This window comes from Blautia sp. AM28-27, from assembly GCF_003480905.1.
Lineage (GTDB): Bacteria > Bacillota > Clostridia > Lachnospirales > Lachnospiraceae > Fusicatenibacter > Fusicatenibacter saccharivorans.
Genome location: NZ_QUJK01000017.1, coordinates 1 through 57,671 on the forward strand (window position 1 = coordinate 1; position 57,671 = coordinate 57,671).

At 41.9% G+C, this 57,671-nt stretch carries 50 protein-coding genes (1 of these 50 running past the window's edge); 9 read left to right on the forward strand and 41 right to left on the reverse strand.

Features of this window, described 5'->3' with window-relative positions:
• Positions 1-297: 297 nt before the first annotated feature.
• From DW743_RS15000 to DW743_RS15025, 6 genes are all read right to left on the reverse strand, one after another.
• On the reverse strand, positions 298-537 hold the full coding sequence (locus tag DW743_RS15000) for a helix-turn-helix domain-containing protein (RefSeq protein WP_005946862.1): 240 nt from the start codon (positions 535-537) through the stop codon (positions 298-300).
• Between the two features lie 4 nt (positions 538-541).
• The gene (locus DW743_RS15005) at positions 542-961 is read right to left on the reverse strand and encodes an RNA polymerase sigma factor (protein WP_008728841.1); all 420 of its coding nucleotides are present in this window, start codon (positions 959-961) and stop codon (positions 542-544) included.
• 191 nt (positions 962-1,152) lie between these two features.
• A complete protein-coding gene (locus DW743_RS15010; RefSeq protein ID WP_008728838.1) occupies positions 1,153-2,538 on the reverse strand; it encodes an MATE family efflux transporter in 1,386 nt (461 codons plus the stop codon).
• A gap of 75 nt (positions 2,539-2,613) precedes the next feature.
• The gene (locus DW743_RS15015; protein ID WP_008728836.1) at positions 2,614-3,174 is read right to left on the reverse strand and encodes a TetR/AcrR family transcriptional regulator; all 561 of its coding nucleotides are present in this window, start codon (positions 3,172-3,174) and stop codon (positions 2,614-2,616) included.
• Between the two features lie 23 nt (positions 3,175-3,197).
• Positions 3,198-3,884: a class I SAM-dependent methyltransferase gene (locus DW743_RS15020; protein ID WP_223380606.1), complete on the reverse strand. Its 687-nt coding sequence runs from the start codon at positions 3,882-3,884 to the stop codon at positions 3,198-3,200.
• Between the two features lie 275 nt (positions 3,885-4,159).
• On the reverse strand, positions 4,160-4,795 hold the full coding sequence (locus DW743_RS15025; RefSeq protein ID WP_005946876.1) for a helix-turn-helix domain-containing protein: 636 nt from the start codon (positions 4,793-4,795) through the stop codon (positions 4,160-4,162).
• Positions 4,796-5,281: 486 nt separating this feature from the next.
• On the opposite strand from DW743_RS15025, the gene DW743_RS15030 reads away from it, so the two are divergent.
• The 4 genes from DW743_RS15030 to DW743_RS17890 all read left to right on the forward strand — a co-directional run bounded on the left by DW743_RS15030 (position 5,282) and on the right by DW743_RS17890 (position 8,265).
• Positions 5,282-6,343 (forward strand): replication initiation factor domain-containing protein, encoded by a 1,062-nt coding sequence (locus DW743_RS15030; RefSeq protein WP_173816749.1) that lies wholly within the window; start codon positions 5,282-5,284, stop codon positions 6,341-6,343.
• Entirely contained in the window at positions 6,343-6,546 is a 204-nt protein-coding gene (locus DW743_RS15035; protein WP_002610247.1) for an excisionase, read from the forward strand. The genes DW743_RS15030 and DW743_RS15035 overlap by 1 nt, the downstream gene beginning before the upstream one ends.
• 78 nt (positions 6,547-6,624) lie before the next feature.
• A complete protein-coding gene (locus tag DW743_RS15040) occupies positions 6,625-7,818 on the forward strand; it encodes a tyrosine-type recombinase/integrase (protein WP_003127058.1) in 1,194 nt (397 codons plus the stop codon).
• Between the two features lie 258 nt (positions 7,819-8,076).
• A complete protein-coding gene (locus tag DW743_RS17890; protein ID WP_117762065.1) occupies positions 8,077-8,265 on the forward strand; it encodes a hypothetical protein in 189 nt (62 codons plus the stop codon).
• Positions 8,266-9,119: 854 nt separating this feature from the next.
• On the opposite strand, the gene DW743_RS15050 is transcribed toward DW743_RS17890, so the two are convergent.
• The 10 genes from DW743_RS15050 to DW743_RS15095 form a co-directional block, all read right to left on the reverse strand.
• On the reverse strand, positions 9,120-10,175 hold the full coding sequence (locus DW743_RS15050) for a helix-turn-helix domain-containing protein (RefSeq protein ID WP_055281939.1): 1,056 nt from the start codon (positions 10,173-10,175) through the stop codon (positions 9,120-9,122).
• A 220-nt stretch (positions 10,176-10,395) separates the two neighbouring features.
• On the reverse strand, positions 10,396-10,983 hold the full coding sequence (locus tag DW743_RS15055) for a DUF2812 domain-containing protein (protein WP_118039265.1): 588 nt from the start codon (positions 10,981-10,983) through the stop codon (positions 10,396-10,398).
• Complete coding sequence (locus tag DW743_RS15060) at positions 10,980-11,303, reverse strand: PadR family transcriptional regulator (protein ID WP_055056227.1); 324 nt, start codon at positions 11,301-11,303, stop codon at positions 10,980-10,982. The genes DW743_RS15055 and DW743_RS15060 overlap by 4 nt, the downstream gene beginning before the upstream one ends.
• 132 nt (positions 11,304-11,435) lie before the next feature.
• Positions 11,436-11,810, reverse strand: a complete 375-nt coding sequence (locus DW743_RS15065) for a TnpV protein (RefSeq protein WP_055258600.1) — start codon at positions 11,808-11,810, stop codon at positions 11,436-11,438.
• A 4-nt stretch (positions 11,811-11,814) separates the two neighbouring features.
• Entirely contained in the window at positions 11,815-13,233 is a 1,419-nt protein-coding gene (locus DW743_RS15070) for a plasmid recombination protein (RefSeq protein ID WP_117854834.1), read from the reverse strand.
• Positions 13,234-13,468: 235 nt separating this feature from the next.
• The gene (locus DW743_RS15075; protein WP_055258605.1) at positions 13,469-13,696 is read right to left on the reverse strand and encodes a DUF5348 domain-containing protein; all 228 of its coding nucleotides are present in this window, start codon (positions 13,694-13,696) and stop codon (positions 13,469-13,471) included.
• A 174-nt stretch (positions 13,697-13,870) separates the two neighbouring features.
• Complete coding sequence (locus DW743_RS15080; protein ID WP_055258607.1) at positions 13,871-14,110, reverse strand: hypothetical protein; 240 nt, start codon at positions 14,108-14,110, stop codon at positions 13,871-13,873.
• A gap of 67 nt (positions 14,111-14,177) precedes the next feature.
• A complete protein-coding gene (locus DW743_RS15085) occupies positions 14,178-15,254 on the reverse strand; it encodes an AAA family ATPase (RefSeq protein WP_117767277.1) in 1,077 nt (358 codons plus the stop codon).
• A 175-nt stretch (positions 15,255-15,429) separates the two neighbouring features.
• Positions 15,430-16,515 (reverse strand): site-specific integrase, encoded by a 1,086-nt coding sequence (locus DW743_RS15090; RefSeq protein WP_118039264.1) that lies wholly within the window; start codon positions 16,513-16,515, stop codon positions 15,430-15,432.
• Between the two features lie 11 nt (positions 16,516-16,526).
• Positions 16,527-16,721 (reverse strand): hypothetical protein, encoded by a 195-nt coding sequence (locus DW743_RS15095; RefSeq protein WP_055258613.1) that lies wholly within the window; start codon positions 16,719-16,721, stop codon positions 16,527-16,529.
• 232 nt (positions 16,722-16,953) lie between these two features.
• Between DW743_RS15095 and DW743_RS15100 the strand changes: the two genes are divergently transcribed.
• A complete protein-coding gene (locus DW743_RS15100) occupies positions 16,954-17,436 on the forward strand; it encodes a helix-turn-helix domain-containing protein (protein WP_015541737.1) in 483 nt (160 codons plus the stop codon).
• A gap of 427 nt (positions 17,437-17,863) precedes the next feature.
• Here the strand turns inward: DW743_RS15100 and DW743_RS15105 are convergent, their stop codons facing one another.
• From DW743_RS15105 to DW743_RS15115, 3 genes are all read right to left on the reverse strand, one after another.
• Positions 17,864-18,604 carry an energy-coupling factor ABC transporter ATP-binding protein gene (locus DW743_RS15105; protein ID WP_055267210.1) on the reverse strand — a complete coding sequence of 247 codons (741 nt, stop codon included), beginning with the start codon at positions 18,602-18,604 and terminating at the stop codon, positions 17,864-17,866.
• Between the two features lie 110 nt (positions 18,605-18,714).
• Positions 18,715-19,485, reverse strand: coding sequence for a cobalt ECF transporter T component CbiQ (gene cbiQ / locus DW743_RS15110; RefSeq protein WP_055267212.1), 771 nt, complete (start codon positions 19,483-19,485; stop codon positions 18,715-18,717).
• A gap of 23 nt (positions 19,486-19,508) precedes the next feature.
• On the reverse strand, positions 19,509-20,501 hold the full coding sequence (locus DW743_RS15115) for an energy-coupling factor ABC transporter permease (protein ID WP_117762066.1): 993 nt from the start codon (positions 20,499-20,501) through the stop codon (positions 19,509-19,511).
• Between the two features lie 434 nt (positions 20,502-20,935).
• Between DW743_RS15115 and DW743_RS15120 the strand changes: the two genes are divergently transcribed.
• Positions 20,936-22,393: an alpha-L-fucosidase gene (locus DW743_RS15120; RefSeq protein ID WP_117762067.1), complete on the forward strand. Its 1,458-nt coding sequence runs from the start codon at positions 20,936-20,938 to the stop codon at positions 22,391-22,393.
• 357 nt (positions 22,394-22,750) lie between these two features.
• Here the strand turns inward: DW743_RS15120 and DW743_RS15125 are convergent, their stop codons facing one another.
• The 4 genes from DW743_RS15125 to DW743_RS15135 all read right to left on the reverse strand — a co-directional run bounded on the left by DW743_RS15125 (position 22,751) and on the right by DW743_RS15135 (position 28,187).
• The gene (locus tag DW743_RS15125) at positions 22,751-24,001 is read right to left on the reverse strand and encodes a glycosyl hydrolase family 28 protein (RefSeq protein ID WP_117762068.1); all 1,251 of its coding nucleotides are present in this window, start codon (positions 23,999-24,001) and stop codon (positions 22,751-22,753) included.
• Complete coding sequence (locus DW743_RS18660) at positions 24,002-24,136, reverse strand: hypothetical protein (RefSeq protein WP_264292963.1); 135 nt, start codon at positions 24,134-24,136, stop codon at positions 24,002-24,004.
• 12 nt (positions 24,137-24,148) lie between these two features.
• On the reverse strand, positions 24,149-26,302 hold the full coding sequence (locus DW743_RS15130; protein ID WP_117762069.1) for a glycoside hydrolase family 3 N-terminal domain-containing protein: 2,154 nt from the start codon (positions 26,300-26,302) through the stop codon (positions 24,149-24,151).
• Between the two features lie 91 nt (positions 26,303-26,393).
• Positions 26,394-28,187, reverse strand: a complete 1,794-nt coding sequence (locus tag DW743_RS15135) for a family 43 glycosylhydrolase (RefSeq protein WP_117762070.1) — start codon at positions 28,185-28,187, stop codon at positions 26,394-26,396.
• A 249-nt stretch (positions 28,188-28,436) separates the two neighbouring features.
• Between DW743_RS15135 and DW743_RS15140 the strand changes: the two genes are divergently transcribed.
• Positions 28,437-29,069 (forward strand): nucleotide exchange factor GrpE, encoded by a 633-nt coding sequence (locus tag DW743_RS15140; protein ID WP_082424849.1) that lies wholly within the window; start codon positions 28,437-28,439, stop codon positions 29,067-29,069.
• Between the two features lie 376 nt (positions 29,070-29,445).
• On the opposite strand, the gene DW743_RS15145 is transcribed toward DW743_RS15140, so the two are convergent.
• The 5 genes from DW743_RS15145 to DW743_RS15165 all read right to left on the reverse strand — a co-directional run bounded on the left by DW743_RS15145 (position 29,446) and on the right by DW743_RS15165 (position 34,182).
• The gene (locus tag DW743_RS15145; RefSeq protein WP_055226137.1) at positions 29,446-30,714 is read right to left on the reverse strand and encodes an extracellular solute-binding protein; all 1,269 of its coding nucleotides are present in this window, start codon (positions 30,712-30,714) and stop codon (positions 29,446-29,448) included.
• A 90-nt stretch (positions 30,715-30,804) separates the two neighbouring features.
• Entirely contained in the window at positions 30,805-31,161 is a 357-nt protein-coding gene (locus tag DW743_RS17895) for a hypothetical protein (RefSeq protein WP_055226135.1), read from the reverse strand.
• 109 nt (positions 31,162-31,270) lie between these two features.
• Entirely contained in the window at positions 31,271-32,485 is a 1,215-nt protein-coding gene (locus DW743_RS15150; RefSeq protein ID WP_117762071.1) for a M56 family metallopeptidase, read from the reverse strand.
• Between the two features lie 29 nt (positions 32,486-32,514).
• Entirely contained in the window at positions 32,515-32,880 is a 366-nt protein-coding gene (locus tag DW743_RS15155) for a BlaI/MecI/CopY family transcriptional regulator (protein ID WP_055226132.1), read from the reverse strand.
• A gap of 372 nt (positions 32,881-33,252) precedes the next feature.
• A complete protein-coding gene (locus DW743_RS15165) occupies positions 33,253-34,182 on the reverse strand; it encodes a calcium/sodium antiporter (RefSeq protein ID WP_055226130.1) in 930 nt (309 codons plus the stop codon).
• An 849-nt stretch (positions 34,183-35,031) separates the two neighbouring features.
• Here DW743_RS15165 and DW743_RS15175 point away from each other — a divergent pair.
• Positions 35,032-36,228, forward strand: coding sequence for a cation:proton antiporter (locus tag DW743_RS15175; protein WP_055226128.1), 1,197 nt, complete (start codon positions 35,032-35,034; stop codon positions 36,226-36,228).
• Between the two features lie 86 nt (positions 36,229-36,314).
• Here DW743_RS15175 and DW743_RS15180 read toward each other — a convergent pair whose 3' ends face one another.
• Positions 36,315-38,303 (reverse strand): right-handed parallel beta-helix repeat-containing protein, encoded by a 1,989-nt coding sequence (locus tag DW743_RS15180; RefSeq protein ID WP_117762073.1) that lies wholly within the window; start codon positions 38,301-38,303, stop codon positions 36,315-36,317.
• Between the two features lie 125 nt (positions 38,304-38,428).
• Positions 38,429-40,453 (reverse strand): right-handed parallel beta-helix repeat-containing protein, encoded by a 2,025-nt coding sequence (locus DW743_RS15185; RefSeq protein ID WP_055220362.1) that lies wholly within the window; start codon positions 40,451-40,453, stop codon positions 38,429-38,431.
• Between the two features lie 253 nt (positions 40,454-40,706).
• On the opposite strand from DW743_RS15185, the gene DW743_RS15190 reads away from it, so the two are divergent.
• Entirely contained in the window at positions 40,707-41,579 is an 873-nt protein-coding gene (locus tag DW743_RS15190; protein WP_117762074.1) for an AraC family transcriptional regulator, read from the forward strand.
• Position 41,580: 1 nt separating this feature from the next.
• On the opposite strand, the gene DW743_RS15195 is transcribed toward DW743_RS15190, so the two are convergent.
• From DW743_RS15195 to DW743_RS15245, 11 genes are all read right to left on the reverse strand, one after another.
• A complete protein-coding gene (locus DW743_RS15195; RefSeq protein WP_117762075.1) occupies positions 41,581-42,693 on the reverse strand; it encodes a Gfo/Idh/MocA family protein in 1,113 nt (370 codons plus the stop codon).
• A 183-nt stretch (positions 42,694-42,876) separates the two neighbouring features.
• The gene (locus DW743_RS15200; protein WP_117762076.1) at positions 42,877-47,142 is read right to left on the reverse strand and encodes an FtsX-like permease family protein; all 4,266 of its coding nucleotides are present in this window, start codon (positions 47,140-47,142) and stop codon (positions 42,877-42,879) included.
• Positions 47,143-47,149: 7 nt separating this feature from the next.
• Positions 47,150-47,854 (reverse strand): ABC transporter ATP-binding protein, encoded by a 705-nt coding sequence (locus DW743_RS15205; protein WP_022461251.1) that lies wholly within the window; start codon positions 47,852-47,854, stop codon positions 47,150-47,152.
• A gap of 125 nt (positions 47,855-47,979) precedes the next feature.
• The gene (locus DW743_RS15210) at positions 47,980-48,183 is read right to left on the reverse strand and encodes a hypothetical protein (protein ID WP_147345116.1); all 204 of its coding nucleotides are present in this window, start codon (positions 48,181-48,183) and stop codon (positions 47,980-47,982) included.
• A 192-nt stretch (positions 48,184-48,375) separates the two neighbouring features.
• A complete protein-coding gene (locus DW743_RS15215; protein WP_022461252.1) occupies positions 48,376-49,899 on the reverse strand; it encodes a glycoside hydrolase family 43 protein in 1,524 nt (507 codons plus the stop codon).
• Between the two features lie 13 nt (positions 49,900-49,912).
• Positions 49,913-52,129, reverse strand: coding sequence for a beta-glucosidase BglX (gene bglX / locus DW743_RS15220; protein WP_022461253.1), 2,217 nt, complete (start codon positions 52,127-52,129; stop codon positions 49,913-49,915).
• Positions 52,130-52,131: 2 nt separating this feature from the next.
• Positions 52,132-53,697, reverse strand: a complete 1,566-nt coding sequence (locus DW743_RS15225) for a DUF5597 domain-containing protein (protein WP_022461254.1) — start codon at positions 53,695-53,697, stop codon at positions 52,132-52,134.
• Positions 53,698-53,707: 10 nt separating this feature from the next.
• Positions 53,708-54,586 (reverse strand): carbohydrate ABC transporter permease, encoded by an 879-nt coding sequence (locus DW743_RS15230; RefSeq protein ID WP_238061562.1) that lies wholly within the window; start codon positions 54,584-54,586, stop codon positions 53,708-53,710.
• Positions 54,576-55,484, reverse strand: a complete 909-nt coding sequence (locus tag DW743_RS15235; RefSeq protein WP_022461256.1) for a carbohydrate ABC transporter permease — start codon at positions 55,482-55,484, stop codon at positions 54,576-54,578. The genes DW743_RS15230 and DW743_RS15235 overlap by 11 nt, the downstream gene beginning before the upstream one ends.
• A 92-nt stretch (positions 55,485-55,576) precedes the next feature.
• Entirely contained in the window at positions 55,577-56,878 is a 1,302-nt protein-coding gene (locus DW743_RS15240) for an ABC transporter substrate-binding protein (protein ID WP_022461257.1), read from the reverse strand.
• Between the two features lie 67 nt (positions 56,879-56,945).
• Positions 56,946-57,671, reverse strand: the 3' portion of a protein-coding gene (locus tag DW743_RS15245; RefSeq protein ID WP_117762079.1) for a LacI family DNA-binding transcriptional regulator. It continues 375 nt past the right edge of the window; only the last 726 of its 1,101 coding nucleotides appear in the window; its start codon lies off the right edge, out of view; its stop codon occupies positions 56,946-56,948.

A 57,671-nucleotide genomic window follows, 5' to 3' on the forward strand; every position in this document is an offset into this window, starting at 1 on the left:
TTTAAGTTTGTGGGATAAGTTTGTGCAAAATTCGATATTTGCTCATTTATAGTATTAAAAAATGATCTGCACCTAGAAATAGTTGATTTTGAAAAAGATTCAGAATTTTCATAAATTTTATATCTGATTTTTGATTATCCGCATAAACACTATACTTTCAAACATTTTGAAGTATAGAAAACTATTCATTTTACCACGAATTTACCACGATTGAATGAGCCTTGATATGACACAAAAACAACATGGGAGATAGCACAAATATCTGTGTATCTCCCGTTTTTCATTCATGTAGTATGATTATTTTACTCTGATTTCAAATTTCAAGATTGCTTTCATCATTTCTGTATGGATTTGACCTTTTAATTCTTCATCAACCTGCATAATGATTTTACCACTTTCAGAGTGGTAAAACGGACGCAAGCATAATTTACATATATAAGCGTCATAAAACTTCAAAATCTCTCTTATGGCAGTTTCATTTCCAGCAGACGCTTGACATATTACTTTTAATGTAGGGTAGCCATATTCTTTTTTCATTGGTTCAATTCCTTTCTTTCAATACTGTTTTTAGTTTCTTCAATCCGTTACTTCTTCTGCGATAAATAGCAGAACGTGATACATGATATAATTCGGCTATTTCTTGGTCGCTCATACTTTGAAAATAGCGTAATAGAATTACATCACGCTCTTTATTCGATAACTTATATAAAGCAACAGCAAGTTTCTCATTTGATATTTGAATTGTAAAATTCAAGACTTCAAACGAAATGTAATCACAAGAATAGTTATCCTTAGTTACACATTCAACATTTTTCGTATCTGATAATTCACAGAATAAAACTTCACGCTTAGAACGTCTTGCAAACTGTCTGTTTCTGTTTTTTACTGTGCATTTAATAACAGTCATCATCAAAGCATTAAACTGTATTCTAACGATATGCTCGAAAGAAGATGGGTTCATAATCTCACCTCCTTTCCGCATACGCTGAAATATATAAACGGAGATACCGTCTATATCTTTGGAAAATACAAAAAGAAGAACAAGAAAAAAGTCCGTACAAAATATACCGTCTGTACGAACTTTTAATATTGTAAAATATTTAGTTGTTGATAAAATGCTGTTAGGTAGTGCATAATCGTATAAGATTATTCCTAAAACTTTCCACAGCAGTTACTTTCAATGCTTTTATATCTTGCTTTTTTAGTCCTATCATAAAGTTTTCCATATAACCGCTTAATAATTTGATTACTTGTTAAAATAGTTATAATGCAGGCGACTATGTGACTGATTAAAATCGCTATCCAAACACCATTTAAATTTTCTGCCAGCCAAGATAATAGATAGGCAAAAGGAATACGAATAATAATATAGTAGAATATCATTAGTATCATACTTTTTGTTGGTTTTCCTATACCATTTAAAGTACCTAAGTAGCAACTAGTAATAGTGTAAAGAACATAACCGATACTAACAATTAAAAAATAATGGCTGACAACATTTGTTACAGCTACGTTGGAAACAAACAATTTTGCCAACTGTTTAGAGAAGAAAATAACAACTGCTGATAATACACTTGAAACAACAATACCATATTTTAACGCCAATTTCAGATAATTCTTTGCTCTGTCGATACGTTGTGCTCCAATACATTGCCCTACGATTGAAGTCAACACCATATTAAGAGCCATAGCAGGATAAAATAATATCATTTCTAATTTTCCAGCAACTCCGTAGCCAGCAATAGCAGAAATACTATAAGTACTAACAATAGCAGTTAAAAATGTTGTACTAATAGCAGGAATACTTTGTTGAATGACAGACGGCACAGCATTTTTTACAAACGGCATAATCTCTTTTGTATCAAAATCAGATAGTGAAAGGTTAAATAATTTTTTACGATAAATATAAATGCACATAAACGCCAAACAAATAATCTGTGATATTAAGGTTGCGATTGCCGCTCCGTGAAATCCAATTATGTTAATGAAAATAGGATCTAAAATAGCATTCAATAAAGTAGACACAAGCATTGCAACTGCTTGAAACATAGTATTGCCAAAACTTCTTAAAATGGCTGTAAAGTATAAATACAAATAAACTGCTACATATCCCAAAGCATATATAGATAAGTAATTTTTTGCCATATCAAAAATTTCAGTCGGTGTATTTAAAACTATCAAAATAGGCTCTAAAAAAATCTCCAACACAATTGTCATAAACACTGAAAGAATTATAGATACAAAAAAAGAAGTAACTATAATATTCTTTTTCTTTTGCTCATTTTTCGCACCAATTACCTGTGATAATAGAATGGCTAACCCGTTTGTTGCTCCCATACCAATTGAAGTTAAGATTAAAATAATAGGTGTCGAGTTTGTTAACGCTGCGTATGCCTGCTCACCTAACAAATTTCCAATCCAAAGACTGTCTACGAGATTATATGCCATATTTAAAAACATAGCTATTATCATAGGAACAGTCATTTCAAGTAAACATTTTTTTGTGTTTCCGTTTACAAAATCAATATTTTTGTTCATTTTAATTCCTCCTATTGAATGAAAATTATTCATTTAATTTATTTAAATATTCCCTGCCTTTTGGCAGGGGAAGATTTAAAGCCTAAACAAGTCCCTAAAAAATGCCTTTATCCGTGAACTCTTTTCTTTAATTGATATATCGGTATTTAAAATAATTCCTAGTTGTCCATATATGCAAAAACTGGCATACATTTCAACATCATTGACTTGTATTTCATTTGTGTAATTTGCTCTTTCAATAATTTCAGATACAATAGGAAAAAGTTTTTCACATACATTCAATGTTAATAAATTATGGAAATTTTTATTTTGGTTATTATGAAAAACTGGATAATATGTATCATCTTCTTGTTCTGCAAAAAGTATCATCTTCCGCAAAATATCTTTTAAACTATCCTTTTTTATATTTATATTTTTTGTCATATTGGCGACTAAAATATTTGAATATTCATTGATAGCAGACTGAAAAAGTACATCTTTTGATGGGAAATATCTATAACATAATCCTTGTGCTATTCCAATTTCTTTTGCTATGTCTGATATTGAAGTTTTTTCAAACCCATTTACACTAAATAATTTAATGGCTGTTTCTAAAATTTCTTGTTTACGTTCCTCTGGTTCTTTTGAAATACGCATTGTTTTCTTTCCTTTCTTGCGGTTTAATTATTGTATGCTATAATTAAACAAGATCTTGTGCCAAAAGATTTCCATTCAATTTCGTGGAAGTCTTTTGATAATAATAACAACATTTCCTTTTTTGAATAAATCTTTACATCTCCACTATTGCTGTGTTTCATATAGTAATTCATTATCTGTCTTGCTCCGATTGGTTGCCAACAATCACCGATAATGAAAACTCCATTTTGCTTTAAACACCTAGACACTTCTTTCTCTACAATATCTGGTTGTGGATAATGATGAAATGAGTCATTACATACAATGGCGTCAAAAGAACTATCTTCAAAAGGTAATCTCTCAGAGTCGCCTAAGATAAGTGTTGCATCATTTCCTAGTTTATTTTTTGCAATTTCAAGCATATTGGGAGATATATCTATTCCAAATAGTTGTTCTGCTATATTTAATTCTTTTATTTCTTTAAGTAACGCACCCGTTCCACAACCTAAATCTAATATAGAATGTATATTCTTATTTTTTAAATTTTCTATAATCGGCTTATAGAGTTTTCGAGCATGTTCCCCCTGAATATTTGTATCATAATCGGCAGCTTGCTTATCAAAAGTCTTTTGTGATTTTTGTTTCGTAATATTCATGTAATCAACTCCTTTCACTAAAATTATATCTCGTGAATGAACGATTGTCAATGAATAAAATTCATTGAATTTCATTCATTTCAAAGACGTGTATCTCTGATTTAAAATACACGCCTTTTTGATTACCCTACAATCTTCCAGTTACTATTCCTTATATAGCCCAAATTTGTACCGTGACAATTTCATTGATATTATCCGATTTACCACAAATCAAATTTTATCTTTTCTTCCTCTTGATTACCCTCCACAGAAAAGAAAAAGCCCTGTCAAGAGCCTTGCCACCATTGGTGGTGCTTTGCACTCTTTACTGGGCTTTTTGTTTGCTGTATCTTCTACAAAGAGGGAAAAAGTTATTCGTCCTCATCATCAAAATGGTTATTTTTCAATACTTCCCGTAATAATTCCATATCTTCTTTTGAATTGGGGTTTATCATTTTTACGACTTGATAAGGTGTCCTATATTTATGTCCCTCTATGCTTTCCCCGAACATATCCATGCTGTATAAATCATCATAGCGGTCTAACAGTTTTTGAAACTTCAAATGCTGGATAAATTCTTTGATTGGATAAAGGTCGGACGCTACAATACTTTTCCCGTTGATGTAGTCGGTAATATATTCCCGTAACTTTTCCAACTCATATTCCAGCCATTCTTCCTCGCTGTCAAAGAAGTTGTCATAATGTCCATGTTTTAGTTCTGCATTTAATCGTTCTTCAATTCTTAAAAACTGGCAGACTTCCTTTTCGGATTGATTAACATACTTCCATTCTCCCGATAATAATTCATTGGGCATTACACCCAGCACGTCCATTATCTTTTCTAATGTATCGAAGGTAGGAAAATTCACACCTCGTTCAATCTTGGAAAGGCTCTGCATATTGATACCGATTTTATCCGCAAGTTCCTGTTGTTTCATTCCTCTGTGTTTTCTTATGGTCTGTATGTTCTCTCCTAAGAAACTGATTTTCTTTTCGTAATGCTCCATAACTTAGTATAACCGCTCCTTTCGTTGCTTTTCTTGGTATTTATAAGCATATCATACTTAATCTACATCTAAAAGTCAACAAAAACTTCTTGACAAGTAATTCTAATGGCGTTATTATCGTATCAGATAGAGTGATTAAGCACGATAAGGTCAATCACACGCTTGAGTAAGCATAGAGAAGATACATTTTCACTTTGATAGCATGAATAAGCATGGACTATCAGACCGAAAATAGTGGTTTCCAAAAGGGGCTGGCTGGACGGGGCACGTCCCCCAGACGTGTTCGGACAGACAGTTCCTTTTGGAAAAGGAACGCCTAAAGGCGTTCGCAGAGGGCGTATATGTAACACCGCCCTGCGCATACATGTCATAGTACCTAGAAACTGTGATAAATAAAGGACAAAACACGATTTTTACCCCGCAAAAAAACGGGAAGTACGAAAGGAGTAATGCACTATAACTACACACAAAAATTTATCCGTTAAGATTGATTACATCAGCATTGTATTTGATACTGCAACCGCTGAAGATGTAATCATGCACATTTTAGGTTTACCGACTGACATTTTCAATGTTTATCCAGCAACGATAAAATTCAAGACTTATCAAGCACGCTGGCAGATTGGAGATATTTATGTATCGGGGGACGCAAGAAAGACAGAGGACAACCCACAGGGGCTAGGCTGTTATCTTGTTATGACTGGCAGAGGTTGTGATGATATTTTCCGTATTCTCGATAGTAGGAATTGTACCTTTGGAGATATGTTCCGACGTTGTGAGCGAAGATACGGACTGGATAACTTCCATTTTACAAGACTTGATATTGCCATTGATGATAAGAACGAAAAGCCATTCTTTACCATAGAGCAGATAAAGAAGAAATGCGAAAAAGAGGAATTTATTTCTAATAGTGAGGGCTACCACTTTGACGAAAGCAAGTTTGATGATTTCGACACCGCAAAGACTGTTTATATCGGTGCTGGTAAATCGGGATTGTCCTACCGCTTTTATGATAAAGATAAGGAAGTCTGTTCAAAACATAATAAGACACTTGATGAAGTTGGCAGTTGGAAACGGACAGAAATGCAACTGCGTGATGATAAGGCTCATGCTTTTGCCATGACATTCAAAGACAGACCGCTGGAACTTGGGGAACTGGCTTTCGGGCTATTGGCAAACAACCTACGCTTTGTCGTGCCAAACAGAAATGAAAGTAATAAGAGCAGATGGAAAACGTGTCGGTTTTGGGAACGCTTTTTAGGGGCTGTGGAAGTCTTGAAAGTGCAAGTACCGAAACTACATAATTCTCTTGAAGAAACACAGCAATGGCTCACAGAGGGTGGCGTGATTTCCGCTGTCAAAAGTTTTTACTTCTTAGAAGAACATGACGCATTAGGTGGACTGGAAAAAGTGGGAACTATGCTTGATAAGGCAAGATACAGTAATTCCCTTTCCAGCAAACTAACCGCCCACTTACAGAGGATAAACCGCACCGACCTTATCCCCTATATCCAGTATGACACAAAACAAGGGAAAGGGGGTATCTAATGAATAACAACGATATTCCTGTATGGGAAAAGTACACCCTTACCATTGAAGAAGCGTCAAAATATTTCCGTATCGGAGAAAACAAGTTAAGACGATTGGCAGAGGAAAACAAGGACGCTGGCTGGCTCATTATGAATGGCAACCGCATACAGATTAAACGCCGACAATTTGAAAAGGTCATTGACAAATTGGACGCAATCTAATGCAAATGAGCCTTGTATGTGTTATGATGAACACAAGTCATATCAAGGCTCTTTCCAACAAGGAAAGGAGCAGACACCATGAAAGAAAAAAGACGGGATAGCAAAGAACGTATCCTGCATACTGGAGAGAGCCAACGAACAGACGGAAAATACTTATATAAATATGTGGACGCATTTGGAAACACAAAATATGTGTATGCTTGGAGATTGACACCCACAGACCCGACACCAAAGGGAAAACGGGAAAAACCCTCACTTCGTGAACTGGAACAGCAGATAAGACGGGATATTGAGGACGGTATCGACAGCACAGGCAAGAAAATGACGCTTTGCCAACTCTACGCTAAACAGAACACACAGAGGGCAAACGTGAAGAAAAGCACACAGAAACAACGGGAACAGCTCATGCGGTTATTGAAAGAGGACAAGTTAGGTGCTAGGAGCATTGATACGATAAAACCCTCTGACGCTAAGGAATGGGCATTACGCATGAAAGACAAAGGCTTTTCCTATAACACCATTAACAACCATAAACGCTCGTTAAAAGCGTCATTCTATATCGCCATACAAGACGATTGTGTAAGGAAAAACCCTTTTGATTTCAAGTTAAGTGAAGTCCTAGAAAATGATACCAAAGAGAAAGTCGCATTGACAGAGGAACAGGAACAAGCCCTACTCTCATTCATCAAGACGGACAATGTGTATCACAAGTATTATGATGATGTGCTGATACTGTTAAAGACAGGACTTCGTATCTCGGAACTGTGCGGACTGACAATCATGGACGTTGATTTTATCCATGAGGTTGTGGTTATCGACCACCAGTTACTAAAGAGCAAGGAACAGGGTTATTATATTGAAACGCCTAAGACAAAGAGCGGAATAAGGCAAGTGCCATTAAGCAGAGAAACAATACAGGCATTTCAACGGGTTATGAAGAAACACCCAAAGGCAGAACCATTTGTGATAGACGGACGGAGCAATTTCCTATTTGTCAATCATAAAGGCAAGCCCAAAGTTGCGATTGATTACAACGCCTTATTTGTCCGTATGATAAAGAAATACAACAAGCACCACAAGGACAATCCCTTGCCACATATCACACCGCATACGCTACGCCATACATTCTGCACAAGGCTGGCAAGCAAGAACATGAACCCGAAAGATTTACAGTATATCATGGGGCATTCAAATATCAGTATCACAATGAACTGGTATGCTCATGCGTCCATAGATACCGCAAAATCAGAGGTTCAGCGTCTAATCGCATAAGAAGTATTTACCACGATTTTAACCACGCTTGATAGCGAAAATATAAGAAGATAGACCTAGATATGTGAGGTTTACCACAAAAGAAAAATGCCCGTAGAGCCTATAAAATAAGGCTTTGCGGACATTTAAGAAGATATAAAAAGATAGTCAAAAAGACATATATAATTTAAATGAAATAATAAATGAATATTACGATGGTGTGAGTGAATATATTAAAAATCATAATTTTAGACTTTTCTTTCAAACGAGGTTATTTATATGAGTATAGTTGAAAAAATTCAAAATTTACCGGAAAATACTGTTACACAAGATGATAATTTTATAATGCTTTCAGAAGCATTGTCTGAATATCATCGCCTAATTCAAGAGGGAAAACTAGTTCCTCGTAAAAATAATTTAGAAAACATATACACTACTTATTCATTTCACAGTAATGCAAATTATTAAAATTACAATTTTGTTATCATTCTGTTATCACAAACGGTTGTCAGGACACTCTCCCGGCAACCGTTTTTCTATACTGTTCGTTATTCTTTTCCACTCTTTTTTATATTTCCAGGTAACAGAAAAACCCGTAGAACCGAAGTTCTACGGGTATCTTACGTTTGGACACAACGTTATCTTACGATAACAAATCTATATTCAGATTGTATTACTCAATGATTGTAGCAACACGTCCTGATCCTACTGTTCTACCACCTTCACGATACTTTAATCCCGTTTTACCTCATATTTTTTATGGTTTTCTCTCCAAAATACAGTGAAAAACGGCTGAATTGCACCACCTATTTTGATTTGCCTGATTTCTTGGCACCGTTTTGGCACCGGAGAATACTCAAACCGATTTTCTTCTGTAGATACTAGATACTTCTCTACCAACTTTATATTGCACCGGTAATTTTTAACTGTTATAATCGAAACATGGGTGCTACCATAACGGTAGGCGGTTAGTCCTTCTCCAGAGGGACTGTGACCCTCTGATTACATAGAAACCTGTAAAGGAATCCATTGGAAAGGAGGGCTAAGCCAATGAGTATTATTGACTTCATAGCAGTAGTGAGCTTCGGCTTAACCTGCTTTAGTATCGGATATACATTAGGCAAAGATAATCATAAACCACAAAAATAACCGCCCTGGTCTGGTAAACTAAGCGGTTATCTTTGATGATATTCTAAATAGTAAAACGGACTAACCGTCTATCGGTAGCACTCTTTTTCTATAATCATATTAGCACGCATCTGTGGAAATGTCAAAAATTTTCTTCTTTCTCAACTATATCTATTTCCATACATTTTTACAACCTATTTCAAGTGTTCCTCAAAAATTAATTCGAGTTCCTTATTCCCTCTCAAGAATTCATACTCTTTCTTATTTTCAATTTCCGAATACAATTCACGAACAAAATTTTTTCCAACTCCCGAAAAGGCTTTTCCCTGTGCAGTATCTTCATACCTGTAATACAAAGGGGATTGTGTCATATTCCAAGGCTTCTGTGATTCACTTAATAATTGCTTAATTAACTGAACACATTTTTCTACATCTTTTCGATATCCAGCAATCAGCAGATATGGCACTGTGTTGCCGTAATTCCATAGTCCAAACAACGATATCATGTGATCTGTAATCTCAGCAATTCTCTCTGCTTTATCATGATTTCCTGTTTCTTCTTCCATTTCAATTAACTTATACAAGTAGCTTTGAATATTGACAACTGCCTGTAGCAGTTTCCCTTCCAGGAATAACGCAGCAGTGTCTGTTCCTTCCTGATGTGCTAATACACTTGTTTTCATAATCGTTGCATCAATTACAGTATCAGGAATTTTTTTCAAAAGGGCATTTGCTTCTTCATATTTCTCCATTTGGACATATTTTGTTGCAAGTATAAAAACGCTTGAATTTCTCACTCTTTCATCCTGACTGTCTGCTGTTCGTTCCAGCCACTCAATAATAGCTGTATTATATTCCATTCGTTCTTCGCCATTAAGATCTGACAAAGTCAAAGATCCGTTCAGAACGGTTGCGATCGTATATATTAATAAGTCGCAATGAGGATACTCCTGTATTTTACGAGATGCCATCTCGAAAGCCTCTGTAAAGCTGTCCAATGAAACTTCCGAAAGTTCATTCACAAATTGTCCAATCTCTTTTTCGGTCAATTCTTCACGAAACGAAAACAATTCATTCATATCAATTTTCAATAATCGTGCCAAAGCTGGAAGTAATGAGATATCCGGATATGTATTTCCCTTTTCCCATTTATTTACCGCAGGAGTAGAAACACCCAGATAATTTGCCACCTGTTCTTGTGTTAATCCCTCAGTTTTTCGATAGTTTTTTATCTGCTCACCAATACGCATTGTTCGCACCTCCTGTCCTTATTTCCATTATAGCGTTCCCAATACATGTTTACAATTGAGCCTTTGTTTACTTATTACTTTCTTTTTTTAACTTTCAATTAATTTTCTCTAATATTTATATCATCAGCAACAAACTGCCCACAAATTTAAGAACGGGCTACTAACCCTCAAACGACAGTGCATTACATTGCATCAGCTAAACCAACCTTGTTATCCTGAATCACCACTCCTTCATCTTCGCTTCATGCCTATTTTTCATAATTTGCAACTGGTATATAATGACAGGGATTAGAAAAATCACAGCAACTATGCCTAAAATAACAGACCGATTTACGGTAGCAAATGCCACGAGCATAAGCATTAATAAAAGCCAGGGATTTCGCAAATTACTGTAATAATTTGCCCTATCTTCATAGGACGTATGAAGTTCAAAAGGTTTTCCATCATTTTCTTTTTCTACAATCAGCAATTCCCTGTTAAATGTTGTAGTGTTTGTTGCAATACGACCGCCAATTTCAGCCCACGGACGCCAGCGAACTTTACCAACAGAATAATTAAGATTGATATTTTTATAGAATACGGAATATCCCATTTCTTCCAAGAAATCATGGTAATCTTCAGCATTAGCTTTTGATTTTTGTCCTATAAACTCCACGTAATATTGAACTTGACCTGGCTTACATTTTTCAAATTCATAGAGTAATTTTCCCGTTCGAATAAGGCGATAACCTTTTTCAGCCATCTTATTCAGCCAGTTTTTCTGTACCGTCAATAGCCCGCCAAAAAAACGATAACACTTTTTGCTCATAATGTACCTCCTACAATTCCGCTTGCAATACCTACAAGTTCACGAAGTCTGATAAGTTCTTTTTCAGCTATCTCCTTTCCTTTTACAGTGATAAGATACTCTTTTTTTCTACCTTCACTATCTCCGAAAAGCTCAATCCATCCCTTTTCCTGCATTGAATTTAATGCACCATATAAAGTGCCTGCTCCCAATGAAAGCCGCCCACCTGTTTTTTCTTCAATGAACTGCATGACAGCATATCCGTGTTTAGGTGAATAGAGTGAAAGCAAAATATAGAATGTCACTTCTGTGAGTGCACCACTTTTCACATTATCCCTCATAGCATCCCCTCCTTATTACGGTTACTGTAATAACTATATCAGTAACCGTAATAAAAATCAAGAGATGTGAAATAAATCTTAATAAGCCGGATAGTATTATACTTTTCCTGTTCAGTCCTTTACAACTAATACTTATATATAAAGTATTTCTCTCAACACCATTTCTTCTGCACTGGCTTTTATATTATTCATCAGCCTAACCCACTTCGTCTGGTTCTGTACCTTTAATTCTTCAGTTACACCCTGTTTTTCTGCCATCTGTTCCATAAGCATTTCCACCTGTTCTCTGCTCTCCTGATCAATCTGATTCAGGTGTTCCGTCAGCTTTCCAGTCAACAACAAATATTGATATTTTGCTAATCTGTGTTCCTTCAGAAACTGTTTTCGCAGCATTCCATATTTCCCATATATCGGTTTTTCTTCATTCAATACCAAATTCGGCAAATAATAATCTCCATGCAAAGTATAGCTTAATCCGTTCTTTTCATCATAAATGTGTGTTTCCATAATCTTATCTCTCCATTTCTCTGTTTTTTGATTTAGTTTTCTTACGCTGCTGATTCTCCATCTCGCTTTTTTTCATTCCCCATGCCAATCTTTCATGAATATTTCCCTTCGGCATTTGCTCCATCCGTCGCTTTTCTTCCAGGACTTTCTCGTTTTGAATATCCTGCTGTACTGCTGTATCTACAGTTTCTATTCCAAGAACACGCACAACACGATCATACCTATCAGAAACACCTTGCAATATATCTTTTTCTTCTGACAATTTCTGATTGTCTTTACGTATATCATCCAGTTCTCTCTGAATAGCATTATATTTCTGTTTCACCTTTTGATATTTTTTCTTCCACCCTTCCACCTCTTTCGTGAGTTCTTTAACCTGAGCCGCCATTACAGCAACCTTATTCTTTATTTGAAGAAACAGTGGTTTAATTTTTTTGTCTCGATAGGTTACTGCCCGTTCTAGCGTGCCCGCCTCCGGCAGTAACATTTTAACTGTTCCATATTCTTTGATTTCTTTGCTCACACTATCCATAATCGGTTGTAGCTGTTCTCTGCGATCTTCCAGGCTTTTTAGTTCTTTTTCTGCGCTCCCTGCCTTTTGTTCTGCTTCTTGCTTCGCCTTGATTGCCTGTTCCTTATCGTCTTTTAAATTCTGGATATCTGCTCTGGATTCTGCAATTTGTGCTGTTAATTCTTCTTTTTCAGCAGTTAGATGCTCTTTTTCCTGCTCCAATTCCTGTACTTCCTTTTTCCGTTCTTTTTTCTTGAAGTTATAGACATCCAGATGTTCCTCATGAGTACCTTTCTGTTCCCATTCAATTCCATACTGCCTTGCAATCTCTGCCAGTACTTCTTTTTCATGATTTATCCACTGATTCAGCTCCGTATCATGCTTATTTCCACCTTGAAATCCAAGACCTTTTAATGCCTGTTTCAGCGAAACTCTGGTATCCATTCCTTTTCCTTTCCAGCCCGTCACATAAGGAATAAAGTCAATATGAAGATGTGGAGTAGCCTCATCCTGATGCAAATAGCAACTAAATACCCGAAGTGTCGGATTCCGTTTCTGGAAATCTTTTACATACTCATCCAGTACGTTTACAGCCAGATTTCCTGCTTCTGTTCCAACAGCCATATCTTCTCGGTTTCCAATCTGGAAAATCACTTCATGGAACAACTTTTCCTGTTTTCCCTGCCGGATTTTTTCATAGTAATTTGTAATCTTCCGGTCTTTTCTTTTCCCGGTATTGTATCTCTCCACAGCATCATCAAATAACTCTTTGTAAACTTCTTTCAGATTTTCATTCTGGTAACAAATATTTAATTGTACTCTGTCTGGGTCTACATTCTCTGCGAAAAACTCTCTCCTGTTATGAGCCAGAGAACCTTTCCCAATCATACCGCTAATTGTTCGTTTTATCATAATGTTTCTCACCTCTTTTCTAATCAAGTGCTAGATATGGCACATAATTTTTATTCACGCCAGTAATAGCGATATTAAGAAACTTTCGCCGGATACGGCGGTTTTGTTACTTTTGTCAAAAGTAACGCAAAAGCACTTTCGACAGCCGTACCGTCCATCAAAAGTACCCTTGCGCCCTGCCGGGGGCTATTCCTCCCGTTGGTCGGTTCACTCCTGCGTTACTTGTATGGCTGAATTATCCCGGTATCCTTGCCCGGATATATTCCAGATCACCACAATACGGTGTTCCTACAAGATACCATTCTCTTGCAGGATTCATTTCCATTCTAGTCTGAACCCATTCATCATCAAGCAACACTTCCAGGCATTCTCCACAGTGAAATCCTGTATCAATCCATAGATCTGATGATAATAATCCATATCTTTTGTTATAACTGTTATATCCTAATCTTCCTTCTCGCATTATGCCATTCTCCTTTCATTTAGCGTTTCCGCAGGGACGCCCTGAATCAGGGCTCCCTTTTGAAAATTCTCTTCTCCACCAACAAACTCCCGGCTACATCTTACCAGCTTTCTACTTGTCTGCTATCTACAGGTGCGTGACACGCTCCTGTAATAAAGTAGTCAGAAAGAACCTTTACCATCGAAAGTTCTCCGGTATTCCCCGTCTGTCCAGATATTCCTGCCGGAACTTTTCCCTTTCTTCTTCCGTTGGTGCTGTTTTGGATTTGCTATACACTTCACGATTCACCATTGCATCCAGTTTTTTCTCCAATCCCAACCGGATTATTTCTTCGCCATCGTAGTTATCCATCAAAAAATATTGCAGGAGTTGAAAAAATAACTCGTATGGAATCTGTACATTTTTATTTTGCATCTGTTCTCCTTTCAAGGTGGCAAGATTCCCTCTTCTTAAGAAATGGTAATCTTGCCATCTTCCATTTTTATTCTGGCAGCATCCAATACCATTGCTTTCCACGTTTTACAGAATCAATTTCAAGTTCCCGTTTGGCATTCCATAACGTTTTACTTTTTATTCCTCTGGTTTCGGCTTCTTCTGCAATTTTCTTTTGAGTCATTCCTCCATTTGCCAGTATTTCAAGGAGAAATTCTTTTGCTTTCCGACTTTTCTGCCCTCTGCCGTCTCCATTAAGAAGTTCATCGGCACTGATATCATATTCTCCAATCCATTCAAAGCCATTATTCTTATCCAGTCTGAATGCAATGGACGTTCCTTCCGGTGCAAGAGAACTCTTCGTATGACATACCACTCTTACTTCCGGTTCATCTTTCACTCGCCCGACAATCAGGACACTTCTTGCAGCAGCCTGAAAATCAATGGAGCCAAGTCCTCGATAAGAAGATTTGCCGTTGCTGTTTTTGTTCATATGACCGATTAAAATGACTGCACAGTGATATTTTTCTGCCAGCACTGCGACACGCTTCATCAATGGCCTGATCTCATTTGCCCGGTGCATGTCTACGTCTGCTCCCAGGAATCCCTGTATCGGATCAAGAACAACCATTTTTGCTTTTGTCTGCACGATTGCTTCTTCCAAGCGAACATCTGCCATCGTCAGTGGCTGATCGCTGTCATCAATCACCAGCACCTTTGAACAATCTGCACCTGCAGCAAGTAATCTGGGTTTGATAGTATCTCCAAGACCATCTTCTGCTGTCTGATAAATCACATTTACAGGTGATACAGAAGACTGTTCCTGCATATTGTCTTCGGGATCTAAATCCACATTCTCGCCATTGACTTCATCGCTTCTTTTTTCTTTTGTTTTCGTTGTATCAGTAACAGGAAGAATCGGCTCTCCTCTGGTCAGTTTTGCAATAATCTGAAGTACCATCGTTGTCTTTCCTTCTCCAGGATCCCCCTGTATAATGGTCACTTTTCCATAAGGAATAAACGGATAAAGCAACCATTCTATCTGCTCAACCTCTACTGAATCCATGTTGATCAGTTTCAGTTTTGGTTCTGTTCTGCAATTCTCAATTTTATTTTTTTCATTCATATTTATTTCATCATCTCCTCCTGCCCCTCCGGGCAAGTCTCTGATGAACAGATATTCGGGAATTGTTGTATCATTCAATTCGTGATATACTGAATCTGCCAAGATGGTATATCAGTGAATCTGATTATCAGAGAACTTGCTCAGATTATTTATCTGGGCTTTTTCTTTTGCCTTTTCAACATTCATCTCTTTCTTCTCCCAATCCGGTAACTGCATTTTCATTATCCAGCAGATTTGCAATCTTCCTCTGCTGATTTGGATAAAGATGTCCATAAGTGTTCAATGTGATACGAATATCTTTATGACCTAATCTGTCCCGAATCAATAACGGTTCCACACCTTTCTCAATAAGATAAGCCACATGGCTGTGCCTGATATCATGCACTCGAATTTTCTTCACTCCTGCCAGCTCAATCTGCCGTTTCATTTTATGCTGTACCGCTTCCTGAACAACTGGAAACAATCTTTCCGTATCCGGCATTCCGTAGTGACCATCTACAAATTCCTTAATTTCCTCTTTCAGGAATTCTGGAATTTCGATTGTCCGAAAGGACTGTTTTGTTTTTGGTTCTGTGATAATATCGTGCATTCCTGTTCGATAATAAGTCTTATTGATACTAAGCTGATTCTTTTCAAAATTGATATCAGCTTTTGTAATCGCAAGCAGCTCCCCGATCCTGCACCCAGTCCAGAACAACATCTCAAACATAAGATAATATCTTGTTCCTGGCTCCATTGTCTGTATAAACTGTTTGTAGTCGTCCAGTGTCCAGAAGTTCAAACTTCTCGAATCCGAATTTCCCATTCGTTTCACTTTCTTGCATGGATTAACCGGCAGATCATAGATTTTAGCTGCATGTGTAAACAGACTGGTCAACTGATTCTGAATCATTCTCAGATAAGAATCTGAATATCCTTTTTTCTGAATTTCATTCTGCCACTGAATAATCTGTGAAGCCTTGATCTCACTCATCATCTGATTTCCAAAGTATGGAACGATATGCTGTTGCATCATATATCTTTTATTTTTGATTGTTCGATCTTTTAGGTCATTCTGTTTATCTGAAAAATAAATCTCAATAAAATCGCTCAGTTTCATATCCATACTTCGCTCAGTGCTCAACTTTTTACTTCGTTCAAACTCCAATGCTTCTCGCTTTGTTTCAAATCCACGCTTTCTGCGTTTTTTCTTCTCACCCATAACATTTGTCTCAAACCACTGGGCTGTCCATTTTTTTGTGTCTTTTTCTCTGTAAGCCATATTGATCCTCCTTAATTTCCTGCTATTTCATAGCCATACATCTTTTTTGCCCAAAACGCCTTTGGTATTCTTCCAGCCATCGTAATATATCCCTGTGCAGCCAGTTCCTTATTCATAGCTTTCACCAGTTTGTAAGCATAAGATTTTGAGCAGTTTAATTCCTGTGCCACTTCATCAGCACTCATCATATAATTGTAGCTTGCCATACTGCATCCTCCTTTCCTCTCCAGATACAGAATACGTTTACTGTATTTCTATATCTGTACGATTTTCGTAAATTGATAATATCATGTATTTATTTCATTGTCAATATTTCGTAAACATATTTTTACGAATTTCGTATATTATTTTCTCTTTATTTTATTCCAGGTCTGTGCTATGATATTCTATAGATTTATGTTTTTCGTAATTTTGCAATATATGAAAAAGGAGGATTCTATGGGTGACGGTAAAAATTTAAAGAAATATCTTGATGAAAAAGGCACAAATGTCCGTAAAATTGCAAAGGCAACCGGAATCAGCGCCACAACCTTATATTCAATTATTCAAAAAGATTCCAATATTCGATTTGATTTTGCTTTAAGACTTGCAAATGAATTACAAATTGATGTGAATGAGATATGTTCTGCCAGTCCATTTTCTGGCACAATTAAGGAAGAAGAGATTTATCCTACACTTCCAGACGGTTTGAACGGAGCATTAGACGCAAGCCGTGTAAAGACTTATTTAAAAAATTCTATGTACCCGTTGATGTATCTTTTCGGTAAGAACAGTATGCCTGATGTAGATAATCTGCTCACATCGTTCTATCAGCTTGATGATGAAGCCAGACAGGAAGTTGTGGAAACGATCCGTCTGAAACTGCAATATCATCGTGATCCGGAACGTGCTGAACAGATTAAACAGATCAAAGGTTGGTAGAAAAATTACTCCTGTGAATAGCAAACATTCTCAGGAGTTTCTTTTTTGGCACCGTTTTGGCACCGCTGGTCTGATTTTTCAATTTTAAATTTATCCGTATTTCATTTTACTGATAAATGTTTCGCTATTTCTAATCTGATAAATTTACGAACAATTCTTTTCTTAGAATACAGAAAAACCCCGGAAACCTTGCGGTTCCGGGGTATCTTACGTTTGGACACAATGTACCTTGCGGTACTCAATATATATTAATCAGTGATTACTCGATGATTGTAGCAACACGTCCTGATCCTACAGTACGTCCACCTTCACGGACAGCGAACCAACGTCCATGTCCACGCGAACTTTTTCCGATTCCCGCCATTACTACCATCACCGCGAGAAATCCACAACGTATGTGTTTCATCACTTTCTTCCGCAAAACCTTCTACCACATCGGCTTCTGCAGGCAAAACGGCAGCTCCAGTCCGTTTGCCTCAAGAAGCTCTTTGTTTGTCAATATTTCTTTCGTATCCCCGTCGCAGACAATCCGTCCGCCGGCCATCAGAATCACGCGATTGCAGGTTTCCAGAATCATATCGAGATCATGCGATGCGATGATTTTCAGATGTTCAAAATCGTTCAGTATATGAATTAACGTTCTACGGTTTTTTGGATCGAGTGCAATCGATGGTTCATCCATCAGAATGATATCCGGTGTCATTGCGAGGATCGTGGCGATCGATGCCATCTTTTTCTCACCGCCCGACAGCTTATAAATCTGCTTGTCCCGTAAATGCCCGATATGAATCTGTTCCAGTGCATGGCTGACACGCTGTTCCACTTCTGTTTCCAGCAGTCCGTAATTGCGTGGTGCAAATGCCACGTCCGCGAATACCGTCGACATGAACAGCTGACTGTCCGAATCCTGAAAGACATATCCGATTTTCTCGCGCACTTTCGGAAGCATCTCCTTCACAACCGGCATCTCCTCCACACGAATGCTGCCCTCATAGTCCGGATTTAGCCCGACCAGCAATTTCAGCAGCGTGGATTTCCCGACACCGTTCGCTCCAATCAGCCCGATGCTGTCATTTTCGTGTGCGGTAAATGTGATGTCCTGCAGAATCGGGACTGTTTTTTCGTAAGAATAATTAACATGTTCAAAATTGATGTGAATATGGCTCATTTTTGATATCTCCCGACAATTCTTTCCTCTTCCGCGTGCAGGCCACTGCACCGGGTTGCTTTTCTACATCTTCCGACTCGTTGCAAATAGATGTCTCCCCACGCAGCATTTCATCCCGTTACCTTCAGCACGGCAAAAAGTGCAAGCCACACGCCCAGATACAGCCAGTCCTTCGCTTTGCACGGCTCCTTCGCTGTATAGTAAAATTCTCCCCGATAGCCGCGCAAAGTCATGCTTTCATACACCTCATTTGCGCGGTCCATGCTGCGCAGAAGCAGCTGGCCGGCCAGTGTTCCCCATACCTTGAAATGAACACCCTTCTGATTCGGCGCGCGCAGACTGTACGCCTGGGTCATGCGGTTTGCCTCCTCGAGAAGCACTGTAACATAGCGGTACGTCAGCAGCACCTGTGTCACCAGAATGGCAGGGATGTGAAGCAGACGCAGTGCATAACAGATTTTTTCGATGGATGTTGTCGCAATCAGAAGATATGCCGCCAGTACGCTGTAAATGCCTTTGATCATCAGCGTCACCATGGAAAGCATCCCTGCTGTCAGCGGAACGGTACCAATATACCCGATTACCTGACGGTCAAAAATCGGATTAAACAGCCCCACAAAGCAGACAAGTGGCAGAACAATCCGAAGCCGCCGGATACTGTCGCAGAATGAAATTTCGCCGACGATAAAGAGTACAATCGGATAAATTCCCATGCGCAGCAGGCCGGTCAGATCGTATTTTTGAAAGGACATGGTTACGGTCAGAAAAACAATCGTTAAAACAAGTTTAACCAGTGGATGAAGCCTGTTCACCCACTGGTCCTTCGCCGCAAGCATATCCATATGATGGATTTCATATAGTGCATTGCCAAGTTTATTCATTTCTTTCTCCTGTTCCGTGCAGCTTATGACTTTTTCTTTTTAAAGAAACGGAATGCATAGCATGCACCGACACAGACAATAAGAACAACTGCGGATCCCGCAATTCCGGAAAAGCTGGTTCCAAACGTGGAATCGGAATTTTTAAATCCATAGTCCGGCAGAAGTGCCGTTTTTTCCTGAATTTCTTCCGCCGCTGCATGTGCGCCGGTTCCGTCGTTTTCCAGTTCCGTCGAACCAGTCAGACGCTCCATAGACCACTCAAGTCCATCCGGATTGGAGGATGCCGCAAGAGAAACGGCTCCGCCGATCACCAGTGCTGCGATTCCTAAGATCGCAATTGTCTTCTTGAAAGAAAATCGGCTCTTTGCCCTTTCTTCGCTGCACGAAAGCATCTCCGGGCGGGCTTCATAGACGAACAGCAGAACGGCCGCTGTAATCAGGCCTTCTACAAGACCAATCGCGAGATGAATCGGCTGCATTGTTGCCACAAATACCGAAAACGGCAGATCCGTTATGCCGGATGCAAGTGTTTCCAGTGCCACACTAAAAGCGCCAAGCTGCAGCGTCACCACGCACCCAAGGATGGAAGCACCTACAATCTTTCCGCGCGACATTCCCTTTTTCATCATCGGACGCCAGAACAGGAAATAACCGAGAAAGCACCCATAAAACGCCATATTCCAGATGTTGCACCCGAGCGCCAGAAGACCGCCGTCCGCAAACAGCAGACACTGGATCAGCAGCACACCGATCATTGTTAAAAACGCGGCATACGGTCCGAGCAACGCGGTCAGCATCATACCGCCGCAGAGATGACCACTCGAGCCTGTGCCCGGAATTGTAAAGTTAATCATCTGCGCCGCAAAGACAAACGCACCCATCACTCCCATCACTGGGATCTTTTTCGGGTCGCTCTCCAGGCGTACTTTTTTTACAGAAAAGCCAGCTACTCCGCCGGAACAGACATACATTGTTGCAGCCACTGCAGGCGCAACCAGCGCATCAGCCATATGCATAATGTTCTCCTCCTTTTTGGTTTCTGTTTTTTTCTTTTTTTACTTTACTACGCTAAAATTCGTCCTGCAAGCCCCCGTGGGGGTTATTTTTTGGGATTTTTTTATGATCCTTTTTGTTCACTTTTACCGATTTTTTATGAACATTTTGTTTAAATTTAAAGGGTGACTTTTTAACATTTATATGGTATTCTATAGACAACACAGACGGATATCCCGGTGTCGGGAGTCCGTACACACACTATCTCGAGGACAGGATTCCTGTCCGATCCGCGGCCGCCTGCACGTCATCGGGTCGCCGCGGTTTTTTCTACAGAAAAAAGCCCTCCGGGCAGGATTCTTTCTTATTTTAGTGCCAAAACCGGCTCTTTAACGGGTTCTGGCTGTATTTTCGAGTATTGGTGTGAATTTCATCTTGACGAGAAGGAGACTCTCTTATGAGCACAGAGAACTTAGAACACGAAGATCAAAACAGAACAACGGAACCGATCATCGATATCCTGGGCAATGAAGCGCCCTCTGATCCAGAACAGGAAATTGTTTCCCAAGGTGTCCACAACTACAGCGCCGCTGAAACGTATGTGTGTCCGACCGATCCGGCTGTTCTGCAGCAGCTCGAATGGTTCCGGGATCAGAAGCTTGCGCTGATGATGCATTTTGGATTGTACTGCCAGCCCGGCATGGTTGCCTCCTGGGCATTAAGCGACAAGGATTCAGACTGGTCCCGCCACCAGGTAAACTGGACGGACGGCGAAACCTTTAAAAAACAGTATTTCGGCCTGAATCGTTCGTTTAATCCGGTCCGCTTTCAGCCGGAGGAATGGGCGCAGATGGCAGAGGACTGCGGATTCCGTTATCTTCTTCTGACCACAAAGCATCACGACGGATTCTGCCTCTGGGACACCAAATATACAGATTATAAAACAACTGCAGAGGACTGCCCGTTCCATGAACATAAAAATGCGGATATCGTAAAATCCATGTTTGATGCATTCCGTGCAAAAGGCATCGGCATCGGTGCTTATTTTTCCAAAGCCGACTGGCACTGCCCGGACTACTGGAATGAAGATCTGAGAAAAGATGGTCTGACATCCCGCGGACCTTCCTACGATCCGAAGGAATATCCCAAGGTGTGGAACCGTTTTAAAGAATATACAAAAAATCAGGTTCTGGAGCTCTGTGAGAATTACGGTAAGCTGGATATTCTCTGGTTCGACGCGGGCTGGGTCTCTGAGAGCAACGGCCAGGATATTGAGCTTGGAAAGATCGTTGAGGAAGCACGTAAGATTCAGCCGTGGATTCTCTCCGTTGACCGTACAATCGGCGGTGCTTACGAAAACTACGTGACACCGGAGCTCTGCATTCCGGAAGAACCGCTGAACGTTCCGTGGGAAAGCTGCCTTACCCTCGGCGTTGACTTTACGTACGAATACGGCGACCATTATAAATCTCCGCGTGAGCTTGTCGGCATGCTTGTCAACATCGTTGCCAAAGGCGGCAACATGGCACTGAACGTCAGCCCACAGCCAGACGGCCGCATCCCGGTCGATGCCTGGGACAGCCTGAACGGTTTTGGCCAGTGGATGAAAACTTTCGGCGATGCTATCTACGGAACCCGCGTCTGCGCGCCGTACCAGAGCGGAACCCTTTCGTTCACACAGAAAGGTGATTCTGTCTATGTATTCCGGTTATATCCGACGGTACAGGAATCGGTAGAGGCAGAAATTTTCGTACCGTATACCGAGGCGAAGATTTCGGAGATCTGTATGGTGGAAAACGGAGAAAATGTTGCATTCAAAGAAGTCGAAGGCGGCCTTTGCATAACTGTCCCGGCAGGATACAGACGAGGCTCCGCACCGATTGCGCTGGTGTTTGAGATGAAGAAAGAACGGTAAATCAACAAGTGTAAAATTTTCCTTGATCCATTCAGGTCGGCTGGATTAGTCATTGATACGCCTAACGTCAAAACAGTTCAAGTGCATTTCTGCACCTGAACTGTTTTTCTGCTTTGTCAATATAATTGAAAAAACTATATTCATTTAAGAAGTTGTTTCAATCCACAGTCGGTAATTTCACAGAGTCTGACTTGTCAGCAGAATGCTGACTGTGGTTTGCCTCATGTCAGTAGGGATACCGATTTCTCTCCGCCCTCCACTGCCGTTAATTTTCTTATTTGCAATTCATCTCACCACCTATCGAGGTGGGAGAATCCTTGCCATTATTTGTTGAATCTTCCCTATATGGTAATATTCTCAGAATTTCATCTGTCTGCATGTTCTGACACCGTTGACGTAAATATCATTTGCCAGTTCTATGACTAGCCGCATATCCTGCCAGGTTTCACACTTGTTCCCCATAAAAGTAATGTTATCAAAATGGACATCATGAACACGTACTTCTTCTGTCGGTGTCTGGTACCCCCGGATTACGGAAACCGGGACATCTCCGTTCAGCACCTGGATATTATCAAAATAGATATCATTAATCTCTCCTTTGGCAAGCTGTTCCGTATATTTGCAAAGCAGAACCTTAATATCAAACAGTTTCTGTTCTGCCTGCTCTACTCTGATGTTTTTATAATGTATATCATGAACATGACCTCCATCTGCCTGATGTATGGAAATCGCCGCACCACCCATGTTTCCTTCATACTGGCAGTGTATGATGTCACAGTCTTCAAATACCAGGTCGTGGATTTCGCTCTGGAGGGCATAACCAAGCTCTATGGCATTACCGGGTTCTGCATTCCAGATTACGTTATTGTGAACACGCACTTTTGTTACATCACGTACCGTTGACGGATCTTCAAACAATCTTTGGGATTTGATGCAGATACTGTCGTCTGTGGAACGGATAAAGCAATTTTTTACCTCTACATCCTGGCTGCTCGTAATATCAATACCGTCTCCCGTTACAATCCTCGACATAATATTCATATTATCAATCACAACATGGTCACACGCCGCAGGAACTACATGCCAGGAAGGTCCGTCTACAGCCGTAAAGCCTTTTAAGAGTACATTATTACACCACTTGGCATAGATAAAGAAACGGTGTGCATTACTGTCCGGCAGATGCCAGCAGGATCCGTTGATAATTCCGTTTCCTACAATGGAAATATTGTCACAGTGGTCTGCATATACACACCCTGATACAACCGCACCTTCCTCAATATAAACCGTATCATTGGACTTTAAGGTAAGAACTCCTACATTATATACCTTGCCCTTTTCAAAGCAGATGGTGGTATCTGCCGGTTTCTCAATCCTGTGCGAGCAAAGTACAAACAACGCATCATGAAGACCACCATCTGTCTCTACAGTAAACTTTCTCGGTTCATCAAGATGGATATGGATTGTTTCTCCTTTTACAGAAGGAACTATGCCAAAGCTGGACGGACGGATTTCAAGTTTTTCATATGATGCATGGATTGAAATCTCCAGATCATACGCTTCGTTATCTACTACAACAACATAGTCAAACGAATCTGTATGGTATACCACTCACTCTGTTCCATTGCAGGTAACACTGTATTTTGCTGATTTTTCCAATTCATCTACAGAATTTAAAATAAATCTCGGTTCCTTGACCGGGTCCGGATTAGGATAATAAATCAAATCATTTTCAAAATCCTTCATGTCTCTTTTCTCCTATGCTTGTATAATGTTCTCAGAAACAAGGTGGTCACTACTGTTTCCAATACTGATACGCAGTTTCATTCCGCTACTGACGGTTTCCATGTTTTTCCCATAATATGAGAATTCTTCCTGATCAATAAAAAAATCTACATCCTTCTTTTCCCCCGGCTCCAGGAAAACCTTTCGGAAACGGACAAGTTCTTTCTTTGGACGTACTACAGATGCATATAATGTTTCATAATAACACTGGACTACTTCTGCTCCCACAACATTCCCTGTATTGCACACATTACAATGTATATGTACTTTTTTATCCTGGCCTATCTGCACATCAATGTCCGAAATATCAAACTCTGTATAAGACAATCCATAGCCAAATGGATATAACGGCGTATTTGGGATATCCATATATCTGCTGGTGAAACGATTTTCTGAATTATCTTCTGTAAATATATGTCCGGTTTTTACATCCCAGTAGCTTATGGGCACCTGCCCCACACACCATGGGATACTCACAGATAATTTGCCGGAAGGGTTTAATCTGCCATACACAATATCTATGATTGCTTCAGCTCCCATAGTGCCGGGTCTCCATGCCATAATGACAGCCTTGGATCTTTCCGATATCCTCCGCAGGTCCAATGGTCTTCCTGTAATTACCACAGTCACAATATTACTTGTACGTTCTGCTATTTTTTCAAATAACACCTGCTGTTCCTCCGGCAAAGTCAGAAATGCCCTGCTGGCAGCCTCTCCTGACTGGGACTCATGTTCACCCAGTACACATACAACCGTATCTTCATGGGTTATCGTTTCCAGCCACTGCTCATCCCTTGGCTTGTCAGACAATTCCTGTTCCACCTGCCATACCTTACACTCTTCATCAGAAAGAATATTGCATCCTGTAATACATTCTGCTTCTATCTGCTTTTTTTGCAAAACATCTTCTATTGTTTCAACTGCCTCATGTTCTCCAAAAATTGACCAGCGGCTTAATAGTTCTCTTGACGCTGTATAAGGACCTGCCCAGATAACTTTCTTCTTCCTGCTTAATGGCAGCAGCTTTTCATTTTTCAAAAGGACACAGCTTTCGCCCGCCAGCTGATATGCCTTTTCCCGGTTATGCAAAGTCAGTTTTCCACTCTTTCCAAGACCGGCAAACGGATTTTCAAAAAGCCCCAGCTGATTTTTCATCATCAGGACCCGGAATGCACTTTCATCAACAAACGCTTTCGGGATTTTTCCGCTTTCTACCAGTTTTTCCAGACACAGCATATAAGCAGGACTCATCATATCAATGTCTACACCGGCTTCTGAAGCCTGGATTGCTGCTTCTTCCATATCAGCTGCCACTCCCTGTTCTTCCAGCTGACCTATGGAGCCCCAATCTGAAATTACAGTTCCCTCAAATCCTTCCTTATCCCGCAGAAGCCCTTTAAGAAGTTCCTTATTTCCGCTTATCGGTTTACGATCAATAGCATTAAAAGCTGTCATGACCATAGCAGGCTTTGCTTTTAATGCCATACGGAAAGGTTTTACATACTGTTCCAGAAATGTCCGCTTGGATATTTCAACATCATTATATTCCCTTCCTGCATTCACTGCCCCATAACCCGCAAAATGCTTCAGGCATGCCGCTATTCCGGCATCATCTTTCTGCTGATAGCCATCTACCATTGCTTTTCCCATGATCCCATTTACATATGGATCTTCTCCAAAGGATTCCATCATCCTTCCCCATCTGGGATCTCTTGAAACATCAATCATAGGAGAAAATGTTGCTCTGAGCCCTTCTGAAGATGCCTCCAAGGCAGCTATAGAAGCCGCCTCAGACACCAGTTCCGGATGAAATGAACACGCCTGCCCCAACGGAATCGGAAAAATCGTCCGACATCCATGGATAACATCTGCCATAAAAAGAAGCGGAATATGATGGGGATGCTGTTCCATATATCTGCTCTGAATATCATAAATTTTATCTTTACCGATCACTCCAAGCACTGAACCGGCATATTGAATGATCCATTCCGGTGGTAACTGTTCGCCAACAACACCGGTGAGTACTGCCTCTTTATCAAAGTATACACCGGTGAGCTGCACCATCTGTCCTATTTTTTCCTGTAATGACATTTCTGACAGCAATTGCTGTAATTCATGTATTTCCATAAATACTCCTTATGTTCAATCCGTTTATTTCTAATGTTCATTTCTCCAAAGAGCACCTAAGCTGTTTTTCTGCTTTTTCAATATAATTGTATCATGCAAGCGGCCTTACGGTTCCTTCCGTAATTCCATTCTCATTAAACGCATCGACTCTCACATACACCGTTTCGCCTTCTACCAGCGCTCCAATATTTTGCTCCGGCATAAAGGTCATGCAGCTGTGATACAGCTTGTCCGGTGCAAAACCCCAGAGGACGTTGTATCCGACAGCGTCTGTCTGTGGCTCGATGATGATGCGCATATCCATAGTTCCGGTCCGCTCTGCCTGGTACTGCGGTGCAGACGGTTTTTCGCCGTTACCGAATCCGAAGACGCGAAGACCGGAGATGCATGGATTCTGATTGTACGGCACTTCAAAAACGGTGAGTTTCAGATAACGGATCTGTACACCCTCTTCTTTTACGACGAAATCATGCGGCAAATTGGTTTCTGCGTCTGATTTATCTGCCAGAACAAAATAGTTTGTTCCATCGGCGGATGCCTCAAGCAGCCATCTGGTCTTATGCTGGCTCGGGTCGATATATCGTTCCCCCTGACGCTCGCCCGGCAGAGGTGCATCGATTTTGTCATCTGCAAAATTAATCTGTACGGCGCGGACATCTTTTACCTCACCAAGATCCATCGAAATCCACTCACCCGGCTGATTTCCGGCTGCGCGCCACCAGGTCTGGATATTTTCATCTGTCGCAAACGACGGTTCTCTGCCTTCTTCCGAGGACGATGCCGTCATTGCTTTCTGATAGCTTAAGAGATACCACTCCGGTTCTGCCCACGGGTCTTCTTTTGCCTGCTCCACCGCCATCGGCCAGTCGCCGAACTGCTGATTGCAGAACAGGACACCATCTTTGTCGAAGCCTGCCCGCCAGATGCCGACGCGACGCTCCATATCGTGGTTTTTGCTGATCTGCATTGTCGCGGTATGCCACCAGTTTCCATAGCGGTCTTCCATCGTCGAACCGTGGCCTGCACCGCGCAGGAATCCGCCCGGTTTATAGGAATATGGATTGTTCTTTGCCAGACGGAACGGGCCAAGCGGGGAATCACTCTCGTAAACACCGTCACCGTAAACGTTGTATTCCGTTCCCGGGCCGGCATACTGGAGGTAATAGGTTCCATCATGCTTCGTCATCCATGCGCCCTCGATGAACGGTCTCTGACTGAACATAATTTTGGCAAACCCGATCTGCTCCTCCGTCAGATGATCCGCATCTTTTCCCTGTGCTTTCAGAAATTCTTTAAATTTTTCAACAGCTTCTTCTTCACTCAGCGGCATTTTGGAATGATTTTCTCCGACGCGCTCGTATCCGATTTTTTCCGGCTGACCGTAGATCAGTTCTTTTCTCTCGGTCTTTGGAACCATCGTCTCCGGTTCAAGCTCCACACCCCAGATCGGAGTCACGTTATTGCATCCCCAGTAAAAATAGAGCTTTCCGTCATCATCAAGAAACAGGTTCGGATCCCAGAAATCGAAGGTTCCCGGGATCCGCTCAAACGGCCCGTTCAGGATATCTTTCGTGCGGTAAAAATCGCAGATCGTGCCACGACGGGATGCGCTGAAATACACGTAATCGCCGACCACGCGCACATCCGGCGCATAGTCATACAGCGGCAGGCTGTCCGGCAGCCGGTGGCTCTCCCAGTGAACCATATCCTCCGAAACCCAGACGCTCAACGTCATGGATGCAAAAATATAATATTTTCCCTGAAATAAAATCATCGACAGATCGGCGGCCTCGCGGGAAATCTTGTCCTCACCGCTTCTCATATCCTGAATGAACTGGTAACGGTAATCCATATTTAACGGATTGCAGAAATACTGTTTTTTCATCAAAATTCCTCTTTCCGGACGGTACGTAAAAACCCCTGTTCGTACATCCTTTTTTCTTATGATAGAAAAAGTTTAGCATATCCCGCAAAGAAAGGAAATGTTCTGATTTGACTTTTTTGTTGCACTTTTTGGACTGTTTTTTGTCTCAGGTATTGGACAAATTCCTGTGTTGGATTTATAATTCGTGTAATTTCAAATTGCAGAAAACAAGATCTGCAAGCCGAGTTTTCAGCATGGATCGAGGTTGAAATGGAATGCGGCGATTTTACCCTGATACTGCAATCAGGAGAGAAACGTGCAAAGATAGATTTGAGTCAATTCACAGAAGAAAAACCGGAACCTTTCCCGATAAACACCGTTTTCGTACCGAAACAGCTTCTCGCAAATGTACTTCAGGCCGGAAAAGAGTTTTGCCTGGGTGCAAAAAATCTGAACCCCACAACGAAGGATTCTGCAATTGGAAAGGGAATCCAGATGATCGCCAGACAGACACAAGAAGTATTTGCAGACTGTCATGACGGAGATACAAACATCCGGGTCAGCACATGGATTGAAAAGCTGCTGGCTGTAAAAGACAATCTTGAATATGGAATTGTCAGTTCGGAAAGAACGACAAATCGCTGGGCCTATATGGATGAAAAACTTCTTATGATGGATTTCCGTACAGCTTTGGCGCAGAATTTATACCAGCTGAATGTCTTACCGATTGAAGCAAATGGTGCAATATTTGATCCTCATATCCATGATGCAGTACACATCGAAGAGACAGACCGGGTGGAAGAAGACAGAGTTGTCGAGGAAATACAGAAAGGCTACTTCTTCGGTGAAAAACTGTATCGACCGACAAAAGTTATTGTTTCTAAAAATCCCTGTCAAAAGTAATGCTCTGAATGCACTTCAAAAGCACCGGCCAAATGGTCGGTGCTTAAATAATGGTTTCATCATCCTGTCAAAAATAATACTCTGCCATGTGTGTCTTGATATATACGAATCAATTTCTCAAACGCACAGATCATTAACCGATATATAAATTAAGGGTGAAGAGGAGCCTGTTTTTAAAGCTCCTCATTACCCTTGACAAACCCTAAAAGAATTTAACCGAATCAACCAAGTCCTGATAAGCTGCGAAGCAGCTATTCAGTTATGAGCAAGTAACGAAGCGGATTGCGAATATCCGCTTTGGCTTTACAGACTGTTCCACAGTACTCCGGAAAATCTGTTTCTTGCAACTCTCACTCCACAGGACTGATTTTTTATGTCATTTCTGTATTTTTTCCTTCCATTTCTGTATTGTTTTTATGAAGACATGCTCTTTTTGCTTTTCATCTTCCTGTGCCTCATACTTAGATAATAAGGAATTAAGTTCCCTGTCCCATACCGAATAAAATCGAACAGTTTTTACTTCTTCCTGTATCGTTTTGATTTGTTTTTGATCTTGTCTCGAAAGACTCCGCATTCGTTTTTCTAGTTCCTTTTTGTAAATAGAAACCCCTTGCGGAAATCTTATATTGCTTGCCTCTCTTTTATCTTCTAACTCTATTCCTTTTCCCGATAAAACTTCTTCACTGTATAGCATTTGTAAAAAGGAGACTGCTTTTAAAGGTTGCTTTGTGTTCTTATTAATTCCTGCATAAAGTGTAACATTTGCAGTGAATCCGCCTTCCTGATTCGGCATTGCAAATACCGTATGAACTGTTTTTTCACCTCCAAGTTCTTCCAAATCATTTAGACTTACTACTCCTGTATCTTTTATTTTCCAGTTTAAAGCTAATGATCTTGTTTTTAATGCTACTGTTTCATCCAAAACTTTTTTTATCTGCTCTTCCGAATATAGAAGTGTTTTTTTCTTATAATCAACCACCTCACTAAATGTATCAAAAAATTGAACCCCACTTCTTTGCCCTACAATCTGTTGAATTGCTTTTTCTTTTTGTCTGGCTAATTCCAGCCAATTTCTTGATATTTCTGTATTTTCCGGTAAATCCTGTGTTGTAAATGCATATAGAAAATAATCGTATGTCATAGGAAGCAGTATTTGTTCCTCATTAGCCATACCTGCAGACAAAATCTTCTCTTCTAAAATATCTATATCAAAATATTTCATGTATGGTTTCAACGAAAGAAAGGTTCCCTGATACATTTCTTTTTTGGGGTCTTCAAAAACAACTACTCTTTGCTCACTCCAAGTCGGATTCGGCCCTTCTGCGAAAAATACATCCGGCCCTTCTCCCGTCGTAATTTCATTCTGGATCTCCTGTACTTTTTCTTCCGAAGCCTGTTGCCCTGATGGGATTACCATTAATTCCACTCCATTATTTTTATATATTTTCTTCCAGGCTGCCACTATTTGAAGTACCGTTTTTTTATTTTCTTCATCAACACAAATTTTTAATGGCATTTCCGTTTTCTCAATTTCAATCTTGGCTTGTGTATCTGCATATACCGTTTCTGCATTTAAGCTCCCACTGACTAATGTGATGTTAATCAGAATCAAACCAAAAATTTCTTTCAACCTTTTTCCCATCATTATGCTACCCCCTATGTTTCTATATAGCACAAGGCTATTGCATGACTTCTGTTTTTTTACATATCATACAACAGCCTTGTGTTTTAACCATTAATTATCATATCCGTGACAAATTGTTCTTGTTTCTTTCACATTAGCAGTATTTCCTGCGTTACAATTTAAACATTTTGTAGTTTTTATTCCTGTTCTATACTGCTTCAAATCAGTTCCCCATGCGTGACCATGAGTACATGTAACTGTACCACTGCTTATCCAGCTTCCCCATACGGTTGACGATGTTATTCTTCCTCCACATCTCGGGCAAACTGTAGCATACGGCATAATTTCTTCATACGCAAAAGTATTCTTACTTTCGATAACATCCGCTTTTGTTACATTGGCAGAAAATGTACTGGCCAACATTAAGGTCATTAGAAAAATGGAAATTTTTTTCTTTACCGCTTTCATACTTTTTTCCTTAAAAATTTATTATACCTGTCAACGTACATTCTACATTTGTATAATAAAAAATACCACACTTCCTACTTTTTGTCAATCTTTTTCTACGTTTGTCTAATTAATCATTATACCCATGGCAGACTATTTTTTCTTGCCTGATCTTTATCTCAAAAAAATTTCCACATTCATTACACCTGATTTTTTCTACTCCATATCTGGCTTTCTGTAAGTCATCTCCCCATGCATATTGATGTGTACATACTACATTTTTTTCATTTTCCCATGCATTCCAAACCACTTCTCCTTGTACCGCAGCTTTGCATTTGGGACAATTTTCTATATGCGATGATGACCATATTTGTCGCGCTATTTGCATTTCCGAAAAACTCAAAATAATTATTCCAAAAAGAAAAACAGTGACGTATATTCGAAGTTTTTTTCTTGCTAAAAACACATTGTAAAATCGTTCTTTCAGTATCTCTGTTTCTGATACCATTGAAACAACTCCAGATAATTCTTTTTTCGTTTGTTTTGAAGCCACTTTTAAAATAACATTGCAATAATCTTTCCGTTGCGTCAGATTCATATGTTTTGTAACAGTCTCATCACAGACACATTCGATATCTATATTTGCCATTTTTTGCACCCACAGCATTGGGATACAAAACCAATAAACATCCCTTATAATTTGAAGAAACCTTTTATACCATAAATCGTGTTTTTTCTGATGTGTCAATTCATGTAAAAAAATCAAATACCATTCTTCATAGGAGTAATTTTCCGTTTCCAGCATTTCTTGTGGAATCAATACTTTTGTATTTCGTACACCAAACAACATAGGAGAATAAAAATCTTGATTTTCACAGACCCATATTTCTGTTTTTTTTATTTTACAAACTTCGCTTGCTTTTTTTAGAGCTTCTAATACGGAATTTTTTTGCATTCTTTTACATTCTGCAAATATTCTTTTTTTCCATATTCTATATTGTATTGCGTGAAACAAAAGGCATAAAATCATCCCTGCAAGCCATATATACGGCAAAAATTTTTCGCCTGACATCCACTCTCGAATTGAAACGTTTCCAATTTTCGTCATGATCGCAGTCTTTTGATTTTGTTCCCCCATATAATATGCCGGCATAGAAATTATAAAAAAATGTTGCCGGAATTTCTCCGTCACACTCCAAAACGGAAAGCACATTTTAATTGTCAGAAGTATCCAGACTACCTTTCTCCAGTAATGACCGAGTCTTTTCCCCATTATTTTTTGTATAACATATGCCATAAATGCGACTATGCCTATGAAAAGATTCCACTTTATGATAAATGCCATCTGTAACTATGTCCTCTACACCACTTTTTCTATTTTTGTCTGTCAATAAATTCCTGCAATTGCTTAACCTCTTTTGAGCTAAGTTTTTCTCCATCATACAATGACGATGCGAATTTTGCTAATGACCCTTGAAACATTTTATCTAACATGTTTTTTCCAACTGTGCCTATATAGTTTTCTTTTTCTACTAATGGTACATAAAGATTTGATTTCCCATTCCTCACTTTTTGAATAAATCCTTTTTTTTCCAAACGAGTAAGCAATGTTAAAATGGTACTCGGTGCAATGTTTTTCTCTACATTCAATTTCTCTTCAATTTGAAATCGGCTGACAGGTTCCGCATATTCCCATACAATCATCATAATTTCCTGTTCTGATTCTGGTAATTTTTTCATTTCTACTCTCCGCTTTTCTCTACTTTGACCAGATTATAGCATATTTTCCAGAAAATTGTTGCACTTTTTGGGACTGTTTTCCGCCTTCCGAAGCTAGTACATCGTTTTCGAAATAACTATACCACTCACTTGTCTGCAAATCTGATTGCACAGGCATAAAAGCCTCGGCGTAGCCCGCTACGCCTACATTTTTATACCTGCACACTCGAATCTGCATCCTGCGTGATTGGTATAGTTATTTACAAAACGATGTACTAGATTCTAGCATGATTCTTGATTTTTTCTTCCGTTTCGCATAGCTTTGAATGCACTTCAAAAGCACCGGCCAAATGGTCGGTGCTTAAATAATGGTTTCATCAAAAATGGTTCATCCTATACCACACATAAATATGCAAAATATCCTGCATAGCATAAAAGCATAACGACACCACACGTTTTCCGTAATTCCCTGTTCTTGTACGTCCCAATCCATAAAACCAGACCTGCCAGAATTGCGATTCCTGTGTCTACAATAAATTTAGTTTCAAATGGCACAGGACAGATCAGTGCGGCTGTTCCAATTACAAATAAAATGTTAAAAATATTGCTTCCGACAATATTTCCGATTGCAATTCCTGCATTCCCTCTTTTTGCTGCTGTCACAGATGTTACCAGCTCCGGAAGGGATGTTCCGAGAGCAACAATCGTCAGTCCGATAAAACGCTCACTCATTCCAAAGTATCGTGCAATCTCGGTTGCCCCGCTGACGGCAAAATCACTTCCTTTTACAACCAGGACGCCGCCTGCCACCATCAAAAGAAGACATTTCCAGACAGGATAATTTTTCGCTTCCTCCTCTTCCGGATTTTCCCCTTTTTTCGACATTACAAACAAATAGCCAAGATATACAAGAAACAGTACCCATAAGACTATGCCCTCGGCAAACGTTACTTTTCCTCCTGTGATTCCGCATATCATTAAAACTACCGTAACAAACATCATAAACGGTATTTCATAAAACAAGGTAGACCTTTGTATTGCCACATTTGTTATTAATGCCGTAAGTCCGAGAATAATAAAAATATTCAAAATATTGCTTCCAACCACATTTCCTATCGTAATTCCTGCGTTCTGCTGCATCGCTGCGGTAATACTTACAGCAGCCTCCGGCATACTCGTTCCCATTGCAACAATGGTAAGTCCGATAATCAGCTGGGGAATTCCAAACTTTCTTGCTATGCTTGCAGACCCTTCCACAAACCAGTCTGCTCCTTTTACCAGAAAAAGGAAACCCACTATCAAAATCCCTGCCTGTAACATCATACGTATCTTCCTCTCTTTCTTTTGCATTCTTTGCAGCAGGTGTTATAGGCATAAAAAAAGAGACTCCTACTGCATCTACAGTAAAAGTCTCGCTATTTAATCACTTTCCGAGTTATTGAATATCAATAGCTGTACTGACGAAGAAGTGAACACGGTTGGCTAGCTACTCCCTTTTATTTTTCCAGTTTATCAAATTTCTTTTTTTTCGTCAACGTTTTTGTTTCTCCTAGTTCCTTATTTCCAGATATTCTTATCTTCATTACACTTCTTTAGTATATCCAACTCCTCCTGATCATACGGAGTAAAATCTGCATGATACAAATTATGCATCCATTCTGTATTAATCAGCGGACGATTAAACTGTTTCAAAAACTTTACCATTCTTCGTGCATGCGTATAATCACCATAAAAATGAAATGTAATAATGTCCGAGAGTTCTATGTTTTCCCGATCCACCTCACCATGAAAACATGGGTTGTTTAGCCATTCATAATAGTTTCCCTTTACCCGTTTTTTCTTTGATCCCGCTTTTTAAACTCCATGTAAAATTTATTTGCTGCTTTGATCATACTATATCTACATGCTCTTTTCTATATCTCTTTTTCCATTACCGTTCACTCCTCTTAATCTGACAATAACCCTCACAATCCTCTTTTCCAGTTTTGTTTTACAAAAGAACGGTTCCATACGCCTGCATCATTTTTCCGTTTTACTTTATTTTTTCTTTCTTGCCGATAGTATTTTTTCTCAATTTTTGCTATACTGAAAATGTATGCGTATCAAACTCCGGCATTGCTCTTTCAAGCTGCCGACACATACATAAAATTCATAAAAGGGGGTATCTTTTTCATGGATACGTATGTCATTTTAAAAGACCTGGCAATCATTATCGTATTCGCAAAATTGTTTGGTATTCTTGCCAGAAAATGCAAGGCTCCGCAGGTTGTGGGCGAGCTGATTGCCGGTATTGTCCTTGGACCCAGTGTGCTGGGACTCGTTCAGCAGTCTGACTTTCTCGCACAGATGGCGGAGATCGGTGTCATTTTGCTGATGTTCTCCGCAGGTCTTGGCACCAGCCTGAAGGATCTGCTCCGCACCGGAGTGAAATCCCTGCTGATCGCCTGTGCCGGTGTTTTTGTTCCTCTCGTTCTTGGAGCCATCTTATACATGAGCTTTTATGGCTTCTCTGCTGTCGGAACGGAAGAATTTTACCACGCTGTTTTTATCGGTGTTATTCTGACTGCGACATCGGTCAGCATCACCGTACAGGCCTTGAAAGAACTCGGCAAGCTGAAAACAGAGGTTGGAACAACCATCTTAAATGCAGCCATCATCGACGATGTCATTGGTATCATTGTGCTGACTGTTGTCATCGGTTTTAAAGATCCGACATCCAATCCGCTGAAAGTAGCAGCCTCCACCATTCTGTTTTTTGCCCTTGCGATTGTGCTCGGTTTTCTCTGCTTTAAGCTGTTCAACCGCATGAACTCCGTATTTCCGCACACCCGCCGTCTCCCGATTCTGGGTCTTGCGCTCTGCTTCGGACTGTCCTACATTTCCGAAAAATATTTCGGCATCGCCGATATTACCGGTGCATACGTTGCGGGCGTTATCCTGTGTTCCCTCGATTCTTCCGATTACATCGAAGAAAAAATGGATATCAGCTCCTATATGATTTTCGGACCGATTTTCTTTGCAAGTATCGGACTCAAAACAACGCTCAGCGGCATGAACGAGAAATTCGTACTCTTTGCCATCTGTTTCGTCATCGTCGGCCTTGTCGCAAAAATCATCGGCTGTGGCCTGATGTCAAAGGGATGCGGCTTTACCTGGGGCGACAGCCTGAAAATCGGTGTCGGTATGATGACCCGCGGTGAAGTCTGTCTGATCGTCGCGCAAAAGGGTCTGAATGCAGGCTTTTTATCCGGCGATTTCTTCAGTGCCGTGATTCTGCTGATTCTCTTCTCGAGTGTTGCAACACCGATTATACTGAAAATCTTATACGCGAAAATGCCGACGGCAAAAGATTCTGCAAAGGCATCCTGACTTTCCTTTTACCAAAACAGGGCGCTGTGCCATTTCCTGCACAGCGCCCTGTTTTTTTCGTATCAACCGGTAAGTTCTGATTTCTTCTACCACAGAATCTTCTCTGCCTCAGCTCCATCCGCAAACGGTCCCGGCATTGCTGCCACGCCGCGGTGCTCGCCGAGATAATCCTGATCGAAGATAATCGTGCTTCCGTCCGGATCTTCGAATCTCTGCTCCGGCTCGAAGGCGTATCCTAAAATATCACTGTTGATAATTCCCGTCCGGAAATCCTTCAGGAACTCATACACGTTCGTCTTGATGGAATAGTGGCCGTCTTTTTCCACAAGTTCCACCTTAACCTGGTTCTCGTTATCCATAAGATTCTCTTTTTCATTCACACACGCCTTTGCTCCGTTAAAGTAAGCGTTTCCGTTTACCCAAACCGGCAGATGACATTTATTGTGATACGGCTCCAGCTTGCTCATGTCGGCCGGTTTATCCAGCTCAAAGTGGCTGATCCACTCGTCATAGGTCGGATACTCGTCGAACACATGCGTTCCGACCTCCTGGTTATCCTCCATCTTGAAGCCCATGTCCTCAACCGTTTCTGTTTCCTCAACCGGGTAATTCTGGATAAAGATGTTGTTGTAGAACCGGTCATCGCCATGCAGGAATGTCATGAATCCGGCAACCTCGGTACGGTGACGGATGTGATACGGCGTGTAACGGTCTCCTGTTCCGCCGCCAACTGCAGTTAATGAGCCAAGCATCAGATTGTGTACGCAGGCAATACCATCGGTCGCCATACGAACGCTGACCGGTGAGAGCATAATGTTGTTATCGATCAGTGTCGGACCATGGCCAACCTCGATGAAAATATCCTGACTCATCATTGCGCCCTCTGCCTTTGGTGTTCCCTCCGGCGGGCAGTTGTCGTGCAGCAGGTTCTGGGTCAGGCGTGTTCCCTGTGCCTCCCAGTCGCACCAGATGCCCATCGTACAATGATGAATGTGATTTCTTCTCATCACAACATCGATCGCTGCATGCATCTTGATACCGGAAATCTCGGCCCCGCCAAGCTGCTGCATATTGTTGATGTTGTGAATGTGGTTGTCCTCAATGATACTGAACACACCGCCCATCCGTCCGACAATACCGGTCTGCTCACAGTGATGGATGTGGCAGCGGCGGATGATATGGCTTCCGATGTTCTCCTTCGTCCAGCCGTGATACTGGCCGCGGCACACAGCATCACGCTCCATCTGGGTCGGGCTTTTTACGTGTTTTCTGGTAAAGTAATGGTCGTTCTCCGGATCGTAATATTTTCCGAGCGAAATACCGCAGCACTTGCTGTTGCTGACCTCACAGTCCTCAATAATCCATCCCTTCGACCAGTGCGGACCGATCATACCGTCCTGATAAGCAGCCGGCGGCGCCCATGTCGTTGCTGCCTTGCTGACATCAAATCCACTGAACGTAATGTAATTTACGCCTGTTTTCGACGGCATAAAGCAGTTCCGGCGCACGTTGATTTCTACTTTTTCCTCCGTCGGGTTTTTACCCTGGAAGTTTGCGTAGATGACCGTCTGATTTTTCTCTTTGTCCTGCTCGGTATACCATTTGTAAACCGACCACTCCGGCTCCCAGGACGGCGCATAAACCTCGCCCTTGATACACTCCTCGAGCGTCTCTGCCTCGTATAACTGGCGGTCATTCAGATAAACCGCGCCGGTATGGCGTACCACCGGTGCAAAATACCAGTCACCGCCGACCATTGTCGTGTATGGGTTATAATTGCCAAACACTCCGTTGTCTACACGGCATACCCACACATTATCTTTGTAATGCTCCCAGTCATTCATCGTTTCCGCACCGGTGATCTTTGCGCCGAGCGGCTTCTCACTCTTATAGACGATTCTTGCATCCTCGGTTCCTCCGTTGACCGGATCAACATATTCATGGTAAATACCAGGTGCAACCAGAACTTCATCTCCTGCCTTTGCAATTTTTGCCGCATCGTTGATGAACTTGAACGGCATCTCTTTTGTTCCGTTTCCATTCTTCGGAGCGGAATTATTGACATAGTAAATCATTTCTCTATACTCCTTTTTGTTATAGTAAAACCCGAAAACACTGCAAAAAAGGCTGTGACGCAATCATTCACTCTCTGCGGCGCTGAATTTTTTACGCTATTTTTTTGCGGGTCTATAGAATTTCTTTACGATAATGCTTCTTCCGCAGCCTCTTTTGATGCAAACGGGCCCGGCAGCGGATGAATGCCCTGACGGTTTCCGAAGTAGTCATATCGGAACACGATCGGCGTTCCATCCGGATTCTCATATTTCTGTTCCGGCTCAAATGCCATGCCAAGCGTCTCCGTTGAGATCACTGCACAGGCATTCTGCGGCAGATAATCGTAAACATTGGTCTCCAGTTTCCATTTTCCGTTCTCTTCTTTTACACCGATGGTGATTTCATGCTCGGTATCCACTACAGCGTCCTGTTCCTGCTCTGCCGGCTTCGCCCCATTGAAGTAAACGTTGCCGCCAAGCCATACCGGCAGCTTCTCGTAATACAGATCCGGTGACTTTCCGGAACCCATTCCGCAGTAGCCCTCAAATCTTGCCACGTACTCCTCCAGCGTCGGATATCCGCTGTACGGCACGGTTCCTGCTGTCAGATTTCCGTCATCCCATTCATTATCCCCAGTCAGTTTACGGATTTCTTCCATTCCCGCACGAACCGGCTTCTGGATGAAGATATTATTGTAGAACCGGCAGTCACCGTGAAGAACCGTCATAAATCCGTTGATCTCCGTGCGATGCGGCACATGGTACGGTGTGTAGCGTGGCGACGGCAGCTTTTCGGAGCCATTGTTGACACCGCGGCCGACAGCAGTAAACGATCCCGCGATCAGGTTATGTACTACCGCAACACCCTGCGTTGCCAGCTTCATCGCGCGGTCCGAAAGCAGTACGTTATTGTCCACCAGTGTCGGTCCGTGGGAAATTTCAATAAAGATATCCTCGCCGATACCGTCCATACCTTCTGGATTTGCATTTTCCTCGTTCGGCAGCGTATTGTCATGGAACAGGTTCTGCGTAACACGTGTGCCCTGTGCCTGCCAGTCGAGCCAGAGGCCTCTCGTACAGTGATGGAAATGGTTTCTTCGAATGATCACATCGATTGCTGCATGCATCTTGATGCCGCCGATCTCCGCACCCGCAAGGTTCTGTTTATTATTGATATGGTGAATGTGGTTATCCTCAATGATCGAGAACACACCACCTAAGTGGCCTACAATACCCGTCTGTCCACAGTCATGGATGTTGCACCGGCGGATGATGTGGCTTCCGATGTTTTCCTTTGTCCATCCCTCCCGCTGCGCCTGGCAGATACAGTCACGCTCCGTCTGTGTGCCATCTTTGAATTTCCATTTGAGCCATTTATTGTCATTGTTCGGCTGTCTGTATTTTCCAAGTGAAATGCCCGAGCACTTCGAATCTGAAATCTCACAATCCTCGATGATCCATCCCTTTGACCAGTGCGGGCCGACCATTCCTTCCTGATATGCCGTCGGCGGAGCCCACTGGGTTGCCGCCTGTTTTACAACAAAGCCGGACAGCGTGATATAACCAATGCCCTCCTTCGATGGATAAAAGCAATTCTCGCGCACATTAATTTCCACCGTTTCCTCATTCGGGTTTTTCCCCTGGAAATTCACATAGAAAACGGTCTCATTCTTCTCTTCGTCCTGCTCCACATACCAGGTGTAAACCGTGAATGCCTGATCCCAGGATTTTTTATAGATCTCCGGCTTTTTCACCTGATCCAGACTTGTCACCTCATACATAGATTTTCCATTCAGATACACTTCTCCGGTGTGTGCCGTGTAGGATGCGATAAACCAGTCACCGCTGACCAGTGTCGTATATGGATTGTAATCCCCAAACAATCCGTTCGAAACGCGCGCTGTCCACACATCACCTTCCAAATGCTCCCAGTTATCCACAATTTCCGCACCGGTAATCACAGCTTTTCCCGGTTCCACAGAACGGTACACAATTCTTGCATCCTCACATCCCGCATTCGCCGGATCTACATATTCCCGATATACGCCAGGCGCTACAAGCACCTCGTCGCCGGGCATTGCAATTTTTGCCGCCTCGGAAATCGTCTGAAATGGATATTCCTTCTGCCCATTTCCGCTTCGCACAGCATTTCCATCTACATAAATCTGCATTTTTTGCTTACCTCCCACTTCTTCACTTTTCATAAATTTTTATTGTTTTTTTGTGAATTTTCGCCAAAACCGCATCACTCTTTTTTCAATTTCTGCCGTTCTTCACAATTTTCATATCTTAACCATAATACAGATCCTCGTAAAACACTACTTATATATTGCCGATCATTGCCCAGATGTTTCGATTTTTTCTATATTTTTTCTCTCTTCTGTTGTATAATACCGTTTATCAGATACGGAGGATTCTTTTGCCATGAAAAACGATTCGACTTCTTTTTTCGAAAACAATCATTTTGCTAACAGCTATGTTTACGATATCTCTATTTCGCATGTCCCCGCCTATTTCGGTCTGCACTGGCATCACTATATCGAAATTGTGCTTGCACAGGATAACGGCATTATCTATGAAGTAAATGGAGAAACCTTTCCGCTAAAGCCCGGTGATCTTCTTTTTATCTGGCCCGGCGAGCTGCACGCTGTTTCCACAACCAACAAAGAACATCGCCTGATCATGCTTCAGCTCGATGCAGATTTTCTGGAAAAACGCGTGGATTTCCAGTCTGTTGCTTATCTTTTTTATCAGATCCGTCTTCTGAATCAGAACAACTTCCCGGAAATCGAAAAGCTCCGCGGATTTCTGACAGAACTGCGCAGGCTCTCCCTCTCCGGTATCAGTTTTTCCGAGCTGCGCGGATGCGTTCTGCTGTATCAGTTTTTTATTCTGCTCGGCGAAAATCTCTCCGTGCCGACCGAAACTGCCACACCGCAAAAAACAGGCCATTCCGCACAGGTACACCGCCAGATGATTGCTGCATGTACCTGGATCTCGAGTCACTGCACCGAACCGGTTTCCCTGGAAGAAGCATCAAAGGTCGCCGGATTCTCCCGCTGCCATTTTTCCAAGCTGTTCCGCGCATACACCGGTCTCTCCTTCACGGATTTTGTCACCAGGGAACGGCTCCATATCGCCGAAAACCTGTTAAAAAAACCGGATCTCACGATCACCGAAGTGTCGCTCGAATCCGGTTTTAACAGTATTTCTACGTTTAACAGAGTCTTTTTGAAATCAAAAAATGTAAGCCCTACCGACTTCCGTCAGATGTACCTGCAATCCTATCAGAAATAGGCTATGAATTCGGCATGGCCTCTGGTCTTTCGCAGGTGGATGGAACCTTCTCAAATGCACCCGTTTCCGCACTCTTCATAATCTGATCGATCGTATCGAGTACGTGATATGCCATTTTGGCACTCGCACGGTTTGGTCTGCCCTCGGCAATTGCTTCTGCCATCTCAGACGGGCCAAGACCACGGCTGTTTTCGCTGTAATCAAAGCCATAATGTAAAACTTCCGGAACAGTCTGCTGTGTCCAGTCTTTTACACCCGGAATATAGACAACATCGCCGCCGAAATTGTTCGGATCAACAAGCTTTAAGATACCTTTTTTACCGTAAATGGTGAATACCGCCTGATCATTGATGACGCTGTCACCATTGACGCAGAATGTACCGGTCACACCGTTTTTCATTTCCAGAATGGTAAAGACCTGACTTTCGTTTGTATAGTCAAATTCCTGTCCGTATTCCGGGCTGCCCGGAATGATGTTCACACGCTTCGCCGCAAGGTTTCGCACGGACGATACAACGCGATCCACCGGACCAAAAAGACTCACAATTGCCGTCAGATAATAAACACCGAAATCGTAGCAGATACCGCCGCCCGGCATCCGCAGAAAACGGAAGATGCTCGCCAGCAAATCAAGATCGCGGTTTGCGCATGCTTCGAAAGATGTCACCTCGCCGATCAGCCCGTCGTCGATCGCTTTTCTTGCGGTCTGCAGTGCCGATCCAAGGAAGGTGTCCGGTGCGGAACCGAGATAGAGATGTTTCTCCTCTGCCAGCTCGATCAGTTTCGCTGCCGTTTCCGGTGCGAGGGTCATTGTTTTTTCAGTGTAAACGTGTTTTCCGGCTTCCAGTGCCTGACGGATCAGCCCCTCGTGGGTCGGTGCCGGTGTCAGAATGACTACCATTTCAATCGACGGATCTGCCAGAATTTCCTCGTAGGTACAGCCCTTGATGCCATACTGCTCTGCTTTCTTTTTCGCATGTTCAAGATGGCCTGCGCAGCATGCTGCTACCTCAAGATTCTCAAAGTTATGAATCATGTTCGTCAGATAAATATCACTGATCGCTCCGCAGCCGACAACGCCGACTCTCATTTTTTTCGTTTCTGTTGTTCCCATTTGTAAAAATCCCCTTTACTCTTTGTTTTTTGATTCTGTTCTAATAAAAACCCTTATTTTTTTTATACAACGAAATGTCTGAAAAAACAAGCATTCCGGCTCATATTTCACTTTCAAAATGAAAAAACCACCCACGGTTTCTGCAGATTCTCTGCATCACCGCGGACGGCCTTTTTCTGTTGTTTACTCCACGCTTTTCAGCGATTCAATCATATCAATTTTTCTTAACCGGTAGAACATCATAAAATTGACGAACAGAGCAAACGCCAGGGTAATCAGGGCGCTCCAGCCGTAGCTCCGCGGGAACACGTTTCGTCCGAACATCATCATATCGACCTCGACGGTCTGAATTACGCAATGATGTAAAAACGTTCCAATTCCCATGCCCGCGATAACGCCGAACAGTGTCAGCACCATGTTTTCCCGGTACACGTACGATGCCACCTCGCCGTCGAAGAAGCCGAGCACTTTCAGCGTTGCCAGCTCTCTCTGTCGTTCGGTGATGTTGATGTTGTTCAGGTTGTACAGCACCACAAACGCCAACAGGCCCGCCGATACGATCAGCACCACGATGACGATGTCGAGGGAACGAAGCATGTTGTCAATCTGATCAATCAGGTCGGATGTGAACGAGATTGCCGCTACACCGTCGTACGTCATGATTTTTTCTCCGAGTGCTGTCTCATAATTGCCCGACATGTCCTGATATTTCATCAGAAGCTGGTTGTAGTCCGGCGCTCCGCCGAACAGCTCCTCGTAGAGATCCGGGGCCAAATACAGGTAATGGCGCACGTAGTTTTCGACGATGATCGAAATCTTTACGTCCACAATATCATCGCCTTTTTTCAGCTGAACCGTGTCGCCTGCTTTTACGCCGAGCATCGTTGCTGTCTTTTCGCTGATGGCTGCGCCGCCGTCGGTCGGGAATTCGTAAACTTCTCCGCTTTTCCGGTCTCGGAAGGCATAGAAGTCATTGAAATTCGTCAGTTCTTTCGGCACTTCAAGCACTGCATCCACGGTCTTTTTGTCGGTCTGCAGTTCGATGTTCTGGCAGTACATTTCCAGCAGCTCATCGATGCCGCTGTAGTTTTCCAGATCGGTCTGCAATGCTTCTTTTTCGGATTCATCCACATCTGAATTCAGCACAGCATTCGCCTGATAGGTGAAGAGGCTGACGAACTGGTTTTTCGCAATCGCGGTGATGGAATCCTGAAGGCCGAAACCGACGAGGATCAGACCCATGCATCCGCCGATTCCGATAACGGTCATGAAGAATCGTTTTTTATACCGCACCAGATTCCGCACGGTTGATTTCTGCGTAAAGTTCAGATGTTTCCAGAGTACGCCGATGCGTTCCAGGAAAATCCGTTTGCCGTTTTTCGGTGCTTCCGGCCGCATCAGCTCTGCCGGACCTGCGGCGAGTTCTTTGTAGCATGCCGCGATCGTCGCCACGCCGGTGCAGGCTGCACTCGCCAGAATCGCAAGGCCTCCCTGCTCCCAGTTCAGCGGGGTCATGTAATACGGGAGTCCGGTATACAGCATGCCGTAGGCATTCATAATAACCCAGGGCAGGATTTTTTCTCCAACCACCACGCCCGCGAGAGCGCCGGATACGGTGGAGAGCATCGCGTATGCGAAATATTTAAAGGCGATCACGCCGTCGGAATAGCCGAGGGCTTTTAACGTTCCGATCTGCTGACGCTGTTCCTCGATCATTCGTGTCATCGTCGTCAGGCTGACGAGAGCAGCCACGAGGAAGAAGATAACCGGGAAGAATTTTCCGATATTCGAGATACGGCCGGCATCCTGACCGAAGCTCTCAGTTGACGTTACCTTATTCCGTCCCCAGACGTACCACGTTGGTTTTTTCAGGTCTGCGAGTGTTTTCTCACCGTCCGCAATTTCCTGCTTCGCATCCGCGATTTCTGGTTCGGCGTCGGCTTTTGCTTTTTCATATTCGGCTTTGCCGTCCTCAAGTTCCTTTTCTTTATCGGCAATTTCCTGTTTCGCATCCGCAAGGGAGATTTTTCCGTTGGCGATTTCCTGTTTCGCGTCGGCAAGCTGGGTTTCTCCGTCGGCAATCGTCTGCTTGGCTTCGGCGAGCTGACTTTCTCCATCGGCGATCGTCTGCTTTGCTTCTGCTAACTGGGTTTCGCCATCGGCGATCGTCTGTTTCGCGTCGGCGAGCTGACTTTCTCCACTGGAAATTGTCTGCTTTGCAGCGGCAAGCTGGGCCTCACCCGACTGAATCGTCTGTCGGTACGATGCAATCTGCTGTTCCCCATCAGCAAGCTGGGCTCTGGCAGCCGCAAGCTGAGTTTCTCCGTCTTTTAATTTACTGCGGTTCGTCTCAATCTGAGCTTCTCCGTCGGCAATCGCTGCTTTGGCGGATGCAAGCTGGGCTTCGCCATCCTCAATCTGTTTCTGATAAGCTTCTGCCTGTGCTTCTCCATCCTGAAGCTGGGCAAGAGCCTCTGTAATCTGAGCTTCGCCGCTTTCCAGTTCTTCTTTTGCAGAAGCAATCTGTGCCTCGCCTGCGGCGCATTCCTGCTCTTTTTCTGTTAATTGTGCATCTGCAGCGGCAAGCTGACTTTCTGCGTCGGTAATCTGAGCTTCTGCAGCCGCAAGCCGGGCTTCCGCATCAGCGCTTGCTGCTTCAAACGCTGCGATGTTTTGTTCCAGAAATGTTTTCTGCTCCTGCATCGTGAAAAGCTGCTGTGCTAACTCTGTCTGTTTTGCTTCCAGCGCAGTTTTCTGTTCCAACAGGGATACATATGCTTCATCTTCCTCTGTCAGTCCGTCAAGCTGAGCCTCAATCACCTCGATCTGACCAGTCACTTCTGTCTGCGCAGCCTCCACCATCGGAAGCTGCCTGGAAATCTGGGCTAACTGATCCCTGGCTGTCTCATACTGACTCTTCTGTTCTTCATACGCTGCCTTCTGCGCTTCATACTGTGTGCGTCCTGCAGCGGTTTCTGCTTTCTTGTTGTCCAGTTCCTCGCGTGCAGCGGAAAGCTGTTCCTTTGCAATATTCAATTCCGTTTCTTTTTTGGAAAGCTGCTCTTTTGCAGTATTCAGCTCCGTCTGCTTCCGAGTCAGTTCGGTTTTTGCCACCGAAAGCTGCGTCATTTTTTCCTCTAACTCTTTTTTGCCGGATGCCAGTTCTGTTTCTTTCTCTGCAAGCTGTGCTTTTCCGTCGGAAAGTTCTTTCGCTTTTGCCTCAAGTGTGGTTTTTCCACTTGCAAGTTCATCGGCTTTCTGATTCAGCTCCGCTTTTCCGCTTTCCAGCTCTGCCGCCTTTGCTTCCAGCGTCGCTTTTCCGCTCGCAAGTTCCGCCTCTTTATCTTTCAGCGTTGCCTTGCCGGATGCCAGTTCCTGCTCTTTATCGGCGATGGTTGCTTTCGCACTGAGAAGTTCCTGCTCTTTGTCTGCAATGGTCTGTTTTCCGTCAAGGAGTTCCTGTTCTTTCTCAGCAATCGTCTGCTTTCCGTCAAGAAGCTCCTGTTCTTTGTCCTTTAACGTCTGTTCGCCGTCGAGAAGTTCCTGCTCTTTGTCCGCAATCGTCACTTTCGCGTCGGCAAGCTGCTGTGCACCGTCATCCAGCTCTGTTTTTGCGTCCGCTAATTTCTGCTCTGCATCAGCGACCTGCTGTTTTGCATCATCAATCTTTTCCTGTCCTTCGGTTTTGACTGCCGTATACCGCCGGTCGCACGCCGCATCCTCGAGCGCTTCAATCTTCGTCTGTACAGCCTTCACCGTCTCATCATACGCATCGCTGTAGCTCGCCTCTTCCTGTGCGCCGTCCGCCTGGACGTAAATCTCTGTATAGAGATCCGAGGTAAATGTCTCCGGAAGCAGCAGTGCAAAACTGTTGATGCTTCCGTTTCCAATCGAGCCCGTTCCCCGGTTCAGATCCATATAATAAGGGAGTGTCGCCGAACCAACAATCGTAAACGTGTCCCCGGTCAGCGAATCTGAGAGCGGATCCTCCGTTCCGGAAGTGAACGTTACCTGATCTCCGATCTCACAGCCGGAACTTTTCAGAAACTGCGTATCAACAAGAATTTCATCCTCTTTCTCCGGCATCCGTCCCTCGACCACGCGCGGCTCATTCACACCGTCCGTCAGCGCAATCAGCTTCACAACCTGCTCGCTCTCGCCGATGTCATGCAGCACTTCCACCGTTTTTCCGCCGTAGACCGCTTTCACGCCATCCGTCTTCGCGATATCCGCCAGATCATCGTCTGTCAGCCCCAGCGTTCCAAGGACTTTCAAATCCATATAATTTACTTCATCATAATACCGGTCCGCCGAAACCTTCATATCTCCTTCCGCCGACCGAATGCCCGAGAAAAACGCCGCGCCAAGAAGCACGATGAAAAAGACTGACAGAAACCGCCCCTTGTTCTTTGTGATTTCCCGGATAAAGTCTTTTCGAAATGCTCTCATCGTCCACCTACCATTCTATCTCTTCCACCGGCGTCGGGTTCTCATTTGTTTTCATGCCCGCCACTTTTCCGTTTCGAATTTTAATCACGCGGTCCGCCATCGGTGTCAGCGCCGAGTTGTGGGTGATGACAATGACCGTCATCCCCTTCTCCCGGCAGGTATCCTGCAGCAGCTTTAAGATCGCTTTTCCCGTCACATAATCGAGCGCGCCGGTCGGCTCATCGCAGAGCAGCAGTTTCGGATTTTTCGCCAGCGCACGCGCAATCGCCACACGCTGCTGCTCCCCGCCCGAAAGCTGCGCCGGGAAGTTATTCATCCGTTCTTCCAGTCCAACCTCCGCAAGTACCTCCGACGCATCCAGCGGATGCTTACAGATCTGCATCGCCAGCTCCACATTCTCGAGCGCCGTCAGGTTCTGCATCAGATTATAAAACTGAAAAACAAACCCAATATCCTCCCGCCGGTACTGGATCAGATTCTTGCCGCGGTACTTGCTGATCTCCGCTCCGTCCACCAGCACCTTCCCCGAAGTCGCCGTATCCATTCCACCGAGGATATTCAACACCGTCGTCTTCCCCGCACCGCTCGGTCCGACCACAATCACAAACTCACCCTTTTCCACATCAAAGCTGATCCCATCCGCAGCCTTGATCGTAACCTCACCCATTTGATAGGTCTTGGTTACATCCTGAAGACTCACATATCCCGCCATGTCGCCGTGTTCCTCCCATGTAAAAAATCGATATTTCCTATTTCTTTTATTGTATCAATCTACAGCCGCGGCGGCTAGTCCTAAGTGGGCGAATTTACTGTTTTTTTATAAATGGCATCCCCCCTTTATTTCAATACTGCCCTGATCATATATCTTATCCCAACCAGAATAATCACCACAGGCATCAGTGCATTGATCCATGCCCAGGTATTATTTAAAAATGCCGTAATGATAAATTCTCTGTACTTCACACAACTGACAATTACCAGCAGACCTCCGGCCGCAATCCATCCGAATAAAAATCTTTTGATCACTGTCCATACTGTCACCGTACCAAAATCCATGACGCTCTATAGCAGAATTACAGAGAAGGAAGGCGATCTTCTTCTGAAAGAGATGATACGAAATACACTTACTTATCTGCCAGGGAAATGGAAAGACTCTTAAACAAGTAATCTTCTATAAACTAAAACACAGCATCGACTGTTTCTTAACAATCGACGCTGTGTTTTTATTTTTAATTATTCATCCAATACCTTCACATTAAATTCCTGGAAGGTACCACGTCCATTCTCTGCAAACAGACCAATATATGTTCCCGTAAACGTCATGGTTTTCGTGCTCTCTGTACAGAGTCCTACCGTTAATCCTGTTCCTAGCATCTGGAAATTTTCTCCATCCAGACTATATGAAAATGTATAATAAGTTTTATCTGTTTCAAGCCTAAGCGTAATATTTTCTCCTCTTGGAATTTCCGCACTTGCTGTAACCACAAAAATGTCATGAATATGCTTTGCAAGACAGACTTTATACTTTTCCTGTTCCCTTGTCAGATATATTTCATAATGATAAGAATCATTATAAAATGCTGTCAATCCAGCTCTCATTCCTTGCACATCTTCTGCTGAAACTTTTACTACAGTTTCAGTATAAAACCCCTTTTGTCGAATTCCAATCCATGTAGGGCTCTTAGTTTCATTTAAAGTTACCTTTGTACCTTCCAGGCATAACATCTTCTCTTCCGGATACAATTTATAATTCTTCATTTCGGGATTTCTCAGAAAATTATATTGCAGTTTAAATTTACCATCCGAAAAATTATCATGGAAATTTCTATTTACCGGTTGCACTTCTCCACCCGGAAGCGGACCATCCATAACAGTTGAAATCAAACCATGATTTCCTACAACCGGCCAGCCAGCCTCTGTCCAAACGACAGGTGTAAGAAATGTTTCTCTTCCAAGATTATGAAGCAATACCCTCCTATTTTCATCTGAACAGGTTCTCACTGCCAGACACACCAACCACCAATTTCCATTGTGATCTTCCATTATGTCTGCATGGCCTGTACAATAAATCTCCTCTCGCATGTCTTCCTTGTGAGATAAAATCGGATTATGTGGACATGGTTCATAAGGACCATAAGGACTATCTGCTCTTTGCATTGTCTCCATATGTCCATATTCCGTGCCGCCTTCCGCCAACATAAGGTAATATTTTCCAAACCATTTATATAAATGCGGTCCTTCTGGATATCTTCCACCGCATCCACGGTTAATACACACACTCTCCGTCAATTTTTCTCCTGTAAAAGGATTTACCTCACATAAAAATATACCAGCCCCCTGTTCATCTGAAGTTGTAGATACAAAATATACTTTATCACCATCAAACAATAACGACGGATCTATTCCTCCCTGATCTACCCATGCCGGTTTTGACCATCCTGACTTCATATCTTTTGTATGTACGATGAAGTTTCCCTTTGATGTAACATTTGTTGTTATCATAAAAAATGTTCCGTCATGATAACGAATCGTTGGTGCAAAAATTCCCCCTGAAGGTCTGCTCTCTTCCAACGGAAGCTGTTCTTCATCCGTCAGACAATATCCTTCCAATTCCCAATTCACTAAATTTTTGCTGTGATAAACCGGCACTCCCGGAAAATACTCAAAAGATGAGTTCACAATATAATAATCTTCTCCAACTCTGCATATAGATGGATCCGGATTATAACCGGAAATAATAGGATTTCTGTATTGCATAATACACCTCTTTTTAACCTTTCAATAATTCAAATACTTTACATTCTTCCACTTCACTGCTATTTCCGATAAACACCTCAAATTTTCCCGGTTCACTTCCAAATGTATTGTCCGCTCTTAGGAAGCGAAGCATTTTTTCGTCCACTGTAAAGCACACTTCTTTTTCTTCTCCGGCATTTAATATTACTCTTTCAAAACCCTTCAGCTGTTTTACAGGGCGCACTACACTTCCTGCAATGTCATGAATATAAAGCTGCAAAGTTTCTGTACCTTCTCTGTCACCGGTATTTTTTACTTTTACAGATACCGTAACAGATTCACCCGGCTTCATAACCGTTTTACTTAGCTCTAAATCTGATATTTCAAATTGGGTATATGTAAGGCCATATCCAAAAGAATACAGTGGTTTATTCGGCATATCCAGATATTTCGAGACATAGCGATCCTTATCTTTTCCAGGATGATGTCTACGTCCGGTAGGAAACTCATCATAATGGACAGGAACCTGTGACACGCAATATGGAAAGCTCATTGGCAGCTTTCCTGCAGGCGAAACTGCACCTCTTAATACTTCCACAATAGCAGCTCCTCCCATAGTTCCGGGCATCCAGACTTCCAATATTGCCTTCGCTCTTTCTTCCAATATGCGAATATCTAATGGTCTTCCATTAAATAATACTACGGCAATTTCAGAATTCACCTCCGAAAGTGCCTCAAATAATTCCTGCTGAATCTTAGGAATTTCTATAATTCCTTTACTGGTAGCTTCGCCCGACTGCAGAAAATGTTCTCCTATAGCCAATACAACCACATCTGCTTCTTTAGCCGCCCGCAGTGCTTCTTCCTTCATTTTTTCACAATCTTCCTGTGAGAATTTTTCTTCTGTATAATTTGCAAACCCTTCTAATTTTACATCTTCGGAAAGAATTGGGCATCCCTGAGCATAAACAATTTCATAATCTGCAAGTTTCTCTTCCGCCGCATTTTTTATTGTTATTACATCCTCCGGATTTCCTGTAAAAGACCATCCTCCCAACATATATCTTCTGTCTATATACGGTCCAATCATTGCAATTTTCTTCTTTTTATCCAATGGCAGAATATTATCTTTATTCTTTAATAGAACAAAAGAATTTTCTGCTGTTTTTTGAGCCAATTCTCTGTGTGCTTCACTAAGTATGCAAGCTTTAGCCTTAATTTCATCAGCACCCTTATATGGATTTTCAAAAAGCCCAAGGTCATTTTTCAACTTCATAATACGCCACGCACATTCTTCAATTAGTTCCACACTAATACTTTTGTCTTTTAAAAGTGCAGGTATATTTTCCGGATAAGTACCTGACATCATATCAATGTCTACTCCTGCCTCAAGAGCCTTTTTTGTTGCATCTGCCCTGTCTTCTGCTGCCCCATGGTTTACACACTCCCCAATGGCACCAAAATCAGAAATCAATACACCATCAAACCCCATCTCTTCTCTGAGGATATCCCTCATAAGCCACTTATTTACACTTGCAGGAATTCCATTAATCGTATTAAAAGACGTCATCACTAACGCACTTCCCGCCTCCACAGCCTCTTTATATGCTGGAAGATAAAAATCACGAAAAGTCCTTTCTGATACTTCCACTGTATTATAGTCTCTTCCTGCTTCTGCACCGCCATACCCAGCAAAATGCTTTACGCAAGCCCCCAGTTTCTCCCCGCCACTGATGTCTGCACCTTGATATCCTTCCACCATTGCCCTTGCATATAATCCGTTCAAATATACATCTTCTCCAGTGGATTCCATTACCCTGCCCCATCTAGCATCCCTTACCAAGTCTACCATAGGTGAAAATGTTATATGAAGTCCATCTGCAGCGCCCTCTTTTGCCGCCATAGCCGCACATTCTTTCACAAGATCCGGCTGAAAAGTTGCTCCCTGAGCTAATGGAATTGGATATACTGTTTTATACCCATTAATAATATCCAACATAAATACAAGTGGAATATGGTGTGGATGAGCTTCCATATATTTTTTTTGAATCCTCTTTATCTTTTCCGCCCCCATAGTACCTAACACAGTTCCAGCAAGCTGAATATCTTTCTCTGTAATTCCCATTTCCTGCATAGGACCTGATATTACGGCCTCATCATCATACATAGCACCAACCGTCTGAAACAATTGACCAGCTTTTTCTTCTATTGTCATATCGTCAAATAGTTTTTTTAATTCTCCGATTTCCACTACTAACCCTCCTTCTCATCTGTAGTTTCTTTACAATAAATATAATGGCGTACTTCTGCATATTGTCCAAATCCAGACATACTTCTTTCATCCCCGTTCAGCACACGTCCAGAACTCCATTTTCCATTATCAAAAAAACCTTCCTCGAGACATATAATGGTAATACAGTCATGACTACTTTTTTTCGGCAAAAGTCTAATGTCAGTATTATATCCTACAGCCCAAAATTCACTTTCATTTTCTTCTATAATCATCCCTGCACACCCTGGCCTTTCATTTCCTTTTGGTCTGTAAGTCAGTTCCAAATCGCAGCCAGACAAAGAAACAATCGTACCTCTTTCATGCTCATTTCTACACATAAATGCATGTATATTTTCTGTTCCTTTAAATCGAAAATATAATTTTTGCATATTTTTCAAAATTTTATATGTTTCTTTGAGGTATTTTCCTGTTTCTATGCTTGTGAAGGCCAGTACATCTATTTGAAGTTGTTCAAGAAGCTCTTTATCCTGTTTTTGGCGTGTATCTTCCATAAGTCCTTCTATCCCAAAAGGCGAAAAACCAATTGCCCCATATTTCCCAAAAGCATAAAAAGCATTGCTAGCTGTTACCGGATCTCGCCTTGCCTCAGGTATAAACAATGGATTCCCTTCCGTTGCATATTCTTTACATACCCCTTCAAAATCAGAAAGGTATATATCCGGAGCAAAAACATCTATGCTTTTTGCAATATTTCTCCATATTTTTTTATTTCTCGCTATAGGTCCTCCTGATGGGTAATTTCCAGGTCTATCCGGAAACTGATTCAGCCAGGCATTCACATACATCGGAAGTTCATATGCCCTTTTTCCTGCTGCTGCTATGTATTCTACTGCCTGTGCATAATTCCATGCCATAAACATCTCTGCTGCATCCGACTGAAACACTTCACTCCATGTCCCTGATATACCATATATTTTTTCCAGTTCTTCTGGGATATTACTCCTAAATTGCTTCTCTGCTTCTTTTGAATAATCTCTATCTGATTTCAAAAAACCAATTTCATTTTCCACTTGTACCATGAGAACTGTCTGTGATTCTGCATCAATATCTTTCAATTTTTTCATAAAAACCGTAAATGCTCTTGCATCCGCTTTTACTGCATTTTTACAAAGAGGTGATATCGTCTGAGACAATTCTCCCCCTTTATATCTTGCTCTGAAAAATCTCCCGCTATCTCTTTTTACCCAACCTGGAACATAAGTACTTTCTCCATTTTTCCAAAGGCCAAACCACAGTAGTATCAACTTCATTTTTTCTCGTCTCGCCTGGAAAATCAGTTCTTCTAACAAAGAAAAATCATAAACTCCCTCTTCTTTTTCTATATTTTCCCATGCTACAGGAAGAAGAACTGTGTTTAGATTTAGTTCTTTTAATCTGGGCCATACTTGCTTTTCCATATACTGTAGATTACTGGAACTCGAGTTATGAAGCTCACCTCCAAGAATTAAAAAAGGTTCATCATTTACATAAAGTGTTCCAAAACCCTTTTCATCTTTTTTAATCTCTATAGTCTTTTTCATTGGCATTTCTGTAACATCATCCTTTCAAGCCTGACATTTTAATACCCTGTATAAAGTATTTCTGACAGGTTGCAAATACAAACAGTACCGGTGTCAAAGATACCAGTGCCATTGCCATCATCTGTCCAATCTGTACATTTCCCTGTGATCCCTTAAAGAACTGCAGACCCACTGCTATCGTGAATTTCTCAGATGAATTCAGATAGATCAATGGATTAAAGAAATCATTCCAGTTATATACCAGTGCCATTACCAGTACAGCCAGCATGACCGGTTTTACCGCTGGCAGCAATATCTTCGTAAATACCTGCCAGGAATTCGCCCCATCAATCTTAGCCGCTTCATCCAATTCCTTCGGAAGCGTTCTAAAGAACTGAATAAAAAGGAAAATGTTAAAAGCTCCCCCTCCCAGCCAACTTGGAATAATCAACGGCCAGAATGTATCAACCATTCCCAGTTTATAATACAGCAGATACTGTGGAATCAGAGTCACCTGGGAAGGCAACATCATGGTTCCAAGAAGAATCATGAATAAGACCGGTGATAATCTGGATTTAAATCTCGCAAAACCATACGCTACTACTGAGGAAGAAAATACAGTCCCTATCGTAGCCAAAAATGTTACGACTGCTGAGTTCTGGAAGAACATACCAAAATCTGCACCCTTCCATCCCTCGATGAAATTCTCCAGCGTCGGATTCGCTGGCAGCAATGACGGCGGCATTTTATAGATATCGGATGTTTCTTTAAAAGAAGTGGATATCATCCATATAAAAGGAAACAAACAAACAATAGCTGCCGCAATCAGAATCGTGTATGTGATAATTCTTCCTATAAGTTTTGCTTGTTTTTGTGATCTTGTTCGCATATATTTCTTCCTTTCATCAATCATCATAGAACACCCAGTACTTGGATGTTGAAATCACTACCAGTGTAATCACCATAATTACAACAAATAAGCTCCATGCCATCATGGATGCATATCCCATTTTTCCATAAAGGAATCCGTTGTTATACATATGTATCGCTGCTGTATAAGTACTGTTAAGCGGTCCTCCATTAGTCAAAATCAATGGCTGCTGGAATACCTGGAAAGCTGCAATGATCGTTACGATCAGATTGAAATAGATCGTCGGGGTACATAACGGCAGGGTAATGGAAAAGATCTGGCGTATCGCACCTGCGCCGTCGATCTGTGCACTTTCATAATAAGACTGTGGAATATCCTGAATTCCCGCCAGCATGATGATGATATTATTTCCTATCGTCCACAGGGACAGGATCACGATTGATATCATTGCAATATTTTTATCTCCCAGCCAGTTCACACCTTTTATTCCAAACAGTGATAACACGTAGTTGATAATTCCATAATCCTTCTGATATATCCATCCCCACAAGATTGTTACTGCCACACCAGAGGTGATGTATGGAATGTAAAATGCTGTCCGGAAAAATCCCAGTCCTTTTACTTTCTTGCTAAGCAGCAGTGCCACAAAAAAAGCAAGTATAATACTACTTGGTACAAACATCACCACGTATTTCAGGGTATTTATAAATGCTTTTATAAACAGTGGATCATCCGTAAATGCATACTTCAGGTTCTCTAATCCAATAAACTTCCCTACCCCGGTTAAATTCATATCTGTAAACATCAGATAAAAAGAATATACAATCGGGTATAATGTCAGCACAAAAAATCCAATCAGCCATGGTGCTGTATATAAGTAAAAATTTCTGGCCTCCCGCCGTTTCATGGCTGAATATACTTTTTTTCCTTTTGGTTTTTTCACTCTTCTTCGCCTCCGTAAATAGAATCTGCCAGTAGCTGAATGAACAAGAAGGTGCTGCATATCGTTCGCAACACCTTCTTGTGATTTAACATTTAGTTTCCATTTGCTTCATTAAATGCTTTTTCCAGTGCCGGATAGTATTCATTGATCGCCTCATCAGCACTCTTACCATCAATGGTTACTGCCTGCCAGATCTGGGTCCATACATCTCCAGGTGCTGCATATGCACCGCCCCAGATATTCAGTTTTGCATCAGAAAGCCCTTCTAGGTATGCGCTGTTATCAATCGGACCATATGTCAGTTCTTTATAGTAACCCTCTGCAACGCTCTTACAAGCTGTCATTCCTGCACGGCATGTTTCCTTTGCCATGTCTTCATTTTCATAAGATGCCTCTTTCAAGAATGTCCATGCAGCATCTTTATTTTCAGAATCCTTCAGCATGGCATATCCTGTTGCGTATAAAAGATTGTTTTTTCCACCGTCCGGAACTTTCGGCATGGATACAACATCCCAGTTAAAGTTTTCACCGATCTCTTCTGCAATCAGCTTTGTCTCAAATCCGCCTAATGTATACATTGCCGCATGGCCGGATACAAAAAGCTGTTCTTTCGGAAGACTCTTGGCTGCTGTATCATCAGGCATTGCACCGCTCTGGATCATATCTCCGAATAAATCCAGACCATCTCTGACTTCCTGTGAATCGATCTCACATGTTGATAAATCATCTGAGTATGCATTTCCGCCTTTACAGATGATAGACAGCGGCGGATCTATCCAGTGGTTAACAATACCGAATGTAGCATCTGCGCCTTCGCCTCCGGCAAATTTCTTCGCTGCTTCCGCCACATCATCCCATGTCCATTCTGCTGTCGGATACTCTACGCCAAACTCATCGAACATGTCTTTGTTATATGCCAGTACAAAACAGTTCTGGAGCAGAGGCATACCTTCCAGTTTTCCATCCGGGCGGTAATAAGGATCCATCATGCCCTCTGTAACTACAGAATCTAAATCCACCCCTTCTTTTTCCACATATGGATTTAAATCTTCATAATAATCGGTGTATAATCCGTAATAATCCGGTGACATCTGGATGACATCCGGACCTGTTCCTGCTGACAGGGCTGCAGTCATCTTCTGATCCCATACATGATCGGCTGTAGGAATGACAGAATGTTCCACTTCGATCTCAGGATGTGCTTTCTGAAATGCTTCAACAGCTGCTTCCCTTGATTTCTTCTCCTCATCTGCTCCCCATGACCAGATAACAAGTTTCTGTTTTTCTTTTCCTGCTTCTGTTTTTTCACTAGATTCTTTGGTTCCTCCACATGCTGCCAGACCTACGGTCATGATCCCTGCAAGTGTCAATGCGAGTACTTTTTTTAACTTCATTTTCCTTCCTCCTAGTGTTTATTTTCTCTATATCAGCCGAAACTGCGCGCTTTTTCCGGCAAATATTCTACTTTAAGTCCTTTACTGTCTCCCCCTCTAAAATACCGTAGGGAGAATAATTCATATATTTATATTTTTTCCCTTCCAGCATATCGATTAATACTTCTACACATTTTGCTCCTTGTCTTTCAGGATAAATGGACATTGTGGTCAACTTAGGTTTAAAATGATTTCTTGTAAAAATACCATCAATTCCCATAACCGATATATCTTCGGGCACTCTCAAGCCTATTTCTTGTAAGCCAGCAATAAATCCCTGAGCTAAATCATCATTAAAACATATAAGTGCCGTTGCTTTATACTTTGAACTTTTATACAAATTTGCTGCTTCATATCCAACTTTGAAAAGATCATAATATACAAATCCTTCTGATTCCGATTGATAAGGACCTAAATATCTGTAATCTTTTTTCTTGTTTTCCTCTTCTGGTTTTCCACAGTTTATAATATAGTGTTCATAGTTAGTCTCTACCCCTCCCCCTAAAAAAATTGATTCCATCTTCATACGTTCCTTCCAGGCTTTATATCTGGAATTTGCATATCCGTAATCAAACGGAAGGAGCATTCCTATCTTTTTATGTCCTTTCTGTATAAGATAATCAATACTGGCATTAATTATTTTTTGATTCTCAATAACTACCGAAGGCATTGGTTTAGCAAATATCGCCGACGGGTCAAAAGATATTGTTACCGTAGGCAGACGATAATTTTTTCCTACTGTTTCAGCATAATC

Coding starts and splice junctions, on each gene's coding strand:
- DW743_RS15000 (WP_005946862.1), bottom strand. CDS start 537: ATGAAAAAAGAATATGGCTACCCTACATTAAAAGTAATATGTCAAGCG.
- DW743_RS15005 (WP_008728841.1), bottom strand. CDS start 961: ATGAACCCATCTTCTTTCGAGCATATCGTTAGAATACAGTTTAATGCT.
- DW743_RS15010 (WP_008728838.1), bottom strand. CDS start 2,538: ATGAACAAAAATATTGATTTTGTAAACGGAAACACAAAAAAATGTTTA.
- DW743_RS15015 (WP_008728836.1), bottom strand. CDS start 3,174: ATGCGTATTTCAAAAGAACCAGAGGAACGTAAACAAGAAATTTTAGAA.
- DW743_RS15020 (WP_223380606.1), bottom strand. CDS start 3,884: ATGAAATTCAATGAATTTTATTCATTGACAATCGTTCATTCACGAGAT.
- DW743_RS15025 (WP_005946876.1), bottom strand. CDS start 4,795: ATGGAGCATTACGAAAAGAAAATCAGTTTCTTAGGAGAGAACATACAG.
- DW743_RS15035 (WP_002610247.1), top strand. CDS start 6,343: ATGAATAACAACGATATTCCTGTATGGGAAAAGTACACCCTTACCATT.
- DW743_RS15040 (WP_003127058.1), top strand. CDS start 6,625: ATGAAAGAAAAAAGACGGGATAGCAAAGAACGTATCCTGCATACTGGA.
- DW743_RS17890 (WP_117762065.1), top strand. CDS start 8,077: ATGAGTATAGTTGAAAAAATTCAAAATTTACCGGAAAATACTGTTACA.
- DW743_RS15050 (WP_055281939.1), bottom strand. CDS start 10,175: ATGCGTATTGGTGAGCAGATAAAAAACTATCGAAAAACTGAGGGATTA.
- DW743_RS15055 (WP_118039265.1), bottom strand. CDS start 10,983: ATGAGCAAAAAGTGTTATCGTTTTTTTGGCGGGCTATTGACGGTACAG.
- DW743_RS15060 (WP_055056227.1), bottom strand. CDS start 11,303: ATGAGGGATAATGTGAAAAGTGGTGCACTCACAGAAGTGACATTCTAT.
- DW743_RS15065 (WP_055258600.1), bottom strand. CDS start 11,810: ATGGAAACACACATTTATGATGAAAAGAACGGATTAAGCTATACTTTG.
- DW743_RS15070 (WP_117854834.1), bottom strand. CDS start 13,233: ATGATAAAACGAACAATTAGCGGTATGATTGGGAAAGGTTCTCTGGCT.
- DW743_RS15075 (WP_055258605.1), bottom strand. CDS start 13,696: ATGCGAGAAGGAAGATTAGGATATAACAGTTATAACAAAAGATATGGA.
- DW743_RS15080 (WP_055258607.1), bottom strand. CDS start 14,110: ATGCAAAATAAAAATGTACAGATTCCATACGAGTTATTTTTTCAACTC.
- DW743_RS15085 (WP_117767277.1), bottom strand. CDS start 15,254: ATGAATGAAAAAAATAAAATTGAGAATTGCAGAACAGAACCAAAACTG.
- DW743_RS15090 (WP_118039264.1), bottom strand. CDS start 16,515: ATGGCTTACAGAGAAAAAGACACAAAAAAATGGACAGCCCAGTGGTTT.
- DW743_RS15095 (WP_055258613.1), bottom strand. CDS start 16,721: ATGGCAAGCTACAATTATATGATGAGTGCTGATGAAGTGGCACAGGAA.
- DW743_RS15100 (WP_015541737.1), top strand. CDS start 16,954: ATGGGTGACGGTAAAAATTTAAAGAAATATCTTGATGAAAAAGGCACA.
- DW743_RS15105 (WP_055267210.1), bottom strand. CDS start 18,604: ATGAGCCATATTCACATCAATTTTGAACATGTTAATTATTCTTACGAA.
- cbiQ (WP_055267212.1), bottom strand. CDS start 19,485: ATGAATAAACTTGGCAATGCACTATATGAAATCCATCATATGGATATG.
- DW743_RS15115 (WP_117762066.1), bottom strand. CDS start 20,501: ATGCATATGGCTGATGCGCTGGTTGCGCCTGCAGTGGCTGCAACAATG.
- DW743_RS15120 (WP_117762067.1), top strand. CDS start 20,936: ATGAGCACAGAGAACTTAGAACACGAAGATCAAAACAGAACAACGGAA.
- DW743_RS18660 (WP_264292963.1), bottom strand. CDS start 24,136: ATGAAGGATTTTGAAAATGATTTGATTTATTATCCTAATCCGGACCCG.
- DW743_RS15130 (WP_117762069.1), bottom strand. CDS start 26,302: ATGGAAATACATGAATTACAGCAATTGCTGTCAGAAATGTCATTACAG.
- DW743_RS15135 (WP_117762070.1), bottom strand. CDS start 28,187: ATGAAAAAACAGTATTTCTGCAATCCGTTAAATATGGATTACCGTTAC.
- DW743_RS15140 (WP_082424849.1), top strand. CDS start 28,437: ATGGAATGCGGCGATTTTACCCTGATACTGCAATCAGGAGAGAAACGT.
- DW743_RS15145 (WP_055226137.1), bottom strand. CDS start 30,714: ATGATGGGAAAAAGGTTGAAAGAAATTTTTGGTTTGATTCTGATTAAC.
- DW743_RS17895 (WP_055226135.1), bottom strand. CDS start 31,161: ATGAAAGCGGTAAAGAAAAAAATTTCCATTTTTCTAATGACCTTAATG.
- DW743_RS15150 (WP_117762071.1), bottom strand. CDS start 32,485: ATGGCATTTATCATAAAGTGGAATCTTTTCATAGGCATAGTCGCATTT.
- DW743_RS15155 (WP_055226132.1), bottom strand. CDS start 32,880: ATGAAAAAATTACCAGAATCAGAACAGGAAATTATGATGATTGTATGG.
- DW743_RS15165 (WP_055226130.1), bottom strand. CDS start 34,182: ATGATGTTACAGGCAGGGATTTTGATAGTGGGTTTCCTTTTTCTGGTA.
- DW743_RS15175 (WP_055226128.1), top strand. CDS start 35,032: ATGGATACGTATGTCATTTTAAAAGACCTGGCAATCATTATCGTATTC.
- DW743_RS15180 (WP_117762073.1), bottom strand. CDS start 38,303: ATGATTTACTATGTCAATAATTCCGCTCCGAAGAATGGAAACGGAACA.
- DW743_RS15185 (WP_055220362.1), bottom strand. CDS start 40,453: ATGCAGATTTATGTAGATGGAAATGCTGTGCGAAGCGGAAATGGGCAG.
- DW743_RS15190 (WP_117762074.1), top strand. CDS start 40,707: ATGAAAAACGATTCGACTTCTTTTTTCGAAAACAATCATTTTGCTAAC.
- DW743_RS15195 (WP_117762075.1), bottom strand. CDS start 42,693: ATGGGAACAACAGAAACGAAAAAAATGAGAGTCGGCGTTGTCGGCTGC.
- DW743_RS15200 (WP_117762076.1), bottom strand. CDS start 47,142: ATGAGAGCATTTCGAAAAGACTTTATCCGGGAAATCACAAAGAACAAG.
- DW743_RS15205 (WP_022461251.1), bottom strand. CDS start 47,854: ATGGCGGGATATGTGAGTCTTCAGGATGTAACCAAGACCTATCAAATG.
- DW743_RS15215 (WP_022461252.1), bottom strand. CDS start 49,899: ATGCAATACAGAAATCCTATTATTTCCGGTTATAATCCGGATCCATCT.
- DW743_RS15225 (WP_022461254.1), bottom strand. CDS start 53,697: ATGCCAATGAAAAAGACTATAGAGATTAAAAAAGATGAAAAGGGTTTT.
- DW743_RS15230 (WP_238061562.1), bottom strand. CDS start 54,586: ATGATGATTGATGAAAGGAAGAAATATATGCGAACAAGATCACAAAAA.
- DW743_RS15240 (WP_022461257.1), bottom strand. CDS start 56,878: ATGAAGTTAAAAAAAGTACTCGCATTGACACTTGCAGGGATCATGACC.